The 57,671-nt window shown below is 33.7% G+C and carries 49 protein-coding genes and 1 other RNA gene (1 of these 50 cut by a window edge); 36 read left to right on the plus strand and 14 right to left on the minus strand.

Annotated elements, in window-relative coordinates; all coding sequences use genetic code 11:
* Positions 1-1,193, minus strand: partial view of a methyl-accepting chemotaxis protein gene (locus CIGNP103_RS05740; protein WP_086268742.1) — the 5' portion only. It extends 607 nt beyond the left edge of the window; 1,193 of the gene's 1,800 nt are visible here — the first part of the coding sequence; it begins with the start codon at positions 1,191-1,193; the stop codon falls past the left edge of the window.
* Positions 1,180-2,097 carry a cytochrome-c peroxidase gene (locus CIGNP103_RS05745; RefSeq protein ID WP_086226362.1) on the minus strand — a complete coding sequence of 306 codons (918 nt, stop codon included), beginning with the start codon at positions 2,095-2,097 and terminating at the stop codon, positions 1,180-1,182. Before CIGNP103_RS05745 ends, CIGNP103_RS05740 begins: the two co-directional genes overlap by 14 nt.
* Before the next feature lie 148 nt (positions 2,098-2,245).
* On the opposite strand from CIGNP103_RS05745, the gene rnpB reads away from it, so the two are divergent.
* Positions 2,246-2,568: RNase P RNA component class A (gene rnpB / locus CIGNP103_RS05750), an RNA gene on the plus strand.
* A 96-nt stretch (positions 2,569-2,664) separates the two neighbouring features.
* Here rnpB and CIGNP103_RS05755 read toward each other — a convergent pair.
* The 4 genes from CIGNP103_RS05755 to CIGNP103_RS05770 are packed head-to-tail and all read right to left on the minus strand — an operon-like array spanning position 2,665 to position 5,498.
* Positions 2,665-2,880 carry a hypothetical protein gene (locus CIGNP103_RS05755; RefSeq protein WP_086224722.1) on the minus strand — a complete coding sequence of 72 codons (216 nt, stop codon included), beginning with the start codon at positions 2,878-2,880 and terminating at the stop codon, positions 2,665-2,667.
* Positions 2,877-3,278, minus strand: a complete 402-nt coding sequence (fliS, locus tag CIGNP103_RS05760) for a flagellar export chaperone FliS (protein ID WP_236845222.1) — start codon at positions 3,276-3,278, stop codon at positions 2,877-2,879. The genes CIGNP103_RS05755 and fliS overlap by 4 nt, the downstream gene beginning before the upstream one ends.
* Positions 3,265-5,121, minus strand: a complete 1,857-nt coding sequence (gene fliD, locus CIGNP103_RS05765) for a flagellar filament capping protein FliD (protein WP_086224720.1) — start codon at positions 5,119-5,121, stop codon at positions 3,265-3,267. The genes fliS and fliD overlap by 14 nt, the downstream gene beginning before the upstream one ends.
* A gap of 2 nt (positions 5,122-5,123) precedes the next feature.
* On the minus strand, positions 5,124-5,498 hold the full coding sequence (locus CIGNP103_RS05770; RefSeq protein ID WP_086226194.1) for a flagellar protein FlaG: 375 nt from the start codon (positions 5,496-5,498) through the stop codon (positions 5,124-5,126).
* Positions 5,499-5,650: 152 nt separating this feature from the next.
* On the opposite strand from CIGNP103_RS05770, the gene CIGNP103_RS05775 reads away from it, so the two are divergent.
* From CIGNP103_RS05775 to CIGNP103_RS05885, 23 genes are all read left to right on the plus strand, one after another.
* Entirely contained in the window at positions 5,651-5,995 is a 345-nt protein-coding gene (locus tag CIGNP103_RS05775) for an ornithine carbamoyltransferase (RefSeq protein WP_086224718.1), read from the plus strand.
* Complete coding sequence (gene rsmD, locus CIGNP103_RS05780; RefSeq protein ID WP_236845606.1) at positions 5,985-6,569, plus strand: 16S rRNA (guanine(966)-N(2))-methyltransferase RsmD; 585 nt, start codon at positions 5,985-5,987, stop codon at positions 6,567-6,569. The genes CIGNP103_RS05775 and rsmD overlap by 11 nt, the downstream gene beginning before the upstream one ends.
* Positions 6,560-7,168 (plus strand): YigZ family protein, encoded by a 609-nt coding sequence (locus CIGNP103_RS05785; RefSeq protein WP_086224716.1) that lies wholly within the window; start codon positions 6,560-6,562, stop codon positions 7,166-7,168. Before rsmD ends, CIGNP103_RS05785 begins: the two co-directional genes overlap by 10 nt.
* Positions 7,169-7,256: 88 nt before the next feature.
* The gene (locus CIGNP103_RS05790; RefSeq protein WP_086268743.1) at positions 7,257-8,834 is read left to right on the plus strand and encodes a flagellin B; all 1,578 of its coding nucleotides are present in this window, start codon (positions 7,257-7,259) and stop codon (positions 8,832-8,834) included.
* A gap of 170 nt (positions 8,835-9,004) precedes the next feature.
* Positions 9,005-10,480: an acetyl-CoA carboxylase subunit A gene (locus CIGNP103_RS05795; RefSeq protein WP_438939281.1), complete on the plus strand. Its 1,476-nt coding sequence runs from the start codon at positions 9,005-9,007 to the stop codon at positions 10,478-10,480.
* Between the two features lie 2 nt (positions 10,481-10,482).
* A complete protein-coding gene (locus tag CIGNP103_RS05800; RefSeq protein WP_086226189.1) occupies positions 10,483-10,695 on the plus strand; it encodes a hypothetical protein in 213 nt (70 codons plus the stop codon).
* Entirely contained in the window at positions 10,688-11,413 is a 726-nt protein-coding gene (locus CIGNP103_RS05805; RefSeq protein ID WP_086268744.1) for an arginyltransferase, read from the plus strand. Before CIGNP103_RS05800 ends, CIGNP103_RS05805 begins: the two co-directional genes overlap by 8 nt.
* Before the next feature lie 55 nt (positions 11,414-11,468).
* On the plus strand, positions 11,469-12,293 hold the full coding sequence (locus CIGNP103_RS05810; protein ID WP_086226187.1) for an adenylosuccinate lyase: 825 nt from the start codon (positions 11,469-11,471) through the stop codon (positions 12,291-12,293).
* Between the two features lie 9 nt (positions 12,294-12,302).
* Positions 12,303-13,064 carry a pyridoxine 5'-phosphate synthase gene (locus CIGNP103_RS05815; RefSeq protein ID WP_086268745.1) on the plus strand — a complete coding sequence of 254 codons (762 nt, stop codon included), beginning with the start codon at positions 12,303-12,305 and terminating at the stop codon, positions 13,062-13,064.
* Positions 13,061-13,987: a 4-hydroxythreonine-4-phosphate dehydrogenase gene (gene pdxA / locus CIGNP103_RS05820; RefSeq protein WP_086226185.1), complete on the plus strand. Its 927-nt coding sequence runs from the start codon at positions 13,061-13,063 to the stop codon at positions 13,985-13,987. The genes CIGNP103_RS05815 and pdxA overlap by 4 nt, the downstream gene beginning before the upstream one ends.
* Positions 13,988-14,023: 36 nt before the next feature.
* Entirely contained in the window at positions 14,024-15,565 is a 1,542-nt protein-coding gene (locus CIGNP103_RS05825) for an inorganic phosphate transporter (RefSeq protein WP_086229276.1), read from the plus strand.
* An 85-nt stretch (positions 15,566-15,650) separates the two neighbouring features.
* The gene (locus CIGNP103_RS05830; RefSeq protein ID WP_086268746.1) at positions 15,651-18,425 is read left to right on the plus strand and encodes a flagellin N-terminal helical domain-containing protein; all 2,775 of its coding nucleotides are present in this window, start codon (positions 15,651-15,653) and stop codon (positions 18,423-18,425) included.
* A 446-nt stretch (positions 18,426-18,871) separates the two neighbouring features.
* The gene (locus CIGNP103_RS05835) at positions 18,872-20,839 is read left to right on the plus strand and encodes a DNA translocase FtsK (protein WP_442861924.1); all 1,968 of its coding nucleotides are present in this window, start codon (positions 18,872-18,874) and stop codon (positions 20,837-20,839) included.
* Between the two features lie 9 nt (positions 20,840-20,848).
* Positions 20,849-21,109: a DUF2018 family protein gene (locus CIGNP103_RS05840; protein WP_086226182.1), complete on the plus strand. Its 261-nt coding sequence runs from the start codon at positions 20,849-20,851 to the stop codon at positions 21,107-21,109.
* Positions 21,102-21,530: a hypothetical protein gene (locus tag CIGNP103_RS05845; protein WP_086236128.1), complete on the plus strand. Its 429-nt coding sequence runs from the start codon at positions 21,102-21,104 to the stop codon at positions 21,528-21,530. The genes CIGNP103_RS05840 and CIGNP103_RS05845 overlap by 8 nt, the downstream gene beginning before the upstream one ends.
* 8 nt (positions 21,531-21,538) lie before the next feature.
* Positions 21,539-22,417, plus strand: a complete 879-nt coding sequence (locus CIGNP103_RS05850) for a polyprenyl synthetase family protein (RefSeq protein WP_086238647.1) — start codon at positions 21,539-21,541, stop codon at positions 22,415-22,417.
* On the plus strand, positions 22,417-23,679 hold the full coding sequence (gene hemA / locus CIGNP103_RS05855; RefSeq protein WP_086268747.1) for a glutamyl-tRNA reductase: 1,263 nt from the start codon (positions 22,417-22,419) through the stop codon (positions 23,677-23,679). Before CIGNP103_RS05850 ends, hemA begins: the two co-directional genes overlap by 1 nt.
* Complete coding sequence (locus CIGNP103_RS05860) at positions 23,680-25,383, plus strand: proline--tRNA ligase (protein WP_086268748.1); 1,704 nt, start codon at positions 23,680-23,682, stop codon at positions 25,381-25,383.
* Positions 25,380-25,784, plus strand: coding sequence for an FxsA family protein (locus CIGNP103_RS05865; protein WP_086268749.1), 405 nt, complete (start codon positions 25,380-25,382; stop codon positions 25,782-25,784). Before CIGNP103_RS05860 ends, CIGNP103_RS05865 begins: the two co-directional genes overlap by 4 nt.
* Entirely contained in the window at positions 25,785-26,705 is a 921-nt protein-coding gene (gene hemC, locus CIGNP103_RS05870) for a hydroxymethylbilane synthase (protein WP_086268750.1), read from the plus strand.
* Between the two features lie 95 nt (positions 26,706-26,800).
* Positions 26,801-29,872 (plus strand): cytochrome c biogenesis protein, encoded by a 3,072-nt coding sequence (gene ccsA / locus CIGNP103_RS05875; RefSeq protein WP_086268751.1) that lies wholly within the window; start codon positions 26,801-26,803, stop codon positions 29,870-29,872.
* 19 nt (positions 29,873-29,891) lie between these two features.
* Entirely contained in the window at positions 29,892-30,323 is a 432-nt protein-coding gene (locus CIGNP103_RS05880; protein WP_086236135.1) for a hypothetical protein, read from the plus strand.
* Positions 30,324-30,527: 204 nt separating this feature from the next.
* Positions 30,528-33,083, plus strand: a complete 2,556-nt coding sequence (locus CIGNP103_RS05885; RefSeq protein ID WP_086268752.1) for a bifunctional aconitate hydratase 2/2-methylisocitrate dehydratase — start codon at positions 30,528-30,530, stop codon at positions 33,081-33,083.
* 72 nt (positions 33,084-33,155) lie between these two features.
* Here CIGNP103_RS05885 and CIGNP103_RS05890 read toward each other — a convergent pair whose 3' ends face one another.
* Complete coding sequence (locus CIGNP103_RS05890) at positions 33,156-35,090, minus strand: LTA synthase family protein (RefSeq protein ID WP_086268753.1); 1,935 nt, start codon at positions 35,088-35,090, stop codon at positions 33,156-33,158.
* 98 nt (positions 35,091-35,188) lie between these two features.
* Between CIGNP103_RS05890 and ispG the strand changes: the two genes are divergently transcribed.
* The 3 genes from ispG to CIGNP103_RS05905 all read left to right on the plus strand — a co-directional run bounded on the left by ispG (position 35,189) and on the right by CIGNP103_RS05905 (position 39,906).
* Entirely contained in the window at positions 35,189-36,250 is a 1,062-nt protein-coding gene (gene ispG / locus CIGNP103_RS05895; protein ID WP_086268766.1) for a flavodoxin-dependent (E)-4-hydroxy-3-methylbut-2-enyl-diphosphate synthase, read from the plus strand.
* Complete coding sequence (locus CIGNP103_RS05900; RefSeq protein WP_086226170.1) at positions 36,243-37,640, plus strand: replicative DNA helicase; 1,398 nt, start codon at positions 36,243-36,245, stop codon at positions 37,638-37,640. Before ispG ends, CIGNP103_RS05900 begins: the two co-directional genes overlap by 8 nt.
* A gap of 247 nt (positions 37,641-37,887) precedes the next feature.
* Positions 37,888-39,906, plus strand: coding sequence for a motility associated factor glycosyltransferase family protein (locus CIGNP103_RS05905; RefSeq protein WP_086268754.1), 2,019 nt, complete (start codon positions 37,888-37,890; stop codon positions 39,904-39,906).
* A 22-nt stretch (positions 39,907-39,928) separates the two neighbouring features.
* Here the strand turns inward: CIGNP103_RS05905 and nth are convergent, their stop codons facing one another.
* Positions 39,929-40,552, minus strand: coding sequence for an endonuclease III (nth, locus tag CIGNP103_RS05910; RefSeq protein WP_086234593.1), 624 nt, complete (start codon positions 40,550-40,552; stop codon positions 39,929-39,931).
* Between the two features lie 111 nt (positions 40,553-40,663).
* On the opposite strand from nth, the gene CIGNP103_RS05915 reads away from it, so the two are divergent.
* From CIGNP103_RS05915 to CIGNP103_RS05955, 9 genes are all read left to right on the plus strand, one after another.
* Positions 40,664-41,476: a peptidylprolyl isomerase gene (locus CIGNP103_RS05915; RefSeq protein WP_086232913.1), complete on the plus strand. Its 813-nt coding sequence runs from the start codon at positions 40,664-40,666 to the stop codon at positions 41,474-41,476.
* Positions 41,477-41,488: 12 nt separating this feature from the next.
* Positions 41,489-42,553 (plus strand): class II fructose-bisphosphate aldolase, encoded by a 1,065-nt coding sequence (gene fbaA / locus CIGNP103_RS05920; RefSeq protein WP_086224691.1) that lies wholly within the window; start codon positions 41,489-41,491, stop codon positions 42,551-42,553.
* Positions 42,554-42,642: 89 nt separating this feature from the next.
* Positions 42,643-44,004, plus strand: a complete 1,362-nt coding sequence (locus tag CIGNP103_RS05925) for a MotA/TolQ/ExbB proton channel family protein (protein ID WP_086268755.1) — start codon at positions 42,643-42,645, stop codon at positions 44,002-44,004.
* Positions 44,004-44,990 carry an OmpA family protein gene (locus CIGNP103_RS05930; RefSeq protein ID WP_086268756.1) on the plus strand — a complete coding sequence of 329 codons (987 nt, stop codon included), beginning with the start codon at positions 44,004-44,006 and terminating at the stop codon, positions 44,988-44,990. The genes CIGNP103_RS05925 and CIGNP103_RS05930 overlap by 1 nt, the downstream gene beginning before the upstream one ends.
* The gene (locus CIGNP103_RS05935) at positions 44,980-45,825 is read left to right on the plus strand and encodes a 1-aminocyclopropane-1-carboxylate deaminase (RefSeq protein ID WP_086268757.1); all 846 of its coding nucleotides are present in this window, start codon (positions 44,980-44,982) and stop codon (positions 45,823-45,825) included. Before CIGNP103_RS05930 ends, CIGNP103_RS05935 begins: the two co-directional genes overlap by 11 nt.
* 272 nt (positions 45,826-46,097) lie before the next feature.
* Positions 46,098-46,409, plus strand: coding sequence for a DUF2325 domain-containing protein (locus CIGNP103_RS05940; RefSeq protein WP_086226164.1), 312 nt, complete (start codon positions 46,098-46,100; stop codon positions 46,407-46,409).
* Positions 46,410-46,411: 2 nt separating this feature from the next.
* Complete coding sequence (fldA, locus tag CIGNP103_RS05945; RefSeq protein ID WP_086268758.1) at positions 46,412-46,900, plus strand: flavodoxin FldA; 489 nt, start codon at positions 46,412-46,414, stop codon at positions 46,898-46,900.
* A 39-nt stretch (positions 46,901-46,939) separates the two neighbouring features.
* Positions 46,940-47,443: an S-ribosylhomocysteine lyase gene (gene luxS / locus CIGNP103_RS05950; protein WP_086268759.1), complete on the plus strand. Its 504-nt coding sequence runs from the start codon at positions 46,940-46,942 to the stop codon at positions 47,441-47,443.
* Between the two features lie 88 nt (positions 47,444-47,531).
* Positions 47,532-48,344, plus strand: a complete 813-nt coding sequence (locus CIGNP103_RS05955) for a GIY-YIG nuclease family protein (RefSeq protein ID WP_086268760.1) — start codon at positions 47,532-47,534, stop codon at positions 48,342-48,344.
* Positions 48,345-48,923: 579 nt separating this feature from the next.
* Here CIGNP103_RS05955 and CIGNP103_RS05960 read toward each other — a convergent pair.
* Genes CIGNP103_RS05960 through CIGNP103_RS05985 form a run of 6 tightly spaced genes read right to left on the minus strand, consistent with a single transcriptional unit; the run spans position 48,924 to position 57,325 of the window.
* A complete protein-coding gene (locus tag CIGNP103_RS05960) occupies positions 48,924-49,313 on the minus strand; it encodes an SMI1/KNR4 family protein (RefSeq protein WP_086234586.1) in 390 nt (129 codons plus the stop codon).
* An 11-nt stretch (positions 49,314-49,324) separates the two neighbouring features.
* Positions 49,325-49,909: an HNH endonuclease gene (locus CIGNP103_RS05965; RefSeq protein WP_086234585.1), complete on the minus strand. Its 585-nt coding sequence runs from the start codon at positions 49,907-49,909 to the stop codon at positions 49,325-49,327.
* Positions 49,906-53,016, minus strand: coding sequence for an ATP-binding protein (locus CIGNP103_RS05970; protein WP_180381799.1), 3,111 nt, complete (start codon positions 53,014-53,016; stop codon positions 49,906-49,908). Before CIGNP103_RS05970 ends, CIGNP103_RS05965 begins: the two co-directional genes overlap by 4 nt.
* 18 nt (positions 53,017-53,034) lie before the next feature.
* Positions 53,035-53,508 (minus strand): hypothetical protein, encoded by a 474-nt coding sequence (locus CIGNP103_RS05975; RefSeq protein WP_086268761.1) that lies wholly within the window; start codon positions 53,506-53,508, stop codon positions 53,035-53,037.
* Positions 53,509-53,516: 8 nt separating this feature from the next.
* Positions 53,517-55,823, minus strand: coding sequence for a dynamin family protein (locus CIGNP103_RS05980; protein WP_086241830.1), 2,307 nt, complete (start codon positions 55,821-55,823; stop codon positions 53,517-53,519).
* 17 nt (positions 55,824-55,840) lie between these two features.
* The gene (locus CIGNP103_RS05985; protein ID WP_086234059.1) at positions 55,841-57,325 is read right to left on the minus strand and encodes a dynamin family protein; all 1,485 of its coding nucleotides are present in this window, start codon (positions 57,323-57,325) and stop codon (positions 55,841-55,843) included.
* Positions 57,326-57,671: the final 346 nt, after the last annotated feature.

Below are 57,671 nucleotides of genomic sequence, written 5' to 3' on the forward strand. Positions count from 1 at the left end.
GTATTTTCTACAGTATTCATTAATGTTTTTAAATCTTGCATATTTAGCGTTGCGTCATTAGCAAGTAGCTTATTTAGGTTAATTGTTTCATTTAATAAGATTGTAATCTTTTGAACACTAGCTACTTGTTCGTGCTGGTGAAGTGAGTTTTGTTTTAGTTTTTTAGCATTTTCTTGCAAGCTAATTGAGTTTTTATGACTTGTATTTGAACTATCAATAGCCTCTAAAACTGAATTTTGAACAATCTGAATAAATTTATTTATATATCCAGCACTAGTGGCTAGTTCACTTTTTGGGTCTATTTTTAATCGAGAGTTAAGATTTGCTCTGTTACTTGCTAAATTCGAGCTAAGTAATTCTAGATTTTTAGTTGGGATAACTACTTTAACAAGTGTCAAATATATAAATACCGCAAATATAAGCAAGGTTACACCAAATACTATAATTGAGATATATAGTTGGTTTTTGTTGTTTTCTTCTATTTGGTTTGCGATTATAGTTTCAAATTTGTTTAATTTTTTGTTTAGCTCTTGATTTAGGTATAGGATAGAGTTATCTTGCATTACGCTGATTTGACTTAACATCATAGAGTAGTGCTTTTTAAATAAATTTAATAGCTCACTATTATCTAATCTAGCTTGATCTACATTTTTAACAAGCTCATTAAGCGTATCTAAAACATCTCTAGCCAATATATTTTGAGTTGATACAATGGCTAAGATTTGATCCATCGCCTCTAATAGAGCTAGGTTTTCTGGTGTTGGGTTTGCTACTACTAATTTATCTATATCGTGGCTTAGAGTAAATAGATATGCTTTTGAGTTTATAGCGATTGAATTTGCTGATTTAAATCTCTCTAATTGTATCTGCTTATCCTCAAATGATTTAGATATTGAGCTTAGCATATTAGCATCTACATCTAAACTAGCTAAATATTGCAAGGTTTCTTTAAATTTATTGCTATAAACTACACTTGAGTCGTAGTTTATAAAGTTAAATTTGGTTCTAAAAACTTGATCGATTTGTAGATCATAAATTTGTAGATGTTGCGTAGCCATCGTTATCTCTTCATTTTTTAGAGCGGATCTATAATTATTAAAGATAAATACCAAAAGAATAAAAATAAATACCAAAACAAGCACAGTAAGTGCGATAAACTGAGTTAAAAAACTGATTTTTCTAGAATTGTTCATTATATTCCCCTGTTAAGCTCTCTAAAAATGCGACTATATCTTCTACTGTTTGCTGATCTAGGAATTTGCCTAATTGATAATAAGCCATAAATTGCACGCACGCATCAAGAGTTGGAATACTTCCATCGTGATAATATGGGGCTGTTTTGGCTACATTTCTTAGACTTGGAACTTTAAAGACCATTTTATCAGATTCTACCTTTGTAATTTCATAGCGACCCAAATTCTCTTGATTTGGATATGGCTCGAAAATTCCGATCTTTTGATACATTGTCCCACCGATATTTTGCCCTTGATGACAAGCTACACAACCATTAGTTTTAAAGGCATTCCAGCCTCTTTTTGCTGCTTCACTAATGGCATTTTCATCACCTTTTTGGTATCTATCAAATGGAGCATTTGGGGTGATTAATGTCTTTTCAAACTCAGCTATGGCATCGGTGATATTATCCATATTTATTTCACCATAAATTTTATTAAATTTAGCTTTATAATCAGGATTTTGCTCTATTATCTTTATAACTTCAGCTTCATCATTTAGTCCCATCTCTTGCGGATTAGTAAAAGGCGATCTAGCTTGATCGGCTAAATCCTTAGCTCTACCATTCCAAAATTGAACGAAATTAAATGCCGCATTAAATGTGGTTGGTGAGTTAAAAGGGGTATCCATAACTCCATTTATACCAGTTGAAAATACTTGATTATCCACACCAAAGGTCTTTGTATCGTGGCAAGTATTACACGATACTTTTCCATCTTTTGATAGGCTTGTATCCATATATAGCTGTTTTCCTAGTATTGCTTTTTCTTTGTTATATGGGATACTATCAGGAATAGGCGTAATCATCTGATTTTGATTTATCTCAGTTTGAGCATTACAAATATTAAAGACAACTAAAGTCATAAATAAAGCTCTTTTTATCATATATTATCCTTAAAAATTGCAAATTTAAAAAAATATAAAAAATTAAATTTAGTTGAATTTTACTAAAAAAGAGTTAATTAATTCTACATTAATTATAAATTTTAAGCTCGATTTTGATAAAATTACATTGGTGCGATGGATGGTCGCAAGGGTTAAAGCCTTGAGGAAAGTCCGAGCTGCAATAAGACAGAGTTCCACCTAACGGGTGGCTGAGGTAACTCAAGGGATAGTGCAACAGAAAGCAAACTGCCGCTTTAGCGGTGATGGTGAAACGGTGGAGTAAGAGCCCACCAGTGCTAGCAGAGATGCAAGCAGCTATGTAAACCCAACTCGCAGCAAGAAGGGATGGTTTGGAGTCTTATATTCAACCCTTCGCTTGAATTTGATCTAAAATCAAATCTAGATAAATGGCCATCATAACAGAACTCGGCTTATAGTCGCACCTGTTTTTTATTTAAAAATTTACCTAAATTAATACTTATATAATTTATAAACTAGCTAAATCTTAAATTTAATAATCTAGCTAGTTTAGCAAGTCAAAAGCTATTAAAAGTCATATTTTTTGGCTTTTTTAACCTTATTTAGCTCGGCTTCTAGCTCCTTTTGCTTAGTACGAAAAAGCTCAGCCGCACTCTTTAAAAGTGCAGCCGTACACTCTAGCTCATCTGGGGCTAGCTTTGGTGGATAGTTGTTTATAAGGTATTCTATCCTATCTAAATTCTCACTTACCAAAGCGGATTTAAAATCATTGAGCCAACTCATTTATCATCCTTTGTTACATCTCTCCATGCTTCTAAAAGCTCTCTTGTTACATGAACTACTTCATCTAATTTACTTTGGTCGTTTGTGATATTAGCCTCTGAGATTAGCTGAATTTGTCTACTATATAGCCCTTGAAGATACTCACTGATTTGGCCTTGGCTCATATCTAGTGAATTCATTAGCTCAAAAAATATAGCATTAGTTTTGTTTAAAAATAGTACCTTATTTTCTATATCACCCTCATCCATAGCCTTTTTAGCACGGTAGATAAAACGCAAAACCCCCTCATATAGCATAGAGATGAGTTTTTGTGGGGAGTCAATCCCCATATTATTTTGATTATAGGCTGCATATGCAGCATTTGATGATGCCATCACTGTTCCTTTACTTGTTAGCATTTCTTGCAGCCTCGATCATACCATTTACAGTATTCATTTGAGATTCTAGCTTAGCAATGATAGTATCATATTGTGACCACTTTTCTGCCATTGTAGTGTATTTAGTATCTAGCTCTTTTTGGCGTTGTTCTTTAGACTCAGTTAGAGATTTATGCGAGTTTGTTAGGTTTTCTTCATAAGTTGTTAGAGTACCATTAGTGCCAATTAAGCCATTTATAGTATCATTTAATCCTTTAAAGAATCCGCCTATAATCTCAGTTTTACCATCTAGCTTTTGCTCTTTTAGGCCTAGTTTAGTTAAGAAATCACTATTACCTTTAATCTCAATATCAATGCCACCTGAGCCTTTTAGTACTAGTTTGCCATCTTTGTCAAATGAAGCTGAGATATCGCTTAGGCCGCTAGCGTTTGCTATAGCTTTTAGTAGGGCGTTTTTCTTGGCTTTTTCATCCCAAGGGGTTGTACCTGTATTGGTTTTTGGAATATCAATTGTAATATCTACCCCATTAATTGTTAATGTGCCTTTTATATCTTCATTCCAATCTATTTTTTTATCCCCAAATGCTGTAACATTTGTAAATTTAGTCTCAGAGCTAAAGAAGCTTTTAAACTCATCAAATTTAGTATTTATCATATCGTTTAGCACTGATGAATCTAGAGTTAGTATTCCATCTTTAGTAAGCGTGATACCAAAATCAGCCAAAGATTTACCATCTTTGCTTACGCCATTTATTATTTTATTTAGTTCTGTGGTGATAGATGTGATCTCTCTTACCCCTTGGAATGTACCAGCTAGGCCAGTTTCGCTATCGTATTTGGTAGCTTCGTTTATATTATTTATTAGTGAGTTATATGACTTTACCATCGCTTGGATATCTTCTAGGATACCATCAGTGTTTTGGGTGATATTTACATTAGTACTCTCACCAGCTTTATCTACTTTATTTAGAGTTAAGCTCACACCTAAGATTAGATCTTCAACTTTATTTGAACTTCTAGTGATATCTATACCATTGTATTTAAATTTAGCATCTTTGGCAACATCTAATTGAGAGCCTACATTATCGCCTTTATCTTTTATATCATCAGGTTTTTTTAATGTTAATCTTTGAATTGTATTGCCATGGCTATCTGTATTTGTCCCAGTAGTATTAGCCTTATCAAAGTAAAATCCTAAAGCTTCTAGAGTACTATCTGTACTAGTGTGTGATGCACCACCGCTAGTTCCACTTGTTATAGCATAAAAGCTCATCGCATTATCTGAGCCAGTCTCAGCTGATTGGATTACTAGTCTATATGACTCAGCCCCAGCTGCGCCACCTACATTTAGGATTTTAGCTTGGACTTTACCTTCAGTAGCTTCATTTATCTTTTCAGCTAGTCCTTCTAGCGTGGTGCTAGAGTCTGCATTTATCACATAATCCTTGCCACCAATGCTGATGCCAAAGCTAACATCTTTATCAAATACTGTACCATTTCTTAAGTCAAATGTCTTAGATTGATAAGAGTCGTGAGTAGCTAATTGTTGTACGCTTAGGCTCATATTTTGTTCAGCTACACCTGCATTTGCCGTTACGCTTACACTACCGCTACCTGTGGCGTTAGCATCACGCCTTAGATATGTGTTATCGCTTGTTAAATTTGATACATTAGCCTTAAATGTGCTAAGTAATGTAGTGATTGCTGTTAGGTCTTTTTGTTTAGTTAGATTGTCTTGAATTTTAGTCTCCAGTGGTTTTACAAGCGCTTTTGTATCAGCCTCTTTTAGCTTATCTATTGTATCCCAGCTTAGGATATTGCCACTACCTACGCCTAGTTGTGATTTTTCAGTATTGATTGCCATTTTTATTCCTTTTTATCAAATATCATACCCACGATGTCTCTAAAATGCTCAGTAAGCTTCATAACTTGATCAGTTGGGATTTTGCGGATTACTGTGCCAGTATCAGCTTCTAAAACATTGACAAACATACTATCGATCTTATCATTATAGCCAAATCTAATATTTGTATTTAGTAGGCTTAGATTATCGTTAGTTTGGGCTAAAATCTCTTGAATTTGCTCATTTGTTAGGTGCTCATTGGCTCCATTTTGCGCTGCAGAGTCTTGGCGGAGATTTGGATTTTCTATCTCTCTAGTTTGTGGATTAAACTGCTGCTTCAAACTGACAGTATCTGCCATATCTAGCTGCTGCTGGGCTGCTGCTTTGAAAATTTCCATTTTGCATCCTTTTAGTAAATTGGTTATGTGCTAAATCGGTCAAATTTTACCAAATTTTATAGCAAATTCATAGATTTATCTAGATTTTAAGCAAATTTTATACCAAATTTATAGATATTTTGATACTATTTAGGCTTTAAAGGAGTAGGGTAATGAGAGTTTGTATAGATTGTGAGTGTCTGCTTTTAGCTGAGACTTTAAGGCTATTTTTAGGTTCAAATGCAACCACAAAAAAAGATTGCGATTTTATAGTGAGTGATAGAGCATTGCAAAGTAGCAAGCCAGTCTTTATCATAAGTGATGATTCGCCATATCTTAGCGAGCCTTTTAGTAAAGATGTGCTGTTAAATACGCTAGGTGAGTTCTATTCAGCGATGCAAATAAGCGGCAAAATACAATCAAGCGAGCTAAGCAGCCTAGAGCGTAGAGTGGGTGATTTAGTCGATGCGTTCAAGGCTGAGCTAATTAAAATAATAAAAGATGAATATGAAAAATAATCTAACCACCACTATCACTAGTGGTAAATTTAAAGGTAAAAAGCTATCTTTGCCAAGCCTAAGCACAACTAGAAGTACTAAATCTATAGTAAAAGAGTCTGTATTTAATAGTCTGCAGGGTGAGATTTATGGTTCGGTATTTATAGAATTATTTGGTGGAAGTGGATTAATGGCTGCGACTGCGGTTAGTAATTACGCTAAAAAAGGCTATGCTATAGAGCTTGATAGAGCAGCATTTAATAGCTTAAGGGAAAATTTTAGTAGATTAAATAATGATGGAAATGAGACCTTAGTAGCATTGCATGGTGATACATTTGAGCTGACACCAAAGATTCTTGCTCAAAATATAGAGCAAAAAACTATTCTTTATGCTGATCCACCATTTGATATTAGAGATGGATTTAGTGAAATTTATGAAAAACTTTATAAAATGCTAGAAAAACTAGAGGCTAATATAGTGGTAATAGAGCATATCTCAAGCCATAAACCTTCACAAAACATAGGCAAATTTGCACTTTATAAAAGTCGTAAATTTGGCAATACAACTTTGAGTTATTATACAAAATGTATCTAGTAAAAAAGTGCTACAGCTACGAGCAAGATATCAAAAAATCAAGCTTTGCTAGTTATATATGTCCATTTAGCGAGTTTGAAGAGTTGCGTGCTAGGCTTAAAGCAGACAATCCAAAGGCTGCTCATATAGTTTGGGCGTATAGGTATTATAATAAGTATTTTCAGATTGTAGAAAACTGTAGCGATGATGGCGAACCAAAAGGAAGCTCAGGACCACCGTGCCTAGATGCTTTGCGCGGAGCTGATTTAATAGACACTGCGCTGTTAGTGGTGCGGTATTTTGGCGGTGTAAAGCTTGGTGTTGGCGGGTTAGTTAGAGCGTATGGAAGTAGTGCAAATTTAGCCATAAATGCCGCAGAGCTAGAACGCTATGAGATAAGAGATATTGTGAGCATATTTGTACCATTTGCATTGCTTTCTAGGTTTGATCATTATAGCCAGAGACAAGGACTAGAGACTAGCAAGCGATATGGCGAGACTGGATGTATGTATGAATTTTATTTAACTGCTAAGGAGTTTAGAGAGTTTAGAGAGTTTGTGCGTGAATTTGAGATAGCTGGAGTGCAATACTATGCTTTGCCTCTTAGCGCACAAGAGTAGGGAATATTATAAACTTCTACCAAAACTTTGGAACACCATTTGCTTAGGGCTTTTATAACTTAATAATATTTCTATAAAAGGATTTATAATGGGTTTTAGAATAAATACAAACGTAGCAGCCTTAAATGCGCATGCTAACTCTGTAGTAAATGATAGAGCACTTACTGGCTCACTTGGTCGCCTAAGCTCAGGCCTTAGAATTCAAACAGCAGCTGATGATGCTTCTGGTATGGCTATTGCTGATAGTCTTCGCTCTCAAGCTAACTCCCTAGGTCAAGCCATATCTAATGGTAATGATGCTGTAGGTATCATTCAAACTGCAGATAAAGCTATGGATGAACAGATTAAAATACTTGATACTATTAAAACTAAAGCTATCCAAGCAGCTCAAGATGGTCAAAATGCTGATTCTAGAAGAGCACTTCAAAATGATATTAGCAGACTTCTAGAAGAACTAGATATGATAGCTACTACTACAAGCTTTAATGGCCAACAGCTACTAAATGGAAATTTTTCAAACAAAAACTTCCAAATAGGTGCTTATAGTAATGAAACAGCTAAAGTAAGCATAGGTGCTACAAACTCAAATACAATTGGGCATACTAGGTTTGAGACACTAAAAAATGTTGTAGCTTCTAATATTTCTCAAATGGCAGATGCAGTTGTAAAACTTAGCGGAATCGATGGATATCCGAGTGGTTATGTATTTCAAACGATTAGCGCAAAAACATTACAAACAGATGGTTTAAAAGCTGTAGCTGAAATGATGAATGGCGTAAGCGATAAAACTGGTATAAGAGCTGAAGTTAATAATACTCAAATTTTTGGCCAAGCAATTGCTGCTGGTACAATTAAAGATTTTATGATTAATGGCGTAAAAATCGGTAATATTACCGTAAAAGCTAATGATTCTGACAATGTCCTAATCGGTGCAATTAACGCTAAAAAAGATGAAACCGGAGTAGAAGCAAGCCTAGAAAATGGTAGACTAGTCCTAGCTGCTAAAGATGGTAGAGCTATTAGACTTGGTTCAACATCTACTGGTGCTACTACTGTATTTGGTGCTAAAACGGGTGCTTCATTAGCTGGAGATGCGCATTCGGCTGGTACGGTTTATTTGGGTCAAATCACATTTATTCGCCAAGATGCTAGAGATATTAAAGTTGGTTTAGGTGGTATATCCTTAGTATCTGGTTTTACTGCTGGTGACGCTATGATTACTGGTGTGGCTTCAAATGGCTATGCCCAGGCTTCTGTAAATTTAAAATATATGAATAGTGGAACAATCAGTGCAGCTATGGCAAAGGCTATGGGCTTCTTTGATGGTGGAGCTTCTGCGGCTGGTCTTGACTTTGGTGATAAAGCCGGTGGTGTAAATACATATGGTGGTGCTCAGGCTATGGTTGATATAGCTGAATCAGCTAGAAAAACTCTAGACAGGCTAAGAGCCGACCTAGGTTCAGTACAAAACCAATTAATAGCTACGCTAAATAACATCACAGTTACTCAAGTAAATGTAAAATCAGCCGAAAGCCAAATTCGTGATGTAGACTTTGCTAGTGAGAGTGCAAACTTCTCTAAATATAACATACTAGCCCAAAGTGGAAGCTACGCTATGAGTCAGGCAAATGCTGTACAGCAAAATGTCTTAAAGCTGCTACAATAAGTTAGTTTTAGTACTACGCCTAAACACAAGGCGTAGTAATCTTTTATAAATAGCTTCATTGCCATAAATAGATTGGCAAATCCTCATTAAACCAAACATTTGTAACACATTATTTAAAATTTAAATTTATTTTTCTATTTTTAGCTAAAAAATATCCAAATTTAGCTACAATGAATGGAAAATTTTTTAAAGGTAATTCTATGATATATAAAATTTTGATTGCCAACCGTGGCGAAATAGCTGTTAGAATCGTTAGAGCGTGTAAAGATTTACATATCAAAAATGTAGCCATATACACTGAACCTGATAAAGAATCACTTCATGTAAAAGTTGCTGATGAGGCATATGAGATAGGCAAAGACCCGATTAAAGGCTACCTAGATGCTGCTAGAATAGTAGAAGTAGCTAAGGCGTGTGGTGCTGATGCTATACATCCTGGATATGGATTTTTAAGTGAAAATTATGAATTTGCTAAGATGGTTGAAGATGCTGGTCTTACATTTATTGGGCCAAAATCTGAAGTAATACTAAAAATGGGTAATAAAAATATCGCTAGAAATCTAATGCATAAAAATGGTATTCCAGTTGTGCCAGGCACTGAAGCGTTAAATAAAGAAAGTATTGAAACTATAAAATTAGAAGCTGAAAAAATAGGCTATCCAGTAATCTTAAAAGCAAGCGGCGGCGGCGGCGGTCGTGGTATTAGAGAGGTATGGGATCCTAAAGATTTAGAAAGTAGCTATGAGAGTTGCAAAAGAGAGGCTAAGGCATTTTTTAATAACGATGAAGTCTTTATGGAGAAGTTAATTGTAAAACCTAGACATATTGAATTTCAAATTTTAGGTGATAATTATGGTAATTTAATTCACCTTTGTGAGCGGGATTGCTCTATTCAAAGACGCCATCAAAAGGTGATTGAGATTGCGCCATGTCCTACTATTAGCGAAGATTTGCGTAAGAGAATGGGTGTGGCTGCAGTTGCAGCAGCTAAGGCTGTTGGATATACTAATGCGGGGACAATTGAGTTTTTATTAGATGATTATAATAACTTCTATTTTATGGAGATGAATACTAGAATTCAAGTAGAACATGGTGTAACTGAGGAGATTGTGGGAGTCGATCTAATCTCTAGACAAATTCGCATTGCTTCAGGGGAAATTCTAGATATAGATCAAACAGAAGTTAAACCTCAAGGTGTTGCTATAGAGGCTAGAATTACAGCTGAGAATGTATGGAAAAATTTTGCTCCAAGTCCTGGTAAAATCACAGGTTATTTCCCTGCTCTTGGCCCTGGTGTAAGGGTAGATAGTCATATGTATCAAGGATACTCTATACCGCCATTTTATGATTCGCTTGTAGCTAAACTAATAGTAAAAGCTAGAAGTTATGATTTGGCTGTAAGTAAGCTTGAGCGTGCTTTAGATGAGTTTACAATCGAGGGTGTTAGAACCACACTGCCATTTCTTTTAGCTATATCTAAAAGAAGACACTTTAGAAGAGGATTTTTTGATACTAGCTATATTGAAGAGAGACTTCAAGATATCTTAGAAAATACTCACGATCATAATCAAGAGAACAAAGAAGAGGTCATTGCAGCTATTACAGCAGCGATTCAAAAAGTAAAATCTAGTAGAGAAAATGGGTAAATATGGATTTTTTAGATAGTTTAAAAGAGATAAAAGGGCAGATGGTTAAAGAGCAAAAGACTCAAACCCCAGTTTCAAAACCAAAACCAAATCCAAACCGTGATGAGTTTAAAGATATATTTTCTGAGCCAGAGGTAATAGCTGATAAAGAGGCTAGACTAAGAGATGAATTTATGGAATTTATCAAATATTCGGATATAAAAAAGCTTGACTGAGATTGAATTTAGTACTTTAGATACGCCTTGTGCGTATCTAAAGGGTCGTTATTCTAGAAGTAGCTATAAATATATTTATGAAGCGTCATATGCTTATAATTCTGCTTTAGTAGAGCATGGTTATAGGAGATTTGGCAAGTATTTTTCCAAGCCAATTTGTAAAGATTGCAATGAGTGTCAAAGCTTAAGAATAGACGCTCAAAAATTTAAATTAACTAAAAGTTTAAGGCGAGTAATCCGTAAAAATAAAGATGCTGGTATAGAGGTTGTAGTAACTCGCCCACATCTAAGCCAAGAACATATAAATCTATATGAAAAATATCATAAATTTATGCAAAATAAGCGAGGCTGGGAGTATCATCAAATGAGTTATGAACGCTATTTTAGTGTTTATGTAGATGGTGCTGGAGAGTTTGGCTTTGAGGTAGATTATTATGATAAAGATAGTCTAATCTGTGTAGATTTAATTGATATTACTAGCGATGGAATTAGCTCGATTTATTGCTTTTGGGATACAGATTATGCGTATTTAAGCCTTGGTAAATATTCGCTTTTAAACCAAATTTTATTAGCTAAAGCGCATAAACTTCCGTGGATTTATCTAGGATTTTATGTCAAAAATTGTGAAAGCTTAGAGTATAAAAGCGACTATAAACCATATCAAATTCTAAAAGAGTATTGTGAGTTAGATGAACCTACTATTTGGATAGATTCATAGTTTTAATGGAACGCAATTTGCTTTAAAAGTCCAAAATTAAAAAATAGGGCTTGAAATGGAGATTACACAGACATTAGAGTCAATTACTATAGTAACTGATGATTGCGATCTGTACCTAAATCTTATTTATAAAATTCGCCAAAGTTTTGCTAATGTGATTGGTACTCGTGATAGAATTATTATATTTTATAGCGAAAATGAGCTGATCCAGCGTAAATATTTGCTAAAATTTATAGCAAATTTATATAAAAAAACTGTCGGTAGCGGAGTAGAGTTTTGGCTAACTCATCATAAAAATATCAAGCTAGTCTATAAAAATCCGACCTCGCTTCAGGTGTTAATAGATATAGATATCAGATTTGAAGAGTTAAAAGTGCTATTTGATTTAAAAAATAGCGAGGAGTTATTTGCTAAATACCTAATGCGTGGTTTTAATGATGCAAATTGTGAATATTACCCACGACAAAATTGGCTGCTTTTTACTCCGCAAAGTCTAAGAGATATAGAGAGTCTTTCAAATATTATAAATAGCAGAGAGCATCTTAAATATGTAGTAAATTTCAACTACGATAAAGAGGAATTTGAGCGATTTAAACGCCGTTTTAATGTGCTAAATTCTAAAGAGTATAAACGAAGATTTGGTATGCTAGCTAGTCTTTTAGAAGAGCATTTTCATACGCTTGGGTGTGAAGTTGGTGATGATTATGAGACGGTTCGAGCAAGTTATTTAAATTTAACTAAAGTTTATCATCCAGATCGTCACGCTACTAAATCAGATAAAATTCAAAAAGACTATACAGATAAATTTCAAAAAATTGGTCTAGCGTATGAAGCGTTAAAACCATATTTTAAAGAACAAAAAAACTATATAAACTCATAAGGATTAAATATGAAACTAGGTGTAAATATCGATCATGTCGCTGTATTAAGAGAAGCTAGAAGGGTAAATGATCCAAATATTTTAAATGCAATGTTTACTGCTATTAATGCTGGTGTAGATCAGATCACAATACATTTGCGTGAAGACCGCAGACATATAGATGATACAGATACTATAAATATTGTAAATCTTTGTACTATTCCAGTAAATTTAGAGTGCGCTACTGCTATTACTGATATTGTACTAGAGCTCTCTCCTCATCGTGCTACGATAGTTCCTGAGAGGCGTGAAGAGTTAACTACTGAGGGTGGATTAAATTTAGCTAGTCCAGAACTACCTAGTACCATAGCAGCTATGAATGAGACTGGAATTGATGTTTCACTTTTTATCGATCCAAACTCAGATGATATAATAGCAGCTAAAGAGTTAGGAGCTAATACTATTGAATTGCATACTGGAAGTTTTGCTAATGCCTATTTAATGGCGTATTCAAATATTCCAAAGACTAAATTTAGTATAAAATCATTAGAACATACAAATGCTAAAGAGGCGCTTGAATTTGAGCTAGATAGATTAAAAAAGGCTGCTAAATTTGCTAAAAATATAGGACTAAATGTCGCTGCAGGCCATGGACTAAACTACCAAAATGTAGGTTTAATAGCAAATATCCCAGAGATTTTTGAGCTAAATATCGGTCAAAGCATTATAGCTCGCTCAATCTTTACTGGATTAAGTCAAGCTATAAAAGATATGAAAGAGTTAATCAAATGAAACCCAAAATTGCAATTAGTGTAGGCGATATAAATGGCATTGGAATTGAGATTGCGTTAAAAGCTCATAAAGAGATTAGTAAAATTTGCCAACCAATATATTTTATAAACTCTAAGCTTTTAAACCAAGCAGCTAAAATTTTAAATATCAATATTCCAAAGAATTTTGAGATTTATGAGTGTGGTGATGATTTTGAGATAAAGCCAGGTAAAGTAAGCAAAAAAAGTGGCAAATTCTCATTTATTAGCTTTGAAAATGCATTAAATTTCACTACTAAAGGAAAGGCTAGCGCTCTTGTAACCTTGCCAATTAATAAAGAGAGCTGGAAAAAAGCTAAGATTCCATACAAAGGCCATACTGATGCCTTAAGTGATTATTTTAAAACTAGTGCTATTATGATGCTAGGCTGCGAGAAGCTTTATGTTGCACTATTTAGTGATCATACGCCACTTAAAGATGTTAGTAAAAAGATTAAATTTAATAAAGTTAAAAATTTCTTATTAGACTTTTATGCTTCAACTAAATTTAGCAAAGTAGGCGTTTTAGGCTTTAATCCTCATGCTAGTGATAATGGAACTATTGGAGGCAAAGAAGAATTAGAGATAAAAATGGCTATAAAAGCAGCCAATGCTACAATCGGTAAAGAAATTTTTATCGGTCCGCTTGTACCTGATGCTGCATTTACCCCAAATTCACTAAAATCTACTAATCGTCTAATAGCTATGTATCACGATGTAGGCTTAGCACCGCTTAAGGCGTTATATTTTGATCGCTCAATTAATATTAGTTTAAATTTGCCAATCATCCGTGCTAGTGTAGATCATGGAACTGCTTTTGATATTGCGTATCAATCTAAAGCAAGGGTTGAAAGTTATATAGAATCAGTAAAATATTGCATAAATTCAGTCAAAATTCAAGCCTAAAAAGCTAAAATAGAAGAAATTTTTTGGAGGTATTGCTTGGGTAGGGACAATTTATTTTTTACTTCAGTTTTTATCATTTCTTTAGTTGTCTTTTTTATATGGGGATATGGATATATATCAAGCCATCATTTAATCTTTTTTATTTTAGCTAGTGTTTTTGGCATATTTATGGCCTTTAATATTGGCGGTAATGATGTTGCTAATGCATTTGGTACAAGCGTGGGAGCTAAGACTCTTACTATTAAACAAGCGCTAATAATCGCAGCTGTATTTGAACTAAGTGGCGCTGTATTTGCTGGAGCTGAAGTTACAAATACTATTAGAAGTGGTATTGTCATATTACCAAATAACGGTGATATCAATCCTATGATTTTTGCTGCTGTTATGCTCTCAGCTCTTATGAGTTCTGGAATTTGGCTATTTGTAGCGACTAAAAAGGGTTTGCCAGTATCTACTACTCACTCTATCGTTGGTGGTATCGTAGGGTCTGGCCTTATGATGGGGTATTTATACTATGATAATGGCAATACCTTAGATATGGTTAAATGGAGTTCTATTGGTAGTATTGCTCTTAGCTGGGTTTTATCTCCGCTAATGGGTGGAGTTATTGCTTATATCGTTTATGGTTATATCAAAACTAAAATTATAACTCCAAGTATGGATCTACATACTCAGATTAAAGCGATAAAAGCACAAAAAAGAGCATTTAAAGAAAATTATATAAACGAGCTTTCTAGCAAGAGCCAGTCGCAACAAATTCAAGAGCTTAAAGCTATTGCCATGAGTTATGATGAAAAAATCATAGGCAGTGGCCCTTTTAGAGATAAGATTAGAGAATTCAAAGGACAAGAAAAATTAATTGATACAATGAAATATATGAGACTTCATATCCCGATTTTAGCAGCAGTTGCAGCGATGATTATCTCATCTACATTGCTATTTAAAGGGTTAAAGCATATGAACTTAAACTTTAGCACAATTGAGACTATATGGATTTTATGTGTTATTGGTACAGTTGCATATTTGCTTAGTTTCTCGATTATTAATATGATGAAAAGAGATAATCCGCAAAAAGGGATTAATAGAATCTTTGGTTGGTTTCAGATATTTACTGCTTCGTCTTTTGCGTTTTCTCACGGTGCAAATGATATCGCTAATGCCGTTGGGCCATTTGCTGCGATTTTAGATGTGTTAAAAAGTGGCGCTATTAATAGCACTACAGTGATTCCTACAGCAGCTATGGTTACATTTGGCGTAGCACTTGTTGTGGGGTTATGGTTTTTAGGTAAAGAGGTGATAACTACTGTTGGGAGTAAGCTTACAGAGATTTTGCCTACGACTGGATTTAGTGCGGAGTTATCAGCAAGTATAGTTATATTAATCGCTACAAAAATGGGATTACCTATTAGCTCTACTCATGTTTTAATAGGAGCGGTACTTGGTATTGGATTATATAATCGCAATGCCAACTGGGGAATGTTAAAGCCAATTGGTCTAGCATGGGTAATTACTCTACCAATAGCAATGATAGGCTCTGCTATTGGATTTGTAATAGTAGTAAATGTACTAGGATTATGATAATTTAGCAGGGATTTTCTACTAAATTTGCTGGTTTGGGAATGATATTTGCTTGTAAAATTCCTAAATTTTTAGGAGAGTGCAAATGCGTATAACCAACCAGCTTATGAATTTCAATAATGTCTATAACTACCAAAAGAACTCCAACTCACTATATAAGTCTCATCAGGCTTTTAGTACAGGGTTAAAAATCAATTACGCTTATGAAGGTAGCGGTATCTATGTCGATGCTGCTAGGCTGGAGTATGAGAGTAATCTACTCAAACAAGTAGAATCTACAACACTAAAGGCTACTGAATTTTCAAAAAATAGCGATAAGGCGTTAAATGATTTTGTGCTAAAGCTAACTGAATTTAAAACCAAACTAATCCAAGCAGCTAATGATATTCACGATGTAACTTCTCGTAATGCTATTGCTAATGACCTAGAAGGTATCAAGCAAAATCTAATCGATATAGCTAATACTACCATAAATGGCCAGTATCTATTCTCAGGAACTGCGCTAGATACTATGCCAATTGATGATTTAGGCAACTATAATGGTAATGCTGAGAGCATAAAAGCAGTAATTGGCACTAATCAAACTTCTAACTACAATATCAACGGTCAATCACTATTTCTAGGCTCGGATAATGATTATAAAAAGGTTATAACGACAAATGTGAATTTGGTTAATAATTATAATAAATTTGCTAATCCTGATGAGCCAATCAAATATGTCGGGCTTGGAGATGATTTAAGAGATTTAATAGGTACTAATTACCGTAGTGAAGAATTTAATAAAGCTAATCCGCCAAAAGAGGATGATTTTACAAAAGATGCAGTAAAAGATCAACCAACTACATTTTTCCTACAAGGTAGAAAGCCAGATGGCTCTACATTTTCTACCAAGGTAACTATGACCCCAGACTCATCTATCCAAAGCCTACTAGATAATATCGGCTACGCTCTAGGCAATGATAAAGAAGGTAAAAATCCACTAGTTCAAGTAACTCTAAATAATAGCGGCCAAATCGAGATAACTGATATTAGAAATGGTAATCAGATGATGGAGCTTCATCTATTTGGCCTTACTCCGCAACAATCAACTGAGAAGTATAAGATTGGTGAATATGAGATTAATATTGACCCTCAAACATCTGGCAATTATAAAATAACAACTACAAAAGACGCTAATGGCAATATAACTGAAATTACAGCAGTAAGCAATAATAACAATCAAACATATACAATTAATTTAAGTAATACTAACCAACTTCAAGTTAATAATCAAGTTGTACAAAATATCGGTAATCCACCATTTACACTAGATTTAAACGATCTTGGCAATAATGGTATAGATGCAACTGATTTTACTGCATTTAATCCAAATAATGCTGATCAAGTTCGTGAAATGTCTAGCACCAAAGTTCGTGATAAAGATGGTTCATGGGTTGATGTCAGTGACTTAACCGATTTAGAAACTATCGAAGAAAATGTCAAAAATGGCAAAGTATATTTAACTGAATTTATCAAAAGCGACTTTAAAGACACTCTAGGGGTTAAAAACGATGCTACTGACTATAACAAGCTACAGTTTGCCAAAAAAGATAATATCCTAACTGGTTCAGTCTCTCAAGTAGTCAAGGGTAAAAATACATTTGCTACTGATGCTGCTAAGCTAAAAGATGTAGCTGGTGCTGGACTGCAAGATAACCCTGATAGCAATATGACTATGCATATCAAATCTAAAAATGGTAAATATTATCAAGTTAAGATAGATTTTAGCGATCCGCTCTCAGCTAGTGTTCCTAAGGCCACGCAACTCACCATCACTGAAACCAACGCAGATGGAACGCCGATAATTCCGCCAGGTGGATTCACACCAGTCCCAGTCTATCAAGGCAATATAATGTTAGGCAAGTATAATGAAGCTACTAAAACCACAGATGGGGTCGTAACTCAAGCTGATGATATAAGCTATAAACAGTTAAATGATATAGTAGCTATGGTAGCAGCGGGTAACTTACCAGATGATAGAGTGGGTAATCAAGTAGCAAAAAATTTAAGTGATCAAAATTTATTCCCAAATGTGGCAATTAATAATGCTAATGATCTTAAAACAAGATTAAAAACCAATGTTAATGACCCTGCTACAGAAGCTATAATAGATCAAGCAGTAGATGCGGCTGGGCTTACTTTTCCAGTAACTAATAAACAAGAAGCCATAGGCAAGGTAAAAGATCTTATAATCAATAACGCAGATTACGCTACAGCTAGATTTGAAGCTTATAATAAAGCTGTAGATGGTGCTAATGCTAGTGTAAATGTAGAGCTAAATTATAGAGGCCAAATGCAAATCACAGACAAAAGCGCAACCGTATCAAATATAGAAATATCTATTTTTGAGACTTTTAGTGCTGATAAACCTGAATTTGGTAAAGAGGCTAACTCTACAGTCGCAGGGTCGCTATTTAATTTTAATGCTAATAATATGATTAGCATAGATGAGCCAAGTGTGGATATTTTTAAAGATTTAGATGCTATGATAGCAGCTGTAAGAGATGGTAGCTATAGAGGCAATCCAGATGGTACTAATGCTCGTACTACTGGAATCCAAGGCGCTCTAAAGAGAATTGACCATATCCAAGATCATGTAAATAAACTCCATACACAGATTGGTTCATATACTAATGTATTAGAGAGTTCTAGCTCACGAGCTAGTATGTTATATGTTAATGTGGAGAGTATTAAAAATGATGTTATTGGCGCTGATTTGGGTGAGAGTATGCTAATTTATAAACAGTATCTAACACAGTTTGAAGCAATGCTACAAACTTCATCAATGATTAGTAAAATTAGCCTACTTAATTATATGTAATATAGCTATTATAAAGTATTTATAAAATTTAAAAATAGTCGCCATTTGCTAATTTTATTAGCTTAAAATGGCGGCTTAAATCGCTTTTTAATCAATACAAACTAAGCAATATATAACAAAATTTTTGATATAATCAGCGGATTTTTCAAGTTTTATTCAAGGATTTTACGATTTTGCGAGAGATTTTGCTGGTTGTAGCTATCTGTGTGCTTGTATATCTTGGTGTGGCAACTATCGTTCCGCATGCTTCATTTGTGGGGAGTTATGGTGGCGCTTTAGGCTGGTATAATGCAAGACTATTTGGCTATGCGTCATATTTTTACCCATTTATTTTGTTATATCCTGTTTATAATTTATATAAATCTTATACGAAATTTAGCCTAAAAATAGCTGGAAATATCATTGGATCGCTGATGTTATTTTATGCTTTTTTATTGCTTTGTGCGATGTTTAATCCTATAGCTGGCGGCATAGTTGGTGGATTTAGCTATGAGGCGCTTGGGAGTGTGATTGGTAGTATTGGGACATTTATTTTTATTTTAATGATATTTTTTATTGGATTTGGGCTTAGCTTTGATGATAGGCTCGATGTAATGATAAAAAAGGCATTTGTATTTAAATCTATACCTAAATTTAGCCCAAATTCAGCCTTAGAATCTAATATTAAAGATGAAGAGATATCTCAGTTTCAAGAGGTAAAATTTAACAATAATAATCTAGAAGTAGCTAAATCTCAAAGCACTACATCTGAGCCTAAAGTATCAAAATCTAGAAAAAAATCCCAACAAAAAGAGCTTGATGAAGTAGAGATAGATAATGTAGATAAAGTTGATAGATTTAGCGAATTTAATATAGATGATGAGCAAAACCAAATTCCAAGCGAGATTGCTCAAGATACTGATATATCTTTGTTAAAAGAGCCAAAATCAACATCAAGTGGCGCTATAATCCTTAATGAAGTAGCTGAAAATAAACAGCTTTTAAGCCAAATTGAGACAGGCAAAATAGAAAAGCCAAAGGATTTTATGTTGCCAAGTTTGGATTTTTTAAAGGATCCACCAAAGCGTAGTAAGGCTATAAATGAGGTTGAAATAGATCAAAAAATTGCTGATTTATTAGATAAATTAAGAAGATTTAAGATAGATGGAGATGTGGTGCGAACATACTCTGGGCCCGTGGTAACGACTTTTGAGTTTAAGCCCGCAGCTCATGTCAAAGTAAGTAAAATTTTGACCCTACAAGATGATTTGGCGATGGCTCTTAAAGCTCAAACTATTAGAATTCAAGCCCCAATCCCTGGTAAAGATGTAGTTGGGATAGAGATTCCAAATAAAAATATAGAGACTATATATCTAAAAGAGATATTACAAAGCGAGATATATAAAAATGCCAAAAGTGAGCTTACCTTAGCACTTGGTAAAGATATCGTAGGGGATCCATTTATAACTGACCTTAAAAAATTACCACACCTTTTAATCGCTGGAACCACAGGAAGTGGTAAAAGTGTAGGTATAAATGCGATGGTATTAAGCCTATTATATCGTAATTCACCTAAAACTTTGCGCCTTATAATGATAGATCCTAAGATGCTTGAGTTTAGTATGTATAATGATATACCGCATTTGCTAACACCTGTGATAACTGAGCCTAAAAAGGCTATAGCGGTCTTGGCAAATTTGGTTGCTGAAATGGAGCGTAGATATAGGATAATGAGCCAAACTCGCACAAAAAATATAGAGAGCTACAATGAAAAGATGAAAAAAGATGGCGGTGAGACCTTGCCTTTTATAGTAGTTATCATAGATGAGTTAGCTGATCTTATGATGACAAGTGGCAAGGATGTGGAGTTTCATATAGGTCGCTTAGCTCAAATGGCTAGAGCTAGCGGAATTCATCTAATAGTAGCAACACAACGCCCAAGTGTAGATGTAGTAACTGGGCTTATAAAGGCGAATTTGCCAAGTCGCATTAGCTATAGAGTAGGGCAAAAAATCGATAGCAAGGTTATCTTGGATCAGATGGGAGCAGAGAGTTTGCTAGGGCGTGGAGATATGCTCTTTACCCCACCTGGAAGTCCTGGAGTAGTCAGGCTACATGCGCCATTTGCTAGTGAAGAGGAGATTGATCATATAGCTGAGTTTTTAAAAGCTCAAGAGAGTGTAGTATATGAAAATAGCTTTTTAAAAGATGATAATGCTAGTAATAGCAGTATCGGAGAATTTAGCGGTGAAATAGATGAGCTTTATGATGAGGCTAAGGAGATAGTCTTAAGCGAAGAAAAAACATCTATAAGCTATTTACAAAGACGATTAAAAGTAGGCTATAATAGAGCTGCAAGCATAATAGAACAGCTTGAACAAAATGGCGTATTAACTCCGCCAAATTCAAAAGGTCAACGAGATATAATAAGATAGGAGAGTATAATGATATTTGATGATATTTTTGGTGGTCAGCCTAAGGATAAATTTTTTGATATTGTCTATAATGCTAATCGAAATATAGTAGAAAATGAGCTTGAAATTTTATTTAGTGAGCTTGTAGCATTAAGAGAGCTGGCTGAGAGTAGTGGTATTACACAAGTTCAAATAGATAGCTTTAAGGCGTTAAATCCAGATGCTATGGAGAGCGGACTAAATGATATATATATAGATATTACAGGGAAAATATTAACACAAAATGAGTAGATTAACTCTTTGGCTTTTGCCATTTTTTTGTTTTGGGTTGCTATATGGTGTAGCTCCAAAATGGACACATCAGAAGGAATTTATCCTTAAAAAAGATGAGAAGGCTAAGATTATATTTTTTGAAAGGCGCCATCAGATAAAAGACGAATTTGAGTTTTCGTGGACTCTTTATGATAATACAAATTTAGTAGTTCATACTAAATTTAGAAAATATCCACGCCAGATTGTCTTAAGTCTTAGAAGGGGGTTAGAGATGTATCGTCAGCCGATTTTGGCATTTATCAAAAACCCACTTGTAGATAATGTGGATTTATATCTAGTCTTTAAAGAGTATAGACATTATGATGGCAGTGTAGTATTTGACGTATTGATAATGGATCAAAGTGCTAGAGTTGAGATAGAGTATATACCAGATAGATAGGAAGTTTTATGGTTGATAAGATTTTATATGAGTTTGTCAAGGAGTGTGGTTATAATAGAGCTCTTGAGATGTTTAATAATATTAGTAGCGGCAAAAAGCTACGAAGCAAGCTAATTTTAAAGATAGCTGGTCAAAATGAGACTTCGCTTAGGCTATGTGCGGTAATAGAGCTTATACATTTAGCAAGCTTACTACATGATGATGTCATAGATGATTCTACTATTAGGCGTGGTAAGCCTAGTATAAATGCACTTTTTGGCTCTAAGAACGCAATAATGCTAGGCGATATCTTATACTCTAAGGGCTTTTATGAGATTGTAAGTTTAGATCCTCAAATTGCTAAAATTATATCTAAAGCAGTTCTTGATCTAAGCATTGGTGAGATGATGGATGTAGATATGGGTAGTAAATTTAGCCCAAATTTAGATGAATATCTAAAAATGATAGAGCTTAAAACAGCAGTTTTGATAGAAGCAGCAGCAAGAAGTGCGGCTATAATCGCCAAATTAGATGAGAGTGCGTATTCTATATATGGTAAAAATTTAGGCCTAGCATTTCAAATTGTAGATGATATACTTGATATTAGCGCTGATGTAGCTACACTTGGTAAGCCTGCATTTAGTGATTATAAAGAGGGCAAGACAACTCTTCCATATATCTTTTTATATAATGCCTTAAATTTAGATGATAAAGAGATTTTAAAAAGCCTATGGGGCAAAGAGCTTGATAAGGGTGAAATTAAATGGATTAAAGATAAATTTGATGAGTTTGATATCATTCAAAAATGCAAAGAATTTGCTAAAGATTTAGGTGCTAAAGCTATAGCCTCAGTAAGCGATGAAGAGCTAAAGGATATAGTCACAAGTATGATAGATAGGGAGTTTTAATGCATTATATAAGTATTAGCTTTACGCATAAAAATACAGATATTAGTATTAGAGAGAAGCTATCTTTAAGTGATGAGAGCCGTAAAAAGGAGATTTTGCGCCTATTGAGTGCTAATGAAAATATAATTGAATCTATGATTCTTAGCACTTGTAATAGAGTTGAGGTTTTTGCTTATGTATCTAAAATAAATGAGTGTGTTAGGCATATTTTAAATTCTATTTCAATTTTAACCCTTGTACCTTATGATGCGCTTGAGCTTAGAGCTGATATTTATGAAGATGATGGGGCTATCCACCATCTATTTGCCGTGGCTAGCTCACTTGATAGCCTTGTAATTGGCGAGACGCAGATAGCAGGTCAGTTAAAAGAGGCTTTTAAATTTGCTTATGATAATGGAAATTGCGGTGATAATATCAGTTATGCTATACATTTTGCTTTTAAATGCGCTTCTAAAATTAGAGCTGCAACGACAATTAGCAAAAATCCCGTATCAGTCTCAAGTGTAGCAGTAGCAAAAGCCAAAGAGATATATGGCAATCTAGGTGGAATGAGCGCTGTAGTAGTGGGTGCTGGTCAGATGAGTGCCTTAGCATGTAAGCATCTTATTCACTCTAAGGTCAATGTAATTATAGTAAATAGAGATATCAATAGAGCTAAAAATTTAGCTAGTGAGCTAGGTGAGCTTGCTAGTGTGGCTGAATTTAGCAGATTAAAAGAGCTTATCAATAGATATCAACTCATATTTAGTGCCACAGGTGCCAATGAGCCTATAATAACTGATGAGATTATAGAGTCAGTTGAGTTTAATAGATATTTTTTTGATATTGCTGTACCAAGGGATATTGATTTGAGTTATAGTGATAATATATCAGTTTATGCTGTTGATGACTTAGAAAGTATAGTAAAAAGTAATATCATGCTAAGAGAAGAGCAAGCTAGCACGGCATATGCAATCGTAGGTGCGATGACTAGCGAGTTTTTCAAGTGGCGATCATCACAAAATAGCACGCCAGCTATAAAAGCCCTTAGATTTAAAGCTAAGAATATAGCCGAATTAGAGATAGAAAAAGCGATCAAAAAAGGCTATATCAAACGCTGTGATGAAAATGAAGCTAGAAAGCTAGTTCATCAAGTTTTCAAGGCATTTTTACACACGCCTACTATGAGATTAAAAGATAGAAATAATGATGAGATACTTAATGCATTAGAGTATCTATTTGATATTAAAATTGATAAAATAGAATTAAAAGAGGAAGAGTAGATGAAATTTACCAAATTATATATCCCAACACTAAAAGAGGCGCCAAAAGACGCAACCTTGCCTAGCCATCAGTTTTTGCTTAGGGCTGGATTTATCCAACAAACTGGTAGTGGGCTTTATAACTTCTTACCACTTGGCAAAAGGGTTTTAAGAAAGATAGAAAATATCATTAGAGATGAGATGGATAAAGCTGGAGCAAATGAAGTATCTATGAGCTTTGTCGTGCCTAGTGAATTATGGAAGCAAAGTGGGAGGTTTTTTAAATTTGGAAGCGAGCTTTTAAGGCTAAATGATAGAAAAGGAAATGATTTTGTTCTAGGGCCAACACACGAAGAGAGCGTGGTGGATATGGTGCGTGGAAGAGTAAATAGCTATAAGCAACTACCTTTGAATTTATATCAAATTGGATTAAAATTTAGAGATGAGGCTAGACCTAGATTTGGGCTTTTGAGATGTCGTGAATTTATAATGAAAGATAGCTATAGTTTTCATTCTAGCTATGAAGATTTAAAGCGTGAGTTTGACTTGATGCAAGAGACCTATAGTAAGATTTTTACTAGACTTGGGCTAAATTTTAGATGCGTTGAGGCTGATAGTGGAGCTATTGGCGGTAGTGGAAGCAAAGAGTTTATGGTGCTTGCTGATAATGGCGAAGATGATATTTTAATTAGTGATAGTTCAGATTATGCTGCAAATATTGAAGCTGCTAAAAGGGCTAAACGCACTTGTAGTGCAGAACGCCCAAAAAGCAATGGAATGCTTAAATTTCATACGCCTAATTGTAGCACTATCGCAAGTGTGAGTGAGTTTTTTAAAGTTGATCCATTTTATACTATTAAGGCTGTTATCAAAAAGGCTATATATGAAGATAGAAGCGAAGTTGTGATATTTTTCCTAAGGGGAGATGATGAACTTCAAGAGACAAAAGCACTAAATGCTTGTGGGGCATTAGGGCTATGTGATGCTAATATAGATGAGATTAAAAATGCTGGATTAGTAGCTGGATATTGTGGGCCAATCGGGCTACCTGAGGGGGTGAATTTCTATATTGATAGTGAGCTTGATGGCGAATATGAGATGATTTGTGGAGCAAATCAAAAAGATTATCACGCTATTGGCGTAAGCATTATAAATTTCAATAAAGATAGATTTAAAGATTTAGTAGCCATCAAAGATGGGGATAAAGCCCTTGATGGTGGGAGATTGAGCCTTACCAAAGGGATTGAAGTCGGCCATATATTTCAATTAGGCGATAGGTATTCAGCGGCGATGGATGCTACATTTTTAGATGAAAATGGCAAGGCAAAGCCGTTTATAATGGGATGTTATGGTATTGGTGTGAGTAGATTAGAAGCTGTGATTATAGAGTCTAGCCATGATGATAAGGGATGCGTATGGAAAAAAGAGTGCGCTCCATTTAGCGTCCATATCATAGTATCAAATTTCAAAGATGAAGCCCAGGCTAAATTTGCTTTAGAATTAGAAAGCAGACTTGAGAGCTTTGGAATTGAGGTGTTATTAGATGATAGAGATGAGAGGTTTGGTGTAAAGATGGCCGATTTTGAGCTGATTGGAAATCCATTTGGTGTAGTAGTAGGCAAAGGACTAGCTAATGCAGAAGTAGAATTGATAATCAGAGATGGTTTAATAAAAGAAAAAGTTGCTTCTAGTGAAATTTTAGGCAAATTAAAAGAGCTTGTATGATTAGAATTTCATTGCTACCATATATCTTTTTAGAGATAGTATTGGTTGTTTTATATGTATTAGAATTCGGATTTTTTAGTCTATTTAGTGAGATTTTTCTTAGTGCATTACTTGGCGTAATTTTAATACTAAATTATGGATTTACTAATTTATTTCAAAATATAAACTACTTTAATATCAAAGATATTTTTGGTAGTTTGGGGCTTGCTATTGGTGGATTGGCTCTTATAATTCCTGGGATGTTAAGCGATATTTTTGGGGTAATTGTGATCGGAGTTGCTTTAGCTTTAAAAATTTATTCTAAATTTAGTACTCCTAGGTATCAAAATAATCAAAATAAATATCGTCAAACCAATCATAATGATGATATAATAGATGTAGAGATTATAGAGGAGAGATAGATGAATATTAAAATCGCAAGTAGAAATAGCGCCTTAGCACTTTGGCAGACATATCATATTAGAGATCTTTTAGAGGCTCGTGGTCATAATATAGAGATTATTACTATGAAGACTAAAGGCGATGTTATTTTAGATACTCCATTAGCTAAGATTGGTGGTAAGGGTTTATTTACCAAAGAGCTTGAGAATGCGATGCTTGATGGAAGGGCTGATATTGCTGTGCATAGTTTAAAAGATGTACCAACTACATTTCCAGATGGGTTAAAATTGGCCTGTGTTTGTAGTAGAGAAGATATAAATGATGCTATGCTAAGTATGAATTTTAAAAGCTTTGATGAGCTTCCAAATGGTGCAAGAGTTGGAACAACATCTTTGCGTAGAAGAATGCAACTTCTAGCTCTTAGACCTGATTTAGAGATTATCTCGCTTCGTGGAAATGTAAACTCAAGAATTGCTAAGCTTAAAGATGGTGAATTTGATGCTATTATACTTGCTATGGCTGGAATTAATCGTCTTGAACTCCATAAAGAGGTAAATTATGTATCTTTGCTTAATACTATTGCAGCAATGGGGCAAGGAGCTTTGGGTATTGAAGCAGTAGATAGGGCTGATATTTTAGAGGCTATTGAGTTTTTAAATGATGAAAAAAGCGTGATAGAGACGACTATTGAGAGGGCGTTTGTCCATAAACTAAATGGCGGATGTCAAGCTCCAATTGGTGTAAATGCTAGTTTAAATGGCGATAAAATCATAGTTAAGGCTATTTTAGGTACCCCAGATGGGAAGGAAATTTTAAGAGATGAAAGGCTCTTTGATAAGAGTGATTATAAGGTAGCAGGCGATATTTTGGCTGATGAGTTTATAAATAAAGGAGCTAAGGAGATTTTGGCTAGGGCTGAAGAGATAGCAAGTCGAATTTGAGTAATAAAATAATTTTATTTTAAGGAAAAATTATTTTAAAAATGTTTATTTATATTTAATATAATCGCAAATTAATTTTTTTACTGAGGGCATTTATGGGTATTATTCATAAATTATTTTTTAGTATGGGCTCAGCTGTTGTATTTTTCTTGATTTTTGCGTTTGCTAGTGGTGCTGCGACAATTATTGAGAGCGTTTATAATACACAAACTGCTTGGGCTTTGGTCTATGGTGCTGGATGGTTTGCATTAATTCAGCTGATTTTGGGGGTGAATTTAGTTTATAATATCTATGAATATAAACTTTTTAAGCTTAAAAAACTCCCCGCTTTTATATTTCATTTAAGCTTTTTATTTATCTTAGTTGGTGCGGGTATCACGAGATATTTTGGTTTTGAAGGGCATATGAGTATCCGTGAAAATGATAGTAGCAACGAGATAAGAACAATGCAAAGCTATATCCAAATGATATCAAGCGATGGTAATAATACTTACACAGTCTCTGAGCCAAAATATATATCTAGTACTATAGGAAATGATTTTAATTTAAGACTCAATATCCATGATAAATTGGCCACTTTGAAATATAAAGATTTTACTCCAAATGCTACACCAGCTTGGATCGATAGCCCTAATGGTGAGGCGGTTTTGGAACTTATGTTTTCTGATGAGAGCAATAGTGAATCAGTCACTATGAAACTTGGGGATAAATTTGAAGTTGGCGATATGAGCTTTAGCTTTGGTGCTGAACCTACAAAATCCGAATATATCCAAATTTATATTAAAGATAGTAAATTTTATATAAAAACCAATCAAGATATAAGCTATATGGTGATGAGCGATATGAGTAAAGGCGAATTACCAAAAGATAAAGAAGTTGAATTTGCGGGGCTTAGATTATATAGCATTGGTGGTGTGAATTTCGCACCTAGAACGATGAAGGTAAGTGCTATAAAAGGTGTGAAAAAAGCCGGCGAAAATGTAGCAGGCGCAGATGCTATCATAGCAACCCTAAGCTATAATAACGATAGCAAAGATATTGCGATATTGAGCAATTACCCGCCTGAAGCAGTAGAGGTTGGCGGACAGAAATTCTATGTAGCATGGTCTCCAATGGCTATTACATTGCCATTTAGCATATATCTAAAAGATTTTGAGCTAGCTAGATATCCTGGGTCAAACTCACCAATGAGTTATAGCAGTGATGTAGTCGTAGAAGATGGAGATTTTAAGATGGATTATAGAATTTATATGAATAATGTGCTTGATTATAAAGGTTATAGATTCTTCCAAAGTAGTTATGATTCTGATGAAGGTGGTACTATCTTATCAGTCAATAGCGATCCGGGCAAATGGCCTACATATATTGGATATTTCTTATTAACTTTAGGGCTTTTATTAAATGTTATGAATCCTCATTCAAGATTTAGAAAACTGGCTAAAGCTGTAAATGAGGCAAATACCAAGGCGCTTGGGCTGATTTTAATAGCTGGACTGGCAATATTTGGTGCTAAAAATAGCTATGCTCTAACAATGCCACAAATTCCACAAAGCCATATAGATAAGGTATCAACTCTAATTATACAAGGTTCAGATGGTAGAATGAAACCATTTGATACTATGGCACACGAGATTTTAAATAAAATTTACCGCAGTGATAAGTTTCAATCAATGGGTGCTAATGCTGTATTTTTATCAATGATGGCAAATTCAGAAAATTGGCGTTCCGTACCAATTATTAAAATTAGCGATGATGAGTTAAAAAAGGTATTAGGAATTCCAAAAAGTCAAAAATATGCTAGTTTTGATGATTTCTTTGGCCCTAATAAAGATGGTCAAATAGAGTATAAGCTAATTAAATTCACAGAACTTGCTAATCGTAAAGCACCAGCTACAAGGGGGCTTTTTGATAAAGATGTTATAAAAGCTGATGAGAAGCTAAATATTCTTTATATGGTATTTATAGGAGAGATGTTTAGAGTAATACCTAAAAAAGATGATTATAATAATACTTGGCTTAGTCCTGGTGGAGCACTTATGGAGCTTAGCGGTGAAGAGGCATCAAATGTAGCTATAATGCTACAAAGATATTTTACTGCAGTACTTGAAGCACAAGATAGTGGCGAGTGGAGTAAAGCCGATGAAGCTATAGAAGCGATTAAAAAATATCAGGCTGAATTTGGTGCAACCGTAATGCCGGCTAGTAATAGGGTAGATTTAGAATTAGCATTTAATAAATATAAGATATTTCAAAATTTAACTCCAGTATATCTTTTGGCCGGTTTTGCACTTTTAATAGTAGTATTTGTTAAGATGTTACGCCCTAAAATTAAAATAAATTTAATTTTTAAAATTGCCTATTGGGTCAATATCTTAGCATTTATCGCTCACACTATTGGTATGGGACTTAGATGGTATATCGCAGAGCATGCGCCTTGGAGTGATGGATATGAGAGCTTGGTATTTATAGCTTGGTGTTTGGCATTTAGCGGGACAATGTTTGCTAGAAGTTCAGCTATATCACTAGCTTTGACATCTATTTTAGCCGGGGTTACTCTATTTGTAGCTCATCTTAGTTGGCTCGATCCGCAGATTACAAATTTAGTGCCGGTTTTAAAAAGTTATTGGCTCACAATCCATGTAAGTGTAATAACGGCTAGTTATGGATTTTTAGGGCTTTGTGCTCTTCTTGGGCTATTTACTTTGGTTTTATTTGCACTTCAAGGCAAAAATGAGAATAAAGAGCTTACTAGAAATATAATTGAAGCCACTAGAATCAATGAAATGGCGATGATTTTGGGTCTTAGCTTGCTTGTTGTAGGTAACTTCTTAGGCGGTGTCTGGGCTAATGAGAGTTGGGGAAGATACTGGGGTTGGGATAGCAAGGAGACTTGGGCTTTGGTTAGCATTTTAGTATATGCGGCTGTAGTTCATATGAGATTTATACCAAAAGTAAATTCGCAATACGCCTTCGCTGTGGCGTCTATGTTTGCTTATAGTGCGATTATAATGACCTATTTTGGGGTGAATTTCTATTTAGTTGGAATGCATAGTTATGCGGCTGGTGATGCTGTACCAGTACCAAATTTTGTCTGGATAGCACTTGTGGTAATGGTAGTTATTAGCCTACTTGCTTATCGCAAAAGGTCATATAGCGCTAGACTGTAATAAATTTAGGAGGTTTAAGTTGAACGAAAGTATTATATTTATTGCGATGGCTACAGTAGCTGTCGTTTTGGGTGTGATTGTCGTGGTTGTGATAAAATCGCTCAGCCGCGGCTCAAGCGCACCAAAACAGACAACTCAGCAAAAAGAGGATGAACCAAAGATCACTTTAGAAGATCTACTAATTATCGTATCTAATAAGAATTCAACCAAAGAAGAGATAGAAAAAGCATCGTTGTATTTCATTCAAAAATTCCCAATTCCAGCAAAAAATCGTGGGCATGTACCTTCTGATGCAATTCCTTATCTTAAATTTATTTCATTAGTTTCAGGTCATAAAAAATCAGATGCTAAGCTAATCTCATATCTAACAAATGAGCTTGATAAACAGCATGCTGAGTATATTGCTGAGATTGAGCAGTATAAAAATATGGGACTTCGTGCTAGATTTTAACCATAGTAGGTAAATTTAGCTTTTTAAAGCAATCAAATAGCTATTAAATTTTTATCATAATTTGATAGCTATTTTTACATTTTCTCTAAATTTGAATTATAGAAAATTTAAAATATACTAAAATATAAAATCTAAGTTATTTTTTACTACTAAATTTTTATTTTTTTTGGTAGAATAATCAAAAATTTTTTTTAAAGGATGAAAATGGGCTTTTTTGAACAATACAATAGCGCTAAAGATGAACGCGCAAAACTTGGTATTCCACCACTTCCGCTTACTAAAGAGCAGACAAAAGAGGTATGCGAATTACTTAAATCATCTGCTAGTGCAGAACTTGTTGATTTGTTAGCAAATCGTGTTAATCCAGGCGTTGATGATGCAGCTAAGGTTAAAGCTGAGTTTTTAAATGAGATTATAAATCACGGCTTAAATTGTAGTTTGATTAGCAAAATTGATGCTGTGAAAATGCTTGAGCCAATGCTTGGCGGATATAGCGTTATAGTGCTTGTGGCTACTCTTAGAAGTAGTGATGAGAGCGTAGCAAAAGCTGCTGCAGATGTATTAAAAAATACAATTTTTGTTCATGATTACTTCAATGATGTAGCGCACCTTGCTAAAGAGGGAAACAAATTTGCTGCTGAAGTTATCAAAAGCTGGGCAAATGCTGAGTGGTTTAAATCTAGAGATGATATCCCTGAAAAGATCGAGGCTATAGTATTTAAAGTCCCAGGCGAGACTAATACTGATGATTTAAGTCCAGCTAGTGAGGCATTTAGCCGCTCGGACATACCACTTCACGCAAATGCTATGTTAATGAAACGCCAACCAGGTAGCTTAGAAAAAATTGCCGAGCTTAAAAAAAGCGGTCGTGAAGTTGTCTATGTAGGTGATGTAGTTGGAACAGGTAGCTCAAGAAAGAGCGGTATCAACTCAATTCAATGGCATATAGGTCGTGAAATTCCAGGAATCCCAAACAAAAAAACAGGTGGTGTAATCCTGGGTAGCATCATCGCTCCAATATTCTTTAACACTGCTGAAGATAGCGGTGCTTTACCAATTATCGTAAATGTAGATGGCTTAGAAACTGGTGATGAGATTGAAATTTACCCACACAAAGGCGAGATAGTAAAAGATGGTAATGTGATAAAAACTTTCAAACTTGAGCCAAACACTCTAAAAGATGAAGTAAAAGCCGGTGGTAGAATCCCACTAATTATAGCTAGAAGCCTATGTGCTAAGGCTAGGGCTGAGCTAAATTTAGGTAGTGAAGATATCTTTATTAAACCAGCACAACCAGCAAGTGATGATAGCGCAGGTTACACTCTAGCACAAAAAATGGTCGGCCGTGCGTGTGGCTTAGATGGTGTTCGTCCAGGTATGTATGTAGAGCCTATTACTCTAACAGTAGGTAGCCAAGATACAACAGGCCCAATGACAAGAGATGAGATAAAAGAGCTTGCAAGTCTTGGATTTTCAGCCGATTTTGTATTACAAAGCTTTTGCCACACAGCAGCCTATCCGAAACCAACAGATGCTTTAATGCATAAAACTTTACCAGATTTTATGATTAGTCGTGGTGGTGTGAGCTTAAAACCAGGTGATGGCGTTATCCACTCATGGTTAAATAGAATGGTTTTACCTGATTCAGTAGGAACAGGTGGGGACTCTCATACTCGTTTCCCTATCGGTATAAGCTTTCCAGCAGGTAGTGGTCTAGTGGCTTTTGCGGCGGTTTTAGGCTCAATGCCATTAAATATGCCAGAGTCAGTTTTGGTAAGATTTAGTGGTAAGATGCAACCGGGCATAACTCTAAGAGATTTAGTAAATGCTATCCCATATTACGCTATCAAAAAAGGTCTTTTAACAGTAGAGAAAAAAGGCAAAGTAAATGTATTTGCCGGTAAAGTGCTTGAGATTGAAGGCTTACCAGATCTTAAAGTAGAACAAGCATTTGAATTAAGTGACGCAAGTGCTGAAAGAAGTGCCGCAGCATGTGCTATTGCTCTAAATAAAGAGCCTGTAATAGAGTATCTAAAATCCAATATAACTCTAATTGACGCTATGATAGAAGCGGGATATGGCAGTGATAAAACTTTAGCTCGTCGCCGTGATAAGATGAAAAAATGGCTAGAAAACCCAGAGTTATTACAAGCTGATAAAAATGCGAAATATCACACTATAATTGAGATCAATATGGATGAGATCACTGAGCCGATTTTGGCGTGTCCAAATGACCCAGATGATGTGGCTACTCTAAGTGAAATTTTAGCTGATCCAAAACGCCCTAAAAATATAGATGAAGTTTTCGTAGGTAGCTGTATGACAAATATCGGCCATTATAGAGCTTTAAGCGAAGTCTTAAAAGGCGAAGGTCAAGTGCCTACTAGATTATGGGTTGTTCCACCTACAAAAATGGATGAAGCCCAATTAAGAGCCGAGGGTAGATACTCACTATTTGGTGCAGCCGGTGCTAGGACAGAGGTGCCAGGATGCTCACTATGTATGGGTAACCAAGCTAGAGTAGCTGATAATGCTATAGTATTCTCAACCTCTACAAGAAACTTTGATAATCGTATGGGTATGGGCGCTCAAGTTTATCTAGGTTCTGCTGAGCTTGCAGCGGTGTGTGCTATGCTAGGAAGACTGCCAAGTGTAGAAGAGTATATGAAGATTGTTCCAGCTAAACTTGCTGGTAAAGAAGATGAGATCTATAAATATCTAAACTTCAACCTAATTGAAAACTACAAATTAGAAAACTAATTTATAAAACCCGCTTTATATAGCGGGTTTGTTTATTTTATCAAATTGGCTTATTTAATAAATCAAATTTAACTACTTCATCAATCCTAATCTCCAAGCTAACTGATAGTAACTAAACTCTTCATATAGCTTATGAAACTGAGCTTTTGATTCATCAAGCTCAAAGCTATCATTACTATTTTTTAATGTATTTGAGTTTTGATATCTATATCCTTTAGTGCTTGATATTGGATATATGCCATCATTATCAGCCCAGACATTTATATGCATTGCAAACTCCATCTTAGTATCACTAGGTTTAGATAACATATCTCTACCACCCATGCTTAGATATTTGGTATTATTTAGACTAAGATTATATAGAGTTGGAAATATATCTTTATGCGAGCCGATTCTATCTTTGTCATAATAGATATTGTTTTGTAAATTTTGTGGTATATATAGATAAAATGGCACACTAATCCCAAAAGCTATCTCATTTTTATAATCAAATTTATACTCTCTATTTGCATGATCGCCAGTTGCTGCTACTATTATTTTATCTTTGAATTTGCTATTTTTGATCTTATTTAAATAATCTCCAAAGCTGTTATTTGCGTAGCTATATGCGTTTAATAGTGCTTTATAGTCAGTAGAATAACGACTAATCTCAGAGCTATTTAGATCTAAATTTAGCTCATTTTTACCTTTGTGTAAATATGGAGGATGGTTTGAAATCCCAAGAGAGATAATTAGAGTTGGTTTGGTTGCATTATTAAAAATCTCATAAATCTTGTTATACATATACTCATCTTTTATCCCATATGGATGCTTAGACTCTTTGGCATTTGTATACTCTTGCATTAGTATAGTCTCATCTATAATCTCATCTACACCTTGAGCTTTTAAAAAGTAATTTATATTATACCAAGCAGAATTCCCCGCATAAGCAAAAACCACTCTATAGCCAGTTTTTTTATAGATATCAATAACTGATAAAGGTAGCTTAGTCTTTTGAAATTTGCTACTTGTGAGATTGATTATAGGGCTTTGAAATAGTATTCTATTTAAGCTATCTATTGTCCCGTTAGTTGATGGCAAAAATCTTTTGAATACAAAATCGCTTTGAAAATGGCTATATAATGAGCCTAAAAGAAGCTTTTCTAATCTCTCATCCTCTTGTAATAACCCAAGCCCAAAACTCTCCATAAGGTTAAAATGTATATGCATTTTAGCGTGATTTGGATTTTGAGAAGTTGTGTTAAATAGTGGAAATAAGCTCTTTTCAAACTCTTTGATTCTACTCATCTTTACAAATGGGAAATTGGCTTGATTTTTATACTCTTTTATCGCCCAAGATAGTGCCATAATAGGATTAGTAGAGATTTCATTAAATGGCTTAAATGTGCTAAATTGATATGTAGAAGCTCTAAGTGCGTTATAGCTTACATGTCCTCTTAAAGCAACGATATATCCATAAATCAAGATGATATTACAAATTATCAATACCCAAAGCGGTTTGGTGTTTTTAGGGAATTTGAGATTTAAGATTTTTTTATTTAAATATATAGAAAAAATAGCAAAAATCACCGCAGATATAACTATCAAAACCACCGGATAATCTCTATAAATAATGGATAATAAAGCCGAGGTATCATCATCTTTAAGCCCAAATATAAACATATCAATCTTATTTTGATAAATTTGATAATAGTAGTAGTTGATAAATGCAAAAATAGCCACGATAAATGATACAATGGCTATATAAATGCTAGAGAAAATTTGATAAAATTTGGCTAAATTTAATCTGATAAATCCGCCCAAATAGCTAAGAACTCCACATAAAAATATAGGTAAAAATATAGCACTAAAAGTCCGCATATCATGCCCAAGCCCATGCCAAAATACACCACCCCAATCATCAATATCACGCTCAATTAGGTTATATAGCATCACCGCTCTCATAAGAGCAAAGATCACCATATATATGGCTGTAAAGGTGAGAATTTGGGTTATGATTTTTCGCATTAATTTCCTTAAATGTGCTATTTTAATTCGGTATTTTACAATATTTTTATTAAATTTTAGATAGACTTATGGCTTTAAAATTTATTTGAGTGATGATAATGCAAAGATACAAAACAAGACAAATTCAAGTAGGCAGTGTAAAGATAGGCGGTGACGCTCCTATCAGTGTTCAGTCAATGACATTTTCTAAAACAAGAGATGTAGCTGGTACTTTAGAGCAGATTAACCGCTTATATTTTGCGGGGTGCGATATAGTGCGGTGTGCTGTGTTTAATAAAGATGATATAGAAGGGCTTAGGCAGGTTAAAAAAGATAGCCCACTGCCGATCGTGGCTGATATACACTTTAACCATCTTTATGCCTTGGCTGTGGCTGAATTTGTAGATGCTATTAGGATAAATCCGGGTAATATCGGTGGTAAAGAGAAGATTAAAAAGGTGGTGAATGCGTGTAAAGAGCGAAATTTACCTATAAGAATTGGTGTAAATAGCGGTAGCTTAGAAGAGCAGTTTGAGCAAAAATATGGCAGAAGCGTCAAAGCTATGGTAGAGAGTGCTTTGTATAATATTAAGCTTTTAGAAGATTTTGATTTTAGAGATATTGCTGTGAGTTTAAAAAGCAGCGATACGGCAAATACAATGGCAGCATATAGAGCGTTGCGTCCAATGGTGGATTATCCATTTCATCTAGGAGTTACAGAAGCTGGAACGACATTTCACGCTACGATAAAATCAGCTATAGCACTTGGTGGGCTTTTGATGGAGGGGATCGGCGATACTATGAGAGTTAGTATCACAGGAGAGCTTGAAGAGGAGATTAGGGTAGCTAAGGCAATTTTACAAGATAGTGGAGTGCAAAGAAGCGGATTAAATATCATCTCATGTCCTACATGTGGTAGGCTCCAAAGTGATTTAGTAAGCGCTATAAAGATAGTAGAAGAAAAAACAGCCCACATAACCGCACCATTAAATATAAGCGTAATGGGCTGTATAGTAAATGCAATTGGAGAGGCAAAGGGTGCAGATGTGGCTATCGCTTTTGGCAAGGGAAATGGGCTTATAATGCGTCATGGAGAGGTGGTAGCTAGATTGTCTGAGTCTGAACTAGTAGATAGATTTTTACAAGAGATAGATGATGAGCTAAAGGCTAGAAATGAATGAGATAAACTCAAATTTATATGACCTAGATATGGAGCGCTCGATATTGAGTGCGATATTATTTGAGCAAGATAATTTGGGTGAAATTTATGATATTATCAGCCCAAAAGATTTCTATTTAAAAGCTCATGAAGATATATTTGCAGCTATGCAAAGTTGCTTAAATAGTGATGATCCGGTAGATATAGCCTTTGTCAAAAAGCATTTGGGGACTAAATTTAATGAAGAGGTTTTTAATAGCGTTCTTACTACAAATTCAATCCTAGATATCAAAAAATACGCCACAGAGCTTAAAGAATTTTCTATCAAAAGATCGCTAGTCAAAGTAGCAAATCAAATCCCAAGCAAGGTAAATGAGAATAAGCCTGGCCGTGATATGGTAGATGAGATTAGTAGCGAAATTTACTCTTTAGTAGATGGCGTAGGTAGTGGCGTGATAAAAAATGCTAAAGAGATTGTGGTTGATTTAATTGAAGAGTTAAATAAGCAAAAGCTTGCCAAAGATCATGATGTAGTAGGGCTTGATACTGGTTTTCGTGAATTAAATGAGCGGACAAAGGGATTTAAAGATGGTGATTTAGTCATTATCGCAGCTCGCCCTGGTATGGGAAAAACTACATTTGTGCTAAATTTGGTACAAAGGGTACTAGATCAAAACTTAGGTGTAGTATTTTTCTCTCTTGAAATGCCTGCAACTCAGCTTATGTTAAGGTTATTAAGCGCTAAAACATCGATAAATTTACAAAATCTTATGACATCAGATATGGATAATGATGAAATTGAACGCTTAAGTAATGCGTGTGATATGATGAGTCAAAAAAAGCTTTTTGTCTATGATAGCGGTAATGCTACTATTCATCAGGTTCGTACTCAAATGAGAAAATTAAAAAGCGCTCATCCAGAGATAAAACTATGCGTGATTGATTATATCGGCCTTATGACAAACTCATCAGCATATAGTGATCGCCATTTGCAAATTGCAGAGATTTCAAGGGGATTAAAGCTTTTAGCTAGAGAGTTAAATTTGCCAGTTGTAGCTCTTTCGCAGTTAAATAGAAGTCTAGAATCAAGAGCCAATAAACGACCAATGCTAAGCGATTTGCGTGAGTCTGGAGCAATCGAACAAGATGCTGATACGATTTTATTTGTTTATAGAAATGAGGTTTATTTAGAGCAAGAGGAGAATGAGAAAATTCAAAAAGCAAAGCTCGAAGGTAAAGAATATACCCCTAAGTTTAGTAGAAATAAAGTAGAAGAAAGTGCTGAGATAATTATTGGTAAAAATAGAAATGGCCCAACTGGAACTATTGAGTTGGTATTTCAATCTATTTATACTCGTTTTGTGGAAAAAACACACAATCATCCTGCTGAGATGGTAACTTTTGAGGGGTGATGTGAATTTATGTGATTAAATTTGAGATTTATTCACATATTGATTTAAATTCACATTAATAGTTAAATTTATATAATTTAATCTGTGATTAAATAAGGTTTAAAGCTTGAATTAATGGGTATTTGACTAGATTTTCACATAGTGAAAAAACAGTGAATAACTTTTTTAAATTTGACTTTTTAAAGCAGTAATCTTATGATACTTAAGATAAAATTTAGTATAATGCTAAAAAGCACGAAGGAGATATATGCAAAATTATGACAAAGAGGCTGAAGCGCAGGCATTTGAAGAGTTTCAGCGTGAATTAGAGGCTAGATTTAAAGCCGAGGGTACTCCATCAAATTTTATAAAAAATATTGTAGCACTTAGTGCTATAAATTTTAGATTAGCAAAGGCTGTGTATGATTTAAAAAGCAATACTAAATTTGATGTATTTGCTGGTAAGACAAATTTGGATATAAATATAATAAATACCGAGCTTAAAGAGCCAATTTATACTGAGTCTCCAGCAGCTCATACAAATGCGATGTTGGAAAAATTTAAAGATGAATATGCACTATATCCATCGCTATTTTTCTTTGGACTTGGAAATGGAAATTTTTATACCAAATTACTACAAAACCAAACCCATGAAAAGATTATAGTATTTGAACCAGAGATTGAGATTATATTTATAGCATTTAATCTTTGTGATTTTGGTGCTGATATATTTAATGAGAGATTTATCGTGGTTCATCCAGATTATTTTAGAAGTGGTCAAATGGAAGTTTTATGCAATTACCCAGCAGTTGTAGCAAATATTAGAAATTATGATTTTCATGTTTATAGTGATTATTATGCTAAAAATTATGGCCAAATAGCACAAAAAATCAATAAAAAACTTATAGAATTATCATCTAAAATGATTCTAAATATGGGTAATGATGCTTACGATAATTTACTTGGTATCAAACATGTTGTGGCAAATATACCTCATATTTATAGCGGAATTCAGTTAAAAGATATAATTGAATTAAATCAAGGCAAAAATAAGACAGCTATCATAGCCTCTACTGGCCCAAGTCTAAATAAACAGATTGAGCTTTTAAGAAAGGTTGCCCCACACGCATTAATTTTAATTCCAGATGCTTCATATCATGTGCTTAAGATAAATGGTATTAAGCCTGATTTTGTAACTACAATGGAGAGAGTAGAGAAGACTAGCGAGTTTTTCCAAAGTCAGCCAAGCGAATTTGATAATGATATAGTATTTATGGTAGCATCTCTAACTCATCCCCAAACTAGTAAAAATTTAGAAGGGCGAAATCGCACTTATGCTCATAGGCCAATTAGATTTGAGTTTATCTTAAAAGATGAGATTCCATTTATGTGTAAAGGGCCTAGCTCGGCACACTTTGCTTTTGATATGGCTCTTATGCTTAAATGCGAAAGAATTATATTTATCGGTCAAGACCTTGCCTTTGGTAAAGATGGAGCTAGCCATGCTAAGGGAAATATATTTGAAAATTATATAAAAGAAGATGGTACTATGACAATTAATCCAAATGCTAGACAAAGACCGCAAACTGCCATAGCTTATGGTGGAGATGGTGAAGTAAAAACTACTGATGTTTGGAATTTCTTCCGTTGGTATTTTGAATCTATGATGGAGCCAACTCATTATGATTATGCATTTAAAGTTTATAACGCTACTGAAGGTGGGGCTAGAATTCATGGAATGATAGAAAAGCCATTTAGTGAATTAGTAGATGAAATATTAGCCGAAAATAGTATTAAAACAGTAATCAAGCCTGAGCCAATTAGTCTTGAAGAATCAAAAGCAGTAATAAAACATCAAAAGGCATTAGTAGAAAATCTGATCAAATATGGTCTAGAAAAGCAAAAGCTTTGTGAAGAGTTATTTAAAAAGATTAGCAAAGCTGTAGAAAATGCTAATCGTGATATCTCTCGTGGCAAAGAGCCTCATTATCCTAAATTTTATGAATTAAAAGAGAGAATTGATAGATTTAAAAATAACTTTAAGAACGATGAGGTTTTTGATACTGTTTATTACCATGTAGTAAATAACTTTTGTATTCATCAAGAGATGGAATTTGGCGAATTAATGGTAAAACCTGAACGCACCAAAAATGATAAAGATAAAAAGATATTTGAGTATGTAAGGCAGCATGGATACTATTTCTTTAGTCTTGCTGGAATGATTGAAGCTACTAGAGATACAATAAAAGAGTCACTGCAAAGCTGGGATGAAGAGAACAAATCCTAGCTTAGCAAAGCTAGTCTAGTAGCTAAATTTTAGCCTTGCAAATGTGATTTAAAAAGCACTCATTACACTTTGGTTTGAGTGCTTTGCATGTGTAGCGTCCATGTAGTACCATTGCTTGATGTAAAGTATTAAGCTCAGTTTTAAAAGCTTTAACCAAATCTATCTCAGTAGCTTCTGGCGTTTTAGCTTTGCTAAGCCCAAGTCTATGCGAGACACGAAAAACATGGGTATCAACTGCCATTAAATTTGCATTTTGATACTCAATAAGTACTACATGAGCTGTCTTTTGTCCTACGCCAGCAAGTTTTACTAAGCTTTTTTCATCTAATGGAATCTCTCCGCCAAATTCGCTAATAACTGAATTTGCCATTTTGATTAAATTTGTAGCTTTATTGTTAAAAAAGCTACAACTATTTATTAGCAGTTTTAGAGTTGATAAATTTGCTTTAGCAAGTGAATGTGCGTCTGGATAAGCCTCAAATAGTGCTGGTGTGATTAAATTTACTCTTTTATCAGTGCATTGGGCTGAGAGCATTACAGCTACTAAAAGCTCATATAGATTTTTAAAATTTAACTCAGTCTTTGCTCCGCTAAAATGCTCTAAAAATAGCGCTTTTATCTCATTTATATCTTTTTTACTTCTCATGTTTTAATTATAACAAAATATAAAAAACATAATCTAAATTCAATAAGATATAATCAAATTTATAGTATAATACTGGACTTATTTTAAAAATTTAATACTGAAGGAAAACAGATGAAAAAAGGTCTATTTCTAGCTCTTAGCTTAGCTGCTACTATGAGTTTAAATGCAGCGGTTTTAGCAACTGTAAATGGTGAGGAGATTACTGATAAAGATTTAGCTCCACTACTTGGTGCGCATGGTGCAGATTTTGATAAAATTCCAGATCAAATGAAAAAACAATTAATAGATATGGCTATTAATGGTCAATTGATTTTAGAACAAGCTAAAAAAGATGGTGTTGAAAAAACAAAAGAGTATAAAGAAGCTCTTGAATTTAGCCAAGACAATGTTTTAAGAAATGTTTGGACACAAAATGAATATAAAAAAGTAAAAATCTCTGAAGCTGATGTAAAAGCATTTTATGATAAAAATAAAGATACAATTTTTGTCAGTCCAGCTCAAGCAAAAGCAAAACATATCTTAGTGGGTACTCAAAAAGAGGCTGAAGATATAATCGCTCAATTAAAAGGTTTAAAAGGTGATGCATTAACAGCTAAATTTAGCGAACTAGCTAAAACTAAATCAATAGACAAAGGTAGTGCTATGAATGGTGGCGAGCTAGGTTGGTTTGATGAATCTAGAATGGTTCCTGCATTTAGCAAGGCTGCATTTGCTCTAAAAAATGGAACAATCACTATAAAACCAGTTAAGAGTGAATTTGGATATCATGTAATCTTAAAAGAGGATTCAAAAGCTAAAACAACAGTATCATATGATAAAGTTAAAAAGAACATAGAAGAGCAATTAAGAAGTGAAAAATTTAGAACTGTAATGCAAGACAAAATGAACGAACTAAGACAAGGTGCAAAAATAGAATACAAATAATAGGGGTATGATATGGGAGTAACAAATATCGTTAAACCTGGCGTAGTCTGGGGTGAGGATCTTAGCAAGTTATATGAGTATGCTAAAAGTGAAGGCTTTGCAATTCCAGCAGTTAATGTCGTAGGAAGTCACTCTATAAATGCAGTAATGGAAGCAGCCAAAAAAGCAAATTCGCCTGTTATAGTACAATTTAGTAATGGTGGCGCAAGCTATTACGCTGGTAAGGCTTGCCCAAATGGTGATGTACTTGGCGCTATAGCTGGAGCTAAACAGGTTCATCTACTAGCCCAAGCATATGGAATTCCTGTGGTTTTACATACTGATCATGCTGCTAGAAAGCTTTTACCGTGGATTGATTCTCTTATAGAGGCTAGTCGCGAAAATATTAAAAGTTGCAAAGTTCCTTTATTTAGCTCACATATGCTAGATCTAAGCGAAGAGCCATTAGAAGAGAATTTGGCTACTTGTCAAGAGTATTTAAAAACTCTAAGCGACCTTGGCATAGCACTTGAGATTGAACTTGGTGTAACTGGCGGTGAAGAAGATGGCGTAGATAATACAAATGTAGATAATGCGCTTTTATACACTCAGCCTGAAGATGTAGCCATAGCATACGAAAGACTTGGCAAGATTAGTGATAAATTTAGCATAGCTGCAAGTTTTGGTAATGTGCATGGTGTCTATAAACCCGGTAATGTTGTGCTTCGTCCAGAGATTCTTAAAAATTCTCAAGAGTATATTAAGAGTAAATTTAATACATCTAGCAATAAACCGGTAAATTTTGTATTTCATGGTGGCAGCGGTAGCGAGTTAGCTGATATTAAAGCAGCAGTAAGCTACGGTGTGATTAAGATGAATATCGATACTGATACTCAGTGGGCATTTTGGGATGGTGTGCGTGGATATGAGGCTAAAAATCATGACTATTTACAAGGTCAAATAGGAAACCCAGAAGGTAGCGATAAGCCAAATAAAAAATACTATGATCCTAGAAAATGGCTAAGAGAAGGCGAAGAAAGTATGGTAAAAAGACTTTTAGAAGCTTTTGAGGATTTAAACTGTATTAATAAAAATTAAATTATTTAGCCAAAGATATCTTTGGCTAAATTACTTTAAGCTTAGCTATCTTTGATGGTTAATCTTAGTGTAATTAAAAGGAAATTTAAATGGAAAAAGAGAGCGAGCTTGGCGAGATATATCTGCCTGAAAGCGGAAATAGACAGAGTAAATTTGTATATTTTAAAATTGTATTAGTGCCGATTTTGGTATATATAATGTGTATACTGTGCTATTTTGATATTATAAAATTTAAAGTTGGACTTGATATTGTTATTATTATGGGACTTATGCTTGTTGTAGCATTAGCTTTTGCTAGACATAGTGCTGAGCTTGGGTGTTGTCTATTTGAACAAAAAAAAGATATATTTAAAAAAGAGCTAAAAAATTATATCATTAAAACTCTACTTACAATTGGTAAGGAGAGAAAATCAAATGGCAGCTTTGATGAATTTGCTTCTAGATACTCTAAAGATGTGCGAAATGACAACTTTGCAACTGTGGCGACTGGAGTTTTTCCTATGCTTGGAGTTTTTGGGACATTTATAAGCATTGCTATATCTATGCCGGTTTTAAGCTCAGCTGATATGCTTAGTTTAGAGAGCGAGATTACTCAATTATTTGCAGGTATTGGGGCATCTTTTTATCTGTGTGCTTATGGGGTATTTTTAGCGCTTTGGTGGATATTTTTTGAGCGATATGGCATTAGTAGATTTGAGAGACTAATTGCTAGACAAAAGAATGCTACGATGTCGTTTTTTTGGACTTCTGATGAGATTCAAAAAAGATATATGCAAGAGACATTAGGTAGCTTTGAGAAAATTGGAGTAATATTTGATTATGTTAGTAAACAAGAATTTTTCAAAGAGCTTGATAATGTTGTGCAGAAAAAATTTGATAATTTTACTAAGCTTTTACAGACTGAAGAGGAAGCTGTAAAAGTAAGTGGTGAGCATATTAAACAGACAATGGATATGTTAATAAGATCACAAAGAGATCAAAAAGATATGATTAAGATTCATGCTGAAATTATTAATGTTTTAAATTTATTCAATAGCAATATAAAAGAGTTACAAATTAGATGGAGCGAGAGTTATGCAAGGCTGCAAAGCATTAGCGATGAGAAAGTTGCAAAGCTTGATAAAACTGTTTATAATCTAGGTATGAATATCATCAAATTTGAAAGATCGCTAGAGGAGTTTAGTGTAAATATTCTTGAGAAGCAGCAGCTTGCTTTAGATGGGTTTAAGATTGCTATTGTCGATGGTATGCAAGCATTTAAAGATGCATTTGATGAGGAGAGCGTAGGTAAAGATAGTAGTACTGTTATTGTTGAAGAGCTTAAAAAAAGTATCCAAGAGATAGATAATGAAGCAAATATCGCCCTAGAGATGCTAGAAAAAACTGACTTTGAAACTATATCAAAATCAGATGAAGAAGAATCAAAATCAAGTGATGAGAAGAAAGATTGATGAGAATTAATATATCAAATGATGAGAGATCAAGCTTTTGGCTTAGCTATATTGGACTTATAACAGGGTTATTTTTTATCTTTGTTTTAGTAGTTGGGGTAGTAGTTGTACGATACTCCATCTCTGCTTCAAATTTAGCATACCTCCAAAAGGATTTAAATGATAATATCGCTTCTTTAAATGCTGCAAATAAGGAGTTAAATAAAAAGCACGAGAGCATTAAAAACTTTATTGAGCAACTAAAATCAAATTCTGATAGTAATAATATTGAGCAGCTTTATTTAAATTTAAATAAAGAACTAAGTAAAGCAACATCAACTATAAATAATAGCTTGGATGTGATTAGTTTAAAAAATGATGAACTAACAGCACATATTAATAAGCAAGAGGAGTTAATAAGCGATCTAAATAATCAAATCAATCAGCGAGATATTCAAATAGATGCTATTGAAAACGACTTACAAAATTATAAAAGCAGCTTAGAAAACTATACAAAAATTAGAGAAAATATCGCTTTATCTCTTAAGTCTAAGCTAGTAAATATGGCGCAGATAGATCCTAAAACTGCTGAGATTACTATGGATGCAGCAAAGATTTTTAACATTAACTCATCAGTTATTAGAGATGATGCCAAATTTGACCTGCGCCGAATTTTTAAGGTATATTTAGATCATATGCTAAGTTCTGAAGTAGTGCAAAATATCAATAAAATTATCATTGAATGTCATACAGATAGCGATGGTGGATATATGCATAATCTAGATTTATCCCAAAAACGAGCGTTAGAGATTATGAAATTTGCCTACGCAATTTATAAAAATGAAAGTTTAAGTAGATATTTGGTTGCTATTGGAAAAAGTAATAGTGAGCCAATATTAAAAGATGGTCTAGAAGACCCAGTAGCAAGCTTTAGGATAAAAATTAAATTTGATTTACAAGATCCTAAATATTTCATTGATAAGGTTTTAAATCAGCGTGTCAATTGAACCAATCTACTTTAGAGGGCGTAGATTTTGGGTTTTGCGAGATGATTTAATAGGTGGCGAGTTTAATGGTAATAAAGCTAGAAAGCTTGCCTTTTTGCTAAACTCAAATTTAAACCACATAAATCGCATAATTTCATATGGCTCAAGCCAGTCAAATGCTATGTATTCTATTAGTCTTTTGGCTAAAATGCGTGGAGTTAAATTTATATATTTTACCAATCATATTTGTGATTTTTTATTAAATAATCCATGTGGAAATTATGCTTACGCATTAAAAAATGGTATGGATATTAAAATAAGTGCTAACCCATCAAAATCAGCTCAGGATGAATGTAAATCAAGTACAGATCTTTTCATTCCTGAGGGTGTAGCAATGCGCGAAGCTGAATTTGGATTTAAAGAACAAGCTAAGATAATTATGGATTTTGCCAAAAAAAATGGCATAAAATTTGATATATTTTTGCCTAGTGGGACAGGGTGTAGTGCTACATTTTTAGCTAAAAATTTAAAAGATATGTCTGTTTGGAGCGTGCCTTGTGTAGGCGATGCGAAGTATTTAAAAGAGCAAATTTCAACCCTTGATCCATTTAATAAGGTTAAGATATTAAATCCGCCTAAAAAATATCATTTTGGTAAGTTGTATCTTGAAATTTATGAGATATATAAAGAGCTTTTAGATAGCAATATAGAGTTTGAATTACTGTATGATGGAGTAGGGTGGCTTACTTTGATGAATAATCTAGATAAATTTCAAAATGAAATTTTATACATTCATCAAGGTGGAATATTAGGAAATGTTACGCTTTTAGATAGGTATAAACGAAAATTTAATTAATGAATTTATATTTAGTTATTATATTTTAGATATACTTTTTTAGCTAAATCGTATCATTTAGCTCTTAATTAAATAAGATAAAATAAGGAGGAATAAGGTAGTATAGTTGATATTATTTATCAATTATAATTTTATATAAATTTGAATTTAATCTTTTTATGGTGCTAAAAAAGAGCTTTTAAAAATATTTTTGATAATTATAATCAAAATAAGCTAAAATTTATAATAGCTATATTATAATAATAATTATCAAAATACTACAAAGGCAAGCGATGTCAGTTTTAGTAATAGGCGCAGATGAGATAGCACCGATTAGGGCAGTTTTACAAGGTTTAGGCGTTAGCAAGATAGAGCATTGGGATGCGAGAAACGAAAATAGAGTAAATCGCAAGCCCATACCTCAAGAGGTAGAATGCGTTGTAATGCTAACTAGTTTTTTAAATCATAACACGATGAAAAAGATAAAAACTCAAGCCAAAAAACGCAATATCAAGCTAGTTTGCGCTAAAAGAAGCGTGAGTTGTGTGTATTGCGAATATTGTAAAGTTTTTGGTTTGGATCGTGAATTTAAATGTGAAAGGTAAATATGACAGCAGTAATTTTTGGTAGTTCAATGGGAAACGCAGAAGAAGCAGCGAATAAAATCGCAGCAAATTTAGGTATCGATACAGTTTTGAATATATCTGAGACTTCAGCAGATGAGATTAATGGATTTGATAAATTAATAATCGGCTCATCAACTTGGGGAAGCGGTGATTTACAAGATGATATGGATGCTTTTGACTTTTCTGAGCTAAGCTTAAGTGGCAAAACAGTTGCTTTATTTGGCGTTGGCGATAGCTCTAGCTATGATGATACATATTGCGATGCTTTGGGTATTTTGTTTGAAAAATGCACAGAATTAGGCGCAAATATCGTAGGTGCTACAGAGGCTCCAAAATATGATTTTACAGAGTCAAGAGCAGCTAGAGATGGCGGATTTGTGGGATTGGCACTTGATTTTGACAACCATGGCGATGAAGTAGATTCTAGAATTTCAAATTGGTGCGACCAAATCAGAGCAAATTTCAGCTAATTTTTGATACAATTACGCAAAAATTATAAAGGAAAGAATATGCCATTACTTGATAGTTTTTGCGTAGATCATACTATTATGAACGCCCCAGGCGTTAGACTTGCTAAGGTGATGAAAACCCCAAAAGGCGATGATATTAGTGTTTTTGATTTAAGATTTTGTAAGCCAAATGTAGATATCTTGCCAGAGCGTGGAATTCACACATTAGAGCATCTTTTTGCGGGTTTTATGAGAGATCATCTAAATTCAAATAGTATTGAAATCATAGATATATCGCCGATGGGTTGTAGGACGGGATTTTATATGAGTCTCATCGGAACACCTAAAATAGATGATGTTATCGAGGCTTGGCGACTATCTATGAATGACATCCTATCTGTAAAAAGCCAAAGCGATATCCCAGAATTAAACAAATTTCAATGCGGAACATACAAAATGCACTCACTAGATGAAGCCAAAGAGATAGCACAAAATATCTTAAATTCAGGCATTAGCCATATCGATAATGAAGCTATAAAATTAGATCTTAATAAAATTAAGTAATCTCTAATTTCACATTCATCTCCTTTTAGATAGGGCGTCTAAACGCAGATGAAGCTTAAATACAAAATCAAACTTAAAAGGAGTAAAAATGAAATTAAAAGATTTGTTGCCTTTTTTGGCCGAAAATCAAAAAGATTTTAAAGCGCATTTTGCGATTGGGGGAGGGGATAGCAAAGACGCCAAACTACCTCTAAAAATATTTTTAAATGGAAAATTCAACGACGATCAAGAACTCCAAACCCAAAAAAACTTCGAACGAAAATATATACTTTCTTTTTGCTATTTAAATAAAGATGAATGGCTGTTTGTAGGTATATATGAAAGTTTGGGTGTAGTTGGCACAGTAAAAGAAGCAGATAGAGAGCTTTATAAATATAACACAAGGCTAACCGATATCGGCGCTGAATTTATAGGCAAACTTGTAGTTGGCTTCAAAAAAGATTTCCGCCAAAGTTATCCAAATCTCGAAACATGCCTAGATAATTTAGAGGTTTTAGAGCTCAAAAGAGAGGTGATAAAAGTAGAATTCCCAGGCTATGATAATGTAAATGTAAGTTGGAGAGAGCTTGAAAGTCTTATAGAAACACCTATATGGAAAACAGCCTTGGAAAATCAAAAAGCTGTGTACCTAATAGTAGATACAAAAACTGGAAAAAAATATGTTGGCTCAGCGTATGGCGATAATATGTTGCTTGGGCGTTGGCGTAACTATATAGCAAATGGGCATGGCGGAAATAAGCTTTTAAAGCCATTAGATTTTGCGTATATAAAAGAGAATTTCAAATATTCTATTTTAGAGATTTTCAAATCCAGCGTCGACGATGAGACCATAATCAATAGAGAAAGCTTTTGGAAAGAAGTTTTATTGACTCGCACAGAGTTTGGATATAACGACAATTAATTACTCTGGGTTATAATTTAAAATAATTTTAAATTATAACCTCACCCCATTTTCACACCAAAACCTAAAATCAATCCAAAATCCAAATTTCTTTGATATTTCAAATTCATAAAACCACAAAAATTTTAATAAAATTTATAACTCACAAATGAAATTCAAATTTATATTAACCCCAAAAATCATTTTTATTAAAGCTCGAAGAGTTTTGATAAAAATGGTATAAATCTGCACCCAGCACAGCAACTTTAAAAGGCTTTTCCAGGGGGTTGGGGGGGGGTGTTAAGGAAGAAAGCCAAGGTTGTTGCTATCTTTCGTAGCGTCGCAAATGATGATTTACACCGTTTTTGCTATCACGCTACTCATCTGCCAAAAAGCACACCCCTTCCCACTTAAAAAAAAGAAATATTTTTAATATTTTAAATTCGCTAAACAGAAAAATAAATTTCTTTAAAATTTCAAATTTCTTAAAAAAATAAATTTACTGATAATATCAGTAAATTTATTAAAATACATATCTTAGAAGTCGCTACAGACAAAAAATCTAAAAATAAAGTTTTAATTTTATAGTAAGATTAGAATTTATTTGTGCAAAAGCTCCAAAAATTCATTAAAAGAATTTGCTATAAACTCTACACTAGCTGTTTCATGCAACCACAATACTATCTTATTATCTTGCAGGCAGATAAAATTACCAAACTCATCAATTGCGATAGGGAAACAATTTTTGTTTTCTTCTCCAATAATATTAGCAAAAGTGAAAATATTTTCTTTGTCTTCTTTATTGTAAGAAAGAAGTTTTTTTATTGTTCTATTCTTTGTTTTTTGTGTATCAAAAATATTATAACTAGGACGACCATTATTATAGCTTAAGATGCACTGCTTCAAATCTTCTGGCAATTTGATATTATATTGTTTTTCAACTTCCAAAATTCTATCAATAGTCGTATTTTTTACATATTTCCATTCCATTTTATCTCCTTTTATCTATTTTCAGAACCACCACCCCAAATAGCTTTACCGCCGGTGTGTCCTGTTTTGGCATGTATTTCAGAATCCACTAACTGCATTTTACCTTTTTCTTCATTATGATGCCAAGTGTAGCCATCAGGTGTATCTCCATTTTTGACCTGCTCAAGCTGTTCGTCAGTAAACTTGCTGGCTAATTCTGGATCATTTTCTATGGCTTCTTGCAACTGTTTATTACACTCTTTAAATTGCTCGCTATCACTAGCTTGTTCTAACTCATCAGGTAATTGAGCATCAAATACAGATTTAAACTCAGGGAAAACACCTTTTACTTCATTACCATTTTCATCAGTAACTGTTTTTTCCTTAAAGGGTACACCAGTTTGAGGATGCTCTTGCCCAGCCAAATCTTCATTGCGACATTTTATACAGTTTTTTTCATTCGACTCCAACATTTTATCTGGATTAAAACTCTTTTTGTTGCCTGTTTCATTAAAGTTTTTTGTTAATTCCTTATTTGAGTTTAACATTTTATCAGGATTAAAAGAGCTAGGGGTCTCAGTGCTTTTAAGAGTAGCTTTGGCTATTTCCATCATCATATTTTACCACCATCAAAACTCCATTTTTCAAGCTGAGACACTTCGCCTACATCATTACATATATAGTCAGTAATGATGCACTGTCTAATCTTTCTTCGTAGCTCATCAATCTCTATTGCTAAAGCATTATCTGTAGCTATAGACCATTGTTTTGTATCGGACACAAAAGCTTTATAAGATTCCATAAAAGCCCTTTTTGCTACTGGAAATAATTCTGACATAATTGGCGCAAGCCGTAAAACACTAGCTTCTTTTGGTGGATTTTGTAGATATTTTAGAATTTCTACTCTAATGCTAGATTTTAGTTTTAATTTATCAAGGTCTTTTACTAATTCTTCTTTGCCAACTTTTATGCCTTTGCACAAAAGATCTGCTATTTTAATTTTAATTCCACCAGTATCTGACTCATCTTTTGTTTTAGTTGTTCTATCGCACTCATAAGTATCACTTTTACTCTCAGCTACACCAACTTTACACAGCACAGGTTCAATCCATTCATTTTGATACACAGCAGCCACGCCACAAGGCAGTTTGGCAAGCTCTGCGATTTGGTCGTCATTTAGATTTGCTGCCTTGCCTACTAGCTCTCTATCATCTTGGTCTGGCAAGCGCATGATGATTTTTGTATTTGTATTGCGGATTACTGCCATATCTAGAAGTGCTGGTGCTTGATCTGCTATGATAAAGCCTTCTCCATATGTTCTCATCTCAGCTATTGCGTTTGTTAGCATTTCTACTGATTTACCTATTAGATTTGCGCTTTCACTACTTTGCTCTGTGCTAGTGCGTTTTAGTAGATTGTGTGCTTCTTCTAGCACTGTGATATGTTTTAAATCTGAGTTCATACCATTAGTATTAGACATGCGGTATTCTTGTAGTTTTAGCACAAGAATACCCATAATAAGAGATTTAGTCTCAGCAGAACCCACTCTGCTAAGATCTACTATCACATTTTTATCAAAGAGTTCTTCGCTAGATATTTCATCACGGTTAAAAATTAGCCCATTTAGCCCATTTGTTAGCGATTTTAATCTAGTAAGCAATGAGCCTTTATATGCGCCTTTATTTTCAGCATTATACTCTGATGAGTCTATGATGCTTTTGATATTTCTTGCTACATCTGAGAATTCTGGATATAGATTTTCACCATAAGCATTTGTGTTGTTTGTGAGATCCCAGCCAGCGTCTTCATATGATTTTTCAACTGCGTCTTTTAGCACAGCTGGCATAGCTGCATACATAGGCCAGCAAACATTAAATATTTCTATTAGTCTATCAATGTGTTCTAAAACATGTATTTCTTTTGGGAAAGAAAATGGATTTATTTTTAAAAGCTCGGTTAGACTAGGATTTGTGCCATATACTTTTGCTTTGCTGCCAAATACATTTTTGTATTCCCCTTTAGCTGGTTCAACAACTAGAAATTTCACATCACTAGGTAAATTTTCTAGAATTTTATACACAGTATTTGATTTGCCACTACCAGTAGAACCTGTAATAAATGTATGTGAGCAAAGGCTTTTTGCTGATAAATTAACTAGCAATTCTTCTTCGCTATGCATATGAAATATTTTTCCTAGCTCTATTTTAGATCCACTATTTTGTGTATCATAAGATGATACTGTTCTACCAAACTCAGCACATTCTATAACTGGAATTCCAGCTATAGATTTATTTGGCAATCCAGCATGGATAGCAAGCTCCAAGCTACTTACTAATGTTCCAGGTGTAACTTCTAGCTCATTAACTCTTATTTTTGGGTGGCACATGTGAGTTAAATAAGGCATGATTTTATCTTTGCCATCATCACGCCATATATTTATAGCACCATTTTCTAATGATGAATTTTTACCGCGGATTAAAGATTGATAAGTGCTAGCTGCTAATCTAGATACATATTCACTATCGCTTATACAATACATAGCACAGTTCCACATACCTATATCAGAACATTCATCAAGTCTTTTTAGTGTTTCATCTATCTTTTCTAGCATTCTTTTTATAGAATGATTTTCCGTTTTGATTTGGACACCTTTTGATTTTCCTAAGGTAATTGTTTTGCTTTTTGATTCCGAGTTGCCTTCTGTCGTGCTAGTTGTCGTAGTGGTAGCTTTAGCTATGCTATCTGATTCATTTGTGCCTTCGCTTCTATCACCATATGTAAGAGTACCCAAAACACCACCGATAGCGCCACCAACAGCACCACCTAAAATTGTGCCGACTACAGGTACAGCGCTTCCAATAACAGCTCCAGCTCCAGCTCCCATGCTAGCACCTATGGCTGTTCCACTTCTGCTTATATTTTTGCTTGTCCCAGAAGTATGTGTTATAGTATTTGTTACACCTTCGCTTAGTGTTTTTGTATAAGATTTTGTTAATGTCTCACCAGCAGCCACTGAAGCATTTTCACCAAGTGTAATTTGAACTTCGCTAAATGGCACTAATTGAGAATATTGACTTTCTAATGCTAATTTTGCCATTTTTAAATCATTTTGACTAACTGGATCAGCTATTAAAAGCATAGTATATTCATCTCCATTCATAGCATCAATTAGCTTTTCTATGCCTTGGATAAATACTCTATCTTTATTTTCTTCTTCGCTTTGTAAGGCTGCTATATCTGAGACAGAAGCCACAGTTGAAGAGTTGCTAATATCTCTTAGCAACTCTTCAACTTTTGGTTTTCTTATTAGCTCAGATTTTGTTCCAGGGAAATTTGCTTTTAAATTATTTTCTAGAATTTCTGATAAAAGTGTAGTGTGGTTTATACCATCATCGCTATCATCAAATAACACATTTTTTATTCCCATATAAATTTCTGTGCTATCTTTTTTGCCTTTTATTAACAATAAAATAGAGCCATTTGCGTTCCAAACAGAGTGAAAAACATTAGAGAGTTTATCTCTCATATTTTCACTTTTATTTGTGATAATTTGTCCTATACTAAAAAACCTAACAACCGAGTTTACATCATTGCTATTTGTTTTTATAGATAAAACTTCACCATTTGTTAGATTTGACAAATACGACTTACTAAGCGCAATATCAGCATTTTCAAATGCTTTTTCTAACATTGAGTTTTCTTTTGTTAGCACTACATCATTCATCATTTACTCCTTAAATTTTTAACCAGCGAATAAGACAATACCTATCAATACAGCTACACCAGCTACTATAGCATAGATAAGTTTATTTCCATCCTTATCTGTTCTTACATGCCTAGCCGAATTGCCACATCTTTGGTAATTATTGCTAGTGTTATGATTGTTGCCACCTTGATTATTGTTACTATCTATTTTTGGCGGATATAGTTTTATAGCAATTTTTTTAAGAGCCTCCACTCTTTCTCTTGAAAAATTACTATTTAACCCAGATCTAAGTTTTTTATAATTTTCCTCAGTTATATCATTTGATATTTCTACGCCATTATGTGGTTCATATATCTCAGACTCTGGAATTCCATTTTTCACGCAATATTCAAAACAATCTTTAAAATTACCAGTCAAACTTTTGTCGCCTAAAATATTTGCTACTAAATAACTTCTAATATTAAAAATATCCTTATTAGCAACAGCTTTTTTAATGTTTTCAGTAACCATAGTAACCCCTATATAGACAAGATATTTTCTAGCTTATTTTTAATTTCAGAAATCCAAGCTAGTTTTTTTTCATTTTCTGCTAATTCATCTTCAAATTTCTTTTTATCTTTCATTATCTCATCTTGTTCTTTTACTTTTTCTTTTATTTTAGATTCTAACTTGTCAAATTCATCTAAGAAAAATTGCTTGAATTCCATCTCTTGCCTTAACGCCTCTTTGAGAGCTGCTGTCCTATTATTAGAAACAAATTCTTCTATATTAGGAAGTATTTCGTTATTCTTTATTGTTTCCAAATCAACCCTATCTACATAGTCATAGTCATCGACTCTAATAGTCTTTTTGCGCCCCCAACTAAATGGATTCCACCATCTAGAATCACTTACTTCTTCGCTATGACTTCCAACTTTTTCAAATTTTTTAGTCTTATAGCTGCTGATTATAGAACTAGTGCTAATTTCCGATAAATCACCAAGAACAGCAGAAGCAAAACTCATCTCAAAACTAACATCCCCAACCAAGCTTTCTACATATTTTTGATACTCTTGGACATATTTTTCAGCTTGTTCTTTTATGCCAGTTTCTAATAAACTACTAATTTGAGCTTTTAACTCACTAGAAGCATTGTTTAAAATCATATTAAATCTATCTATTTTTGCTTCTGCTGCTTCGGCAAGTACATTACCAGTTAATTTAGATAACTCATCGTCTAAATCATCAAAAAGATATTCAGAAATATTATCTAAACTATTCATTATACTTTTTTGTAATGATACATTGGCAATTTCAGATTTAATCTTTTTTGCCTTATCACTGTTAGCTAACGCACTTTTAATCATTTCAATATTTTTAATGCGCTCTTCTATAGCTTCTTGGTTGCCTTTAAGTTTCTCCATTTCATCAGCTTCCACACCTAAATTATCAATCTTTTCTTTAAAAGAAGCTACACCTTCATTTACCTTTTTAGGTAAAGCATATTTTGATATATACTCAGTGATTGCAAGTTCTATTGAAACTATACCTGTATGAATTAGCGCCTCTTCATATGGATTACCTTTTGCTTTTTCTAGCATTTCATCTTGTAGATTTTTACAATAATTAGACAAAGAAGCATATTTTTCAAAATGTTTATACTCTCTTTTTATAAAAGAAGTATGTTTTGGTAAAATTTCGTCTTCTTCTGTTTCTGTTAATGTATCTTTATTTATATACTGTCTAATAACCTTTGCCATTAGGGCTGAAACTGGGAATATTCTAGGTTCAAAAATATCATGTTTGGCAAGGTATTCTTTTACTGTTTTTATAACATTTTCTAGTTTTTCGCCTTCGCCTTTACCTGGATCAAAGGCGTCAGCTTTATTTAATATAAACATAAAGCGCTCATTTGATTGCCTGCCGCCAGCTTTCATAGCTTCTGCTACTGACTTTAATAAGGCATTATCGTCATTTGTAGCTATTTGAGTGGCATTTAAAACATATAAAATCATAGGCTTATATTCTTTATGCAAAAGACTATGAGTATGTTCTTTATGTTCTTGTGTTCTGCTATTGTTTGGTCCTGGGGTGTCTAAAAGGACTAAACGCATATTATTAGAATCAATACCTACTATATCTCCATGAATCTCAATAGTAGATGGTCTATCATTAGCGTTATCTCCGTCATATTTATCGCTATTTCCAGCACTATTTACAGCATCCATATGAGTTGGTGTAAAATTATCAAATGTTTGTATAATTTTACCGCCTACACTTCTAACCTCGGCTGTAAAGTTTGTCATACCATCTTCATCGTAAATTTTAGCTATTGTAGCAGTTGTCGCTTCATTTCTAGCTGGTAATAATTCTCTACCAAGCATTGCGTTTATTAAAGTAGATTTTCCACTTGACATTGTAGCCACGACTGCGATTTCAAAATCATTTGAAGTAGCCATTAAAAAGTGATTTTTTATTTCATCATTTTTTAATTGCTCATATGGACTTGTAGCTTGTATTTCGGCAAAAATTGTTTTTAATTTTTCTAATTGATCCTTAGCGTATACACAATTTTCTTTACCTGTTAAGCTAAATGAACTAGAATTCTTATGAGCTTTTAAAGCATCTTCTAAAAACTCATAATCTCTCATAATTCCTTTGAAATTTATTTCATACTCTGAGTCATTGTATTTTCTCTCTAGCTCATCGTAGAAGTCGCTTGCCCAGTTGCCAAGTTCGTCTATTTTCTTTTCACCCCATACTTGTGACATATTAGCCTTAGCACCATTTACCTCCAAAGCCACTTCACTTAGAAATGGATTGTAACTAAGATTCACTTTTGTCATTTTTTCTCCTTATGATTTTATTTTGCTTTTGAAAAGAATATTTCAGGAAGTGTTGAATTTCCTCGTTGCATTTCATCATTAGATAGCAAGGTTTCAATATCGCTTTCTAAACCTAATAAGCCAGTATTTTTTAGAGCTTGATAAATTTTTTGAATTTCAACTTCTTCTCCATCTAATGTAATGGATTCTCCAAATTCCAAAGATCTTTGTATTGTTTCTTTTATATAAAATACATCATTATTAGCAGCTAGATTTAGTCTTTTATTAAATTTATTCACAAGAGGTTTAAATTCATCTAGCTCGTTTTCGCTAAATAAATCAACTCTTCCATTTAAAGCCATTTTAAATAGCCTTGCTGCTTTTGATGAGATTGGATAAATTTTTGGTTTCTCAAATCCTAGATTCTCTAAAAATTCTAAGTATCTAATTACTATATCATCTTTACTTTCTTTGGATATGTCTATAGAATCAAATTTATTTATAACAAATAACATTTTGCTTTTAGATTTTGGAAGAATTTTGTCTCTTAATTCTACAAGCAAATTTTTATCATCTTCTGTAGCTAAATGTTCAGCATTTGCTACGTATATAATGGCATCCATTTTATTTTGACTTAAAAAATTCATAGTTATTTTACTATGGTTGTCATTGCCACTATTATTTATACCAGGAGTGTCATGAACAGCTACAACTATATTATTATTGCTTATATTATCCAAATCTGACTCTAGAATAATATGATCGGCTTCAGAGTTCCACTTATTAATAGTTACTGTATCCATATTATCACCAATAGCATATATGTGATCATTTTTTACTGCTACACCAATCATACTTTTTGCGTTGTCATAGTCGTATACGCTAGTAATACAAGCAGTAGTAGATTCGTTTCTAGCTGGTAGATAATCATTACCAAGAAGCGCATTCACAAAAGTGGATTTACCGCAACTCATATTTGCACATATTCCAATATGCTTAACTTTTGTTTGTTTATATTTATTGTGCGAGTCTTTAAAATTTACATGCGCCGCAAAAGATTTCAATATTCTTTCATTTTTAATTTTACCATGATCTTTTGCATACTCTAAAGCAAGAGCAAAATTCTTTTTAGAAAAACACAGCTTTTTTTGCAACAACACTTTGTCTTCTTCTTTTAGTGTGTTTATATTTAAAAGCTCTAAAGCGTGTAATAGCTGTGATACCAATACAAACCTATAATCAACCTTATTTCCAAGGATAAGCTTCTTTTTTATCTTTTTAATAGACAATTTGATATCAGAATCTAAATCTATATTATGTCTTAGTTTTGCATACTGATGCAAACTACCACTATGTGTTTTTAGCATATCATTTAGCAAAACGCAATATGCATGGAAATAATATTTACTTAAATCTTTTTTTCTTATAGTCTTATAGGGAAATTTTTGCCCCAAGACAAACTCAGTGTAATTCATAAACTCAAAAATATTTTGAAATGAATCTTTTTTGCATTTAACTAGCATTTATTAAAAAACTTTCTTTTTAAAGGGAAATATAAACTTGGTTATTATAAGAAAAAGTGCTAAAATAAAATTAAAAAATAGGGGGGGGGTAACGCTTTTCATAAATTTCCTTAAACCAAATTTTTAATCGAAAATTATAACAAAAATAGATAAAAATTTTCTTATTTTATAATAAAAATTGGGGATAATATAGATATTTTATTGAAATTTGGGGTGGTGGTTGGGCTGATAAAATTAGATTTTGTTTTAAAAGTTTACTTTGTAGATATCTAGAATTTTAATTCTTGGGGATTTGGGATTTAAAAGATATTAAAGAATTTAGAAGAGTTTTTTAAAAAAAGGTAAA

The sequence above is a fragment of the Campylobacter sp. P0103 genome (assembly GCF_002139545.1).
Classification (GTDB): Bacteria; Campylobacterota; Campylobacteria; order Campylobacterales; family Campylobacteraceae; genus Campylobacter; species Campylobacter devanensis.

Bases quoted from the DNA above. Each gene is read 5' to 3' on its own strand.
- CIGNP103_RS05745 (WP_086226362.1), bottom strand. From the start codon at position 2,097: ATGACTTTAGTTGTCTTTAATATTTGTAATGCTCAAACTGAGATAAAT.
- CIGNP103_RS05755 (WP_086224722.1), bottom strand. From the start codon at position 2,880: ATGAGTTGGCTCAATGATTTTAAATCCGCTTTGGTAAGTGAGAATTTA.
- fliS (WP_236845222.1), bottom strand. From the start codon at position 3,278: ATGCTAACAAGTAAAGGAACAGTGATGGCATCATCAAATGCTGCATAT.
- fliD (WP_086224720.1), bottom strand. From the start codon at position 5,121: ATGGCAATCAATACTGAAAAATCACAACTAGGCGTAGGTAGTGGCAAT.
- CIGNP103_RS05770 (WP_086226194.1), bottom strand. From the start codon at position 5,498: ATGGAAATTTTCAAAGCAGCAGCCCAGCAGCAGCTAGATATGGCAGAT.
- CIGNP103_RS05775 (WP_086224718.1), top strand. From the start codon at position 5,651: ATGAGAGTTTGTATAGATTGTGAGTGTCTGCTTTTAGCTGAGACTTTA.
- rsmD (WP_236845606.1), top strand. From the start codon at position 5,985: ATGAAAAATAATCTAACCACCACTATCACTAGTGGTAAATTTAAAGGT.
- CIGNP103_RS05785 (WP_086224716.1), top strand. From the start codon at position 6,560: ATGTATCTAGTAAAAAAGTGCTACAGCTACGAGCAAGATATCAAAAAA.
- CIGNP103_RS05790 (WP_086268743.1), top strand. From the start codon at position 7,257: ATGGGTTTTAGAATAAATACAAACGTAGCAGCCTTAAATGCGCATGCT.
- CIGNP103_RS05795 (WP_438939281.1), top strand. From the start codon at position 9,005: ATGAATGGAAAATTTTTTAAAGGTAATTCTATGATATATAAAATTTTG.
- CIGNP103_RS05800 (WP_086226189.1), top strand. From the start codon at position 10,483: ATGGATTTTTTAGATAGTTTAAAAGAGATAAAAGGGCAGATGGTTAAA.
- CIGNP103_RS05810 (WP_086226187.1), top strand. From the start codon at position 11,469: ATGGAGATTACACAGACATTAGAGTCAATTACTATAGTAACTGATGAT.
- CIGNP103_RS05815 (WP_086268745.1), top strand. From the start codon at position 12,303: ATGAAACTAGGTGTAAATATCGATCATGTCGCTGTATTAAGAGAAGCT.
- pdxA (WP_086226185.1), top strand. From the start codon at position 13,061: ATGAAACCCAAAATTGCAATTAGTGTAGGCGATATAAATGGCATTGGA.
- CIGNP103_RS05830 (WP_086268746.1), top strand. From the start codon at position 15,651: ATGCGTATAACCAACCAGCTTATGAATTTCAATAATGTCTATAACTAC.
- CIGNP103_RS05835 (WP_442861924.1), top strand. From the start codon at position 18,872: ATGTTTAATCCTATAGCTGGCGGCATAGTTGGTGGATTTAGCTATGAG.
- CIGNP103_RS05840 (WP_086226182.1), top strand. From the start codon at position 20,849: ATGATATTTGATGATATTTTTGGTGGTCAGCCTAAGGATAAATTTTTT.
- CIGNP103_RS05845 (WP_086236128.1), top strand. From the start codon at position 21,102: ATGAGTAGATTAACTCTTTGGCTTTTGCCATTTTTTTGTTTTGGGTTG.
- CIGNP103_RS05850 (WP_086238647.1), top strand. From the start codon at position 21,539: ATGGTTGATAAGATTTTATATGAGTTTGTCAAGGAGTGTGGTTATAAT.
- hemA (WP_086268747.1), top strand. From the start codon at position 22,417: ATGCATTATATAAGTATTAGCTTTACGCATAAAAATACAGATATTAGT.
- CIGNP103_RS05860 (WP_086268748.1), top strand. From the start codon at position 23,680: ATGAAATTTACCAAATTATATATCCCAACACTAAAAGAGGCGCCAAAA.
- CIGNP103_RS05865 (WP_086268749.1), top strand. From the start codon at position 25,380: ATGATTAGAATTTCATTGCTACCATATATCTTTTTAGAGATAGTATTG.
- hemC (WP_086268750.1), top strand. From the start codon at position 25,785: ATGAATATTAAAATCGCAAGTAGAAATAGCGCCTTAGCACTTTGGCAG.
- ccsA (WP_086268751.1), top strand. From the start codon at position 26,801: ATGGGTATTATTCATAAATTATTTTTTAGTATGGGCTCAGCTGTTGTA.
- CIGNP103_RS05885 (WP_086268752.1), top strand. From the start codon at position 30,528: ATGGGCTTTTTTGAACAATACAATAGCGCTAAAGATGAACGCGCAAAA.
- CIGNP103_RS05890 (WP_086268753.1), bottom strand. From the start codon at position 35,090: ATGCGAAAAATCATAACCCAAATTCTCACCTTTACAGCCATATATATG.
- ispG (WP_086268766.1), top strand. From the start codon at position 35,189: ATGCAAAGATACAAAACAAGACAAATTCAAGTAGGCAGTGTAAAGATA.
- CIGNP103_RS05900 (WP_086226170.1), top strand. From the start codon at position 36,243: ATGAATGAGATAAACTCAAATTTATATGACCTAGATATGGAGCGCTCG.
- CIGNP103_RS05905 (WP_086268754.1), top strand. From the start codon at position 37,888: ATGCAAAATTATGACAAAGAGGCTGAAGCGCAGGCATTTGAAGAGTTT.
- nth (WP_086234593.1), bottom strand. From the start codon at position 40,552: ATGAGAAGTAAAAAAGATATAAATGAGATAAAAGCGCTATTTTTAGAG.
- CIGNP103_RS05915 (WP_086232913.1), top strand. From the start codon at position 40,664: ATGAAAAAAGGTCTATTTCTAGCTCTTAGCTTAGCTGCTACTATGAGT.
- fbaA (WP_086224691.1), top strand. From the start codon at position 41,489: ATGGGAGTAACAAATATCGTTAAACCTGGCGTAGTCTGGGGTGAGGAT.
- CIGNP103_RS05925 (WP_086268755.1), top strand. From the start codon at position 42,643: ATGGAAAAAGAGAGCGAGCTTGGCGAGATATATCTGCCTGAAAGCGGA.
- CIGNP103_RS05930 (WP_086268756.1), top strand. From the start codon at position 44,004: ATGAGAATTAATATATCAAATGATGAGAGATCAAGCTTTTGGCTTAGC.
- CIGNP103_RS05940 (WP_086226164.1), top strand. From the start codon at position 46,098: ATGTCAGTTTTAGTAATAGGCGCAGATGAGATAGCACCGATTAGGGCA.
- fldA (WP_086268758.1), top strand. From the start codon at position 46,412: ATGACAGCAGTAATTTTTGGTAGTTCAATGGGAAACGCAGAAGAAGCA.
- luxS (WP_086268759.1), top strand. From the start codon at position 46,940: ATGCCATTACTTGATAGTTTTTGCGTAGATCATACTATTATGAACGCC.
- CIGNP103_RS05955 (WP_086268760.1), top strand. From the start codon at position 47,532: ATGAAATTAAAAGATTTGTTGCCTTTTTTGGCCGAAAATCAAAAAGAT.
- CIGNP103_RS05960 (WP_086234586.1), bottom strand. From the start codon at position 49,313: ATGGAATGGAAATATGTAAAAAATACGACTATTGATAGAATTTTGGAA.
- CIGNP103_RS05965 (WP_086234585.1), bottom strand. From the start codon at position 49,909: ATGATGATGGAAATAGCCAAAGCTACTCTTAAAAGCACTGAGACCCCT.
- CIGNP103_RS05970 (WP_180381799.1), bottom strand. From the start codon at position 53,016: ATGAATGATGTAGTGCTAACAAAAGAAAACTCAATGTTAGAAAAAGCA.
- CIGNP103_RS05975 (WP_086268761.1), bottom strand. From the start codon at position 53,508: ATGGTTACTGAAAACATTAAAAAAGCTGTTGCTAATAAGGATATTTTT.
- CIGNP103_RS05980 (WP_086241830.1), bottom strand. From the start codon at position 55,823: ATGACAAAAGTGAATCTTAGTTACAATCCATTTCTAAGTGAAGTGGCT.
- CIGNP103_RS05985 (WP_086234059.1), bottom strand. From the start codon at position 57,325: ATGCTAGTTAAATGCAAAAAAGATTCATTTCAAAATATTTTTGAGTTT.